Genomic DNA, 57,671 nt, shown 5'->3' with positions numbered 1-57,671 from the left:
AGCTCAAAAATGCTTAGAAGCACGAGTCTATCTAAGTTAATGTTCATAAGAATAAAGCCAATAGTAAGAAGGCTTAAAAACACGATTAGATGAGACCAATTAGATCCGCGGAATTTGTGCGAACCAAAAATAACAGCTCCAACTAAAGATCCGCATGCAAACAGCGCAAGTTGCAAGCCGATTAATTTGTCTAATCCTTGCGCGCGCATTGCTGCAGTAACAGATACGTCAAAAGCGCTAAAACTCATATTAAAAACAAGGAACATAACAACAAGTGGTATGATTCCGCGGTAAAGAAGAACGTTTTTAGGCTTCTTCTTACGATTTTTGTTTTTGAGTTGTTTAAGTGAAAGCCTGTCTATAAGCTTTGTAGTGTTGTTGCTTTTATGTGTGTTTTGTACGTTTTCGCTTTGCTCGCTTATTGCATTTTGCACGTCTTCGTCGTATTTAGGTGCGCTTTCTACCTGCACGATTTTAATAACCGCTGGCTGTGTGTTTTTAAGTGATAAGAACCACGCTCCACCTAGTCCACTTGCTAAAACCGGCACAAAAAGTTGAGATACAGGGTGAACGCTAGTGGCAAGCCATGCTGCAAGAATTGGTCCGAAAATAAACACAATCTCGTCAATTCCAGATTCAAGCGCATATGCAACGTTTAGTAACGTATCGTCGCTTTGACTTTTAAGTGTGTATGCCCAGCGCGTTCTAACAAGCGCGCCGAACGCAAATTGCGTAACTCCCATTAAGATTGCAAGCACAAAAAGTATTGGCAAGGGTACACGTATTAGCGCTGCAACAGCAAAAGATAGCATAGCTACAACTTGCGCGCTTAGAGCAAGTGTTCCAACTTTTCTTTGACCAAATCTATCAAAAAGCTTTGCATATAATGGCGTTACGGCTGCTTGCGATAGCACGTATGCGGCACTCATAGTGCCTGCAATAGTCCAATTGTTGTAAATGTGGTTTAGTGCAAGAACGATTCCTAAACCCATCATCGAAATAGGCAGCCTTGCTATTGCTCCAGATATGCAAAACGCTCGCGTTCCTTCAAAAGAGAACAATCTTGCATAATTTGACATAGGCGAAGACTTTTGCTGCGCCGATTTCGATGACATATTCACTTCCCTTAAAATTTGTACGCGTTTAACGTGCTTAACATGATTGATTTTTGAGTATCTTTCTAGTCTACATTATGGCGTCAAAGTTTGCAGATTGATGTTTTGATTTTCCCGTGTTTGTTCCCTTTTTGATCGATTGGGGAAACAAAAGCGGGAAAATCGTTCGCGCATTATGCAGATCGAAATCGTCGATTCGAACGTTAATCCATAGGTATTTGATAAAATCGCATTGAAAACTTGATACCCCCCCCCCCGTAGAGCTGTATACTATTTTCGTATGAAGCAAGGTTTAAAAAAGATCGCAATGGAAGCGAACAAAAAATTGCGATTCTCGCACAAAATCTTGTTTAAATAGCAGAGTCTACGATTTTAATCATTAGAAAAGAGGAGAGGTTAGTTATGAACGCTAAGCTTGCCGTAGCAATATCTTTAGGCGCAAGTTCTCTTGCATTATTCGGCATGGCAGGTGTTGCCAACGCTGAAACAGTTACTCCACCAAATTCTGGCACAAATCCACAACCTGTTGTTCAGCCAAGCACTGATAATCCGGTCGAAAAAGGTAAAGGCGAAGCTCAGCAAGCTATAAATGACGCTAATACGCAGAAAGAAGCCATTAATACTGAAGTCAATAAGGCCGAAAGCGAAGCTACTGATGCTAACACGGATGCCACTAATGCTAACAATGAAGTAATTAAAGCTCAGACTGAATTAGACAACAAGCACAAAGAAGCACAAACAGCTGAAGAAGAAAAAGGTAAAGCTGATAAGGAATTAGCTGACCAGAAGGCTGCGGTAGATAAAGCTGACAAAGATGTTGAAGCTAAGCAAACTGTGCTTAATCAAGAGAAAGAAAAGCAGACGGCTGCTGAAAATAAGCTGAAAGCAACTCAAGACGAAAAAGGTAAAGCAACTACAGATTTAGGAACTGCAGAAAAAGAAGTTCAAACTAAAACAACAGAACAGACTCAAGCTGGAAAAAACGTAGAAACTGAAACAGGTAATCTGCAAACCGCCAATACTCAGCTTGAAAAGGCTAAGAAAGATAAGCAGGATGCTCAAGCAGAAGCAAATCAGCTTTCTGATGTAGCAACTCAAAAAGAGAATGAACACAAAGCAGCAGAGCAAAAAGTAAAAGAAAATACACAACAACAGGAAAAGATTCAAAAAGAAATAGATAATCTGAACGCTGCTGGTTCCGGAACAACAAATGCCGAGGTACAAGAGCTAGAAAAGAAAGCAAATGCAGCTAAGCAAGCTTATGATTCAGCTCAAAACGAAGCAAATACAAAAGCTCAGGACGCTCAAAAAGCTGCTGATGACATCAAAACTAAGCACACCGCATTAATCAATGCAGAGGGTGCGCTGAAAGATAAGAATTCAGACTACGCAGGCTTAATAGAGAAAGTTACTTCTGCAGAAGGTGAAGCTGCTACGAAAGCAGCAGCTTATGATGCAGCAGATAAGAACGCTCCTAAGGATAATGATTCTGTTGAGAAGAAGTCTGACTTCTACAAGTTCTTGCAATATGTGATTAATACTGAGAACGCAAAGGGAGAAAACAAGAACGCTGATCTTATTACGGACGCTGAGAACGCTCAAAAAGTTCTTAAGGGCCAGACTTATACGATTCCGGGTAAGAACAAAACTGTTGGAAATGTCACATATACTACTCCGGGATACACCGCTGAAGCTCCAACATGGTATAACGACTTGGTAAAGCCTGGTTTGGGACGAGTTGGCAGCGCTGACTCTTTGGAAAATATGAAGCAAGCAGCAACCTATTATGCAGCTCTTGACAAGTATCGCAAAGATGACGTTTCTAGCATGAAAACCGTTAAAGTGCGTCTAACTCTTATTGCAGAAAGCATTGTACACTCCTTCTACTCTGCAGCAGTTATGAATCATGCTGCTTTTCATGACGCTACGAAAGGCGCTGATTCAAGTAAAGAAGAGCTGAATACGCATCCGTATATCCATTCTGCAGAAAACCTTGCTTGGGATGCAGATTATAATAACTATGATCCTACGAGGAAAAAGCAGGATCTTGGACAATGCAACACCGATTCTGGTCATCTTTCATGCAGTTATGACAGCAATGAGAAGCACAATGCTGTTGACGGATGGTATGACTTGGAAAAGACTATCTATGATAACACCATACAAAATGGCAAGTGGAAGTTACGCAATATAGATTACACACTTACTACTGAAGGCTTGAACGTACTCAAAGATCATCGCACAGATTTTGGTCACTATTTCTATGAGCATCCTGGCACAAAGCTGTTTAACGACGACACAGATGGACACGTGACAAATGTGTTTAGATCTGCAGTTGGTCACTACACTAATTTCTCCGAAGACAATAACTTTGCTTCAGGATTTGCTAAAGCAGATATCTCTTACGAAAAGCGCGATAAGAAAGACATTTATCAGGATATTGCTGTATGGCACGGAAGTAGCGAAAGCTCAATTAGCATAGAAGAGTACAAGAAGCTTCTCGAAGACTATGCTGACACAATTAAAAGCAGTACTCCTGCACTAAGCGAAAATGAAGCTGAGAATTTGAGGCATCTAAACGCGGATGCAAACAGCGCAAATATGGCTGTGTTCGATGCTAAGTATGATGCTTTGAAAGCAAAGTCTGCTATGGCTGAGCAAGACCGCAAGGCTATTGAGGCTTTGGAAAATAAGATTACCGAAGCATCGAAGAACTTTGAACAAGCTAAGTCAGATACTACCGCAGCGAATGAAGCTTCAACTAAGGCCGCTAAGAAAGCTGAGGAGCTGAAGAACGCTTGGAATACTGCTAAGAATGCATATGAAGCTGCTAAGCAGAAGGCTCAAGAAGATACTCAACTAGGCGAAGAGGCACGCAACAAGAAGATTCAGCAGCTTCAAACTGAACTTCAAAAGTTGCAAGCAAAAGCACAAGAGTTGAGCAACACGGCCGCACAAACCAAGACTGCTACTGAAACAGCTCGCACTACTGCAGAGGCTAAGAAAACTGAAATCAAGACTACTTTGACCAAGGCTATTACTGATGCTGAAGCTACTGTAAAATCAGCCAAGGAGTCCGTAGCGACTGCTGAAGCAGCCAAGAATAAGGCTGATCAAGAGCTTAAAGAAGCCCAAGATAAGGTAACTACCCTGACTCAGAAGATTAGCGAACTTGATTCTAAGATTAAAGCTGAGACTCAGAAAGTTACCGAAGCTAAGAGTGAAGTTCAAGTTGCTCAGACTGCTCTTCAAGGCGCTCAAACAACTCAGAGTACAGCAACAGACCAACTTAAAGCATTACAAACAAAAGCTCGAAATGCTGCTCAAAAAGTTGAGACAGAAAAAACAGCTGTTGAAGACGCAAAGAAAGCTGTTGTTGAGAAGATTAAACTTGCTCAGACTGCTGTAGCAAATGCTCAAACTAAGGTTAAGCATGCTCAAGAAATTGTTGAAGCTGCTAAAACCAAGATTGAAAGCATAAAGAAGAATCTTAAAACCAAACAAGTAGCTATAGCTGCAACTATTAAGGATGAAAAAGTTATAGGACAGCTCAACGCAACATTCTTGGCAGCCTATCAACCGTTTGGCACCTTCATACAAACTCTGACAACAACGAGTACTAAACTGCAAGATACTGCTACATCTCTCACTAAGTCTGCAACAGTACTCACAGAACAGCTGAAAACAGTTTCACCAGAGTCTGTTACACCACCAGTGACTCCTCCAACACCTACACCAGTACCAACACCACCAGTAGTAGTACCAGAACACCATAATGAAGGTGGTTCTAATACCAACACTGGCACTGGCGCACAAGAGCAAAACACTGAATCAGGCAATGCTAATCAAAATACTGGTTCAACTAGTGCAACGCAAAATAACACTAGCAGCAGTACGGGCAACAACACGAGCAACAGTACGAGTTCTAGCGAATCCTTCGAAAACTATTACAACCAGTATCTTGCAGGATACGCAAACAACTTGTTCGGAAATGAGCAACTCGGATTCCACGCTGCTATTCCAGCTGCACAATCGCAGGATGCAAACGGTGCAAACGCTCAAAACGCTCAAAATGCTAATGGCGTTGCAGCGAATAATGTTGCAGGCGCAGCGCACGCTAACACTCTTAGCGCAAGCAGCGCTAACCGCATAGCAGCTGCTCTTGCATCTGGCGCTAAAGCTGCAGCTAAGGATCTTGCTAAAGCACAAGATGCTGCTAAGGATTCTGCTGCTAAGAGCGAGTCCAATAATGATAATGCAAAGAACGATGCAAAGGATTCTGCAAAGAGCAAGTCTAAGAGCGAATCCAATAAGGATTCCAAGAGTGAATCTAGTGAATCCAAGGATGAGTCTAAGAACGCTCAAGCTTCTGGCGGCGCACAAGACGGAGCGCAAAGCGCATCCAACAACACTACGCTTAAGGTTGTTGCAGCTCTAGCGGCTGTTGTTGCAGGAATCGCAGCAATCGGAGGCGGCACTTACTTCGCTCGCCATCGTCGTGCATAATCAAAACTAAAAAACAAAAATAAAACCGCGGTTGACTGGTCTTATAACTGACTAGTCTTCCGCGGTTTTTGTATCTACACACGATCCCGCTTTTTGTAGTCCAACACGCCGATTAGAACTACAAACCCCGTCCAATAACTCCGCACTTTGTAGCGATTTACGGCATGCCGAACAACAAAACCCGTCACATCGTTCACATGGATTAGCCGCGCGAACGTCTTCGCTCGCGTTGAAAGCACACCGTGCTTTCAACCTTAAGCAAGCTCAGCGCTCCGAATTGCCTTCGCGCGCTACGCTTTAAGCGCTTATGTAGGTCGTCGCGCGACGACCTACATAAGTAGCAACTAAACGCTAGTCGCGATTAGCGTGCATTGCGCGCATGCGACGAGTTACAAACGCTCCTCCAATTGCAGCAATCATAGTTGCCATCAATCCAGCAGTAGCAACGTCTGCGCCCGCAGCAACGCCTGCATTCCCGCGAGAACGCATGCCCTTTATAACGCGGCTGCGAACAGCTGCACGCACTTTTGCAGCATTGGCTTGAGCATCCGCAAGTGCCTTACGAGCATCCGCAAGCTTAATAGCAGCAGCGTCAACTTGCGCTTGCGTTGCATGCGGATCTGCAGCAACGCGCTTAGCTTGTGCCAAAGCTTCGTCTAACGTAGCAGCAGCCTGCTTAACAGCAGCATCCGCTTGCTTTACTTCTGGAGCGTTTTCTACAGCGTTATTTACAGCCTTGTTGTCAACACCTGCATTGGCTGCGCCCGCAGTGCCAGTGCCCATTCCTGAGCCTGAAGATGTACCTGCAACACCCTGGGCGCCTGTAGCTGAGCCAGCGTTTGCGTTACCAGCATTACCAGAACCAGGATTGCCAGGCTTAGAATCAGTTTCAGCACTATCAATCTGAATGTTCAACTCGCCCTTATCTACAATGGTAGGCGCATTATCGTTCACACCATAACCTGCTTCAGAACCAGAACCAGCATTACCAGAACCAGGATTATCAGTTCCGGCACCAGGAGTTGGAAGCGGACTTGGGGTCGGGGTCGGAGTTGGAGTTGGAGTTGGATTTGGATTTGGAGTTGGCTCTATTGGTTTCGTGCCATCAAGAGCTTTAGCAGCGTCTTGCAACTTCTTCAAAGCCGCATCCAAAGCCTTCTGCTTAGCTTCCTTTGTGCTAAGATCTGGCTGTTGAGTACCTTGACCAGGTTGTGCTTGCTGATCGGCAGCGCCAGTCAGCTTCTTGATTAATTCATTAGCTTCGCTCAAAGCTGTATCGAACGCAGTCTTCTTATCCTTAGTAGAATACGTATACTTATCTGAGTTCTTAACCTTGTTGTCCTTATCAATCTCATCTTGCAAAGGCTTGGTGTTAACACCATCCAAAGCAAGGCGAGCCTTAATAAGCTTGTCTAGAGCGTCGTCAACAGCCTTCTGCTTTTGAGCTTCTTGATCAGGAGTAAGCGGAGTGGAAGTAGGCTTCTTAGCATCCTCATTATCACTGTTTGCTGTTTGCAAAGCAGATTCTGCATCCTTCAGAGCCTTGTCAAACGCTTCCTTCTTATCTTTAGAAGAAGTGTTATAAACAGGGTCACCTGGAGTCTTAGGATCAGTTTCGCTTGGCTTCAAGTTCTTGTCGGAGTCAATCTCCGCAGCAAGAGCATCGGTCTTAACGCCTGCACCCTTAACTGTGTTATCAAGATCCTGCATTGCCTTAAGAAGATCCTTGTACAGCTCATTAACCTGATCCGCATCCTTAGGATTGCCCTTAGCTTTGTCAAGCACGGCACCAGCTGCAGTAGAGGCATCATCAAATGCCTTCTTCTTATTAGCGTCATTAGAATTCTTGTATGCATCGCCCTTAGCAAACTTATCCGCAATAACCTTCAGCTCTTCAAGACGAGCCATAGCATTATCGGTGTTTGCAGCATTTGCGAGCGCATCGTCAATGTCGTCAACACCAGTATCTTTGCCATTATCGTCCTTGTGATTACCAGCATCAGTGCCATTGATGATCGCCTTGAAAGCATCCTTTTGAGCCTTGTTTAAATGCTTAAATTCATCAATCTTCTTTAGAGCATCCGCAATCTTCTTTGCTTTCAGCGCGCGATCAGCAATACCCGTTGGGTCGCCAAGCTTTTTTGCATTGTTGATATCATCAATAGCCTTCTTCTTTTCAGCATCGGGAAGATCACTATTTTTGATACGTTCAATCTGCTTTTCTTTTTCTTGCTTGAGAGCGTTCTGGTCATCGTTGGTGTTGCCAGTCGTATCGCGCTTAGGCGTATTATTCTTGATGTCTTCCTTAGCAGCATTAAGCGAAGTATCTACACCATTAACAGCTGTCATGATGTCAGAAGGCTTTGTTGCACTGTTAACAGTGTTCTTGGCATCATCGATTGCCTTAGCGGCAGCTTCATACTTATCTTTAGCTTTTGCTTTCTGCTCATCATTCAACGCCTTGTATGCTGCATCAAGTTCTGCCTTCTTAGCATCAAGCTTCGCAATACCAGCATTCTTTGCATTCTGCTCATTAATTGCGTTCTGGCGCTTGGCTGCGTCAAGATCATTCTTAATCTCTTCTGCAGTAGCAGCAGGATCCTTCTTTGCAAGAGCATCTTCCAAAGCAGTGAGTGCTGCATCCTTCTTGCTCGGATCAGAACCGATTAGCTCCTTAAGAGCCTTATCGTCCTCGCTGTTAGCATTGCCGTGGCTTAGGAACGGAAGCGCGCCAGCACTAACATCCTTGTGCGCTTCATTAAGATTATTAGCTTCATATAAAATCTGCTGAACTTCTTCAGGAGTCTTAGCACCAGGCTTGGTAGCATCCCCACTCTTTCCATTCAGCTTTTCCTTGAGCTTATCCTTTTCATCTTGAGTCAGATTGCCAAGACCATCAATTGCATCAGAAGCTTTCTTTTTCTTATCCTGTAGCTCTTGCTTCTTCTGGTCCTCCTGCTTTTTATCTTCCTCTTTTTTCTGCTCTTTTTCCTTATTTTCTTTGTCTTTCTTTTCTTTTTCCTTTAACTGTTCAGGAGTTACATTATTCTTGCCAGCCTGATCATTAGCCTGCTTGAGGATATTCTGAATCTGCTCCTTTGTATTAGCATTTTCAATTTGCTTCTTGTATTCTTCCTTCTGCTTATCAGTAAGCTTTGGATTACGATTAATAAGCTCCTTCGCCTGCTCTTTAAACTTCTTGAGATCATCAGCAGATGGGGTTGGGTTTTGATCCTTAGGCTTAGGAGTAAACAAATCAGCTTTCTTAATTCGAATCAGTTCTTCCGCATGACTATCGGTAGAGCCTGCTTTCCAGCCGCGAACAACTAAATCACCACTAGAATCAATACCAACACTCGTCACACCACCTGCTTGCTTATCTCCATTGTAAATATTCAAGCCGGATGTTCCACTTGTAGCAGGAGTTAAGTTATATGTGTTTGCATTGTTGCCAGAAAGAACAGTAGCACTCTTAGAATAAGCATTCGCGAGCTTTGACCAGTCAGTCGTCGTATAGTTCTTCTTCAAGAACTGCTCTACAACAATCTTCTTGTAATCATCATCAGTTAAATCACCCTCGTGATCCAACGTCAACTTCTCAAAATTGTACGTATACTCAACTGGCTTTGGCTTCTGATAATCAGCAATCTTCTTGATAAGCTCACGAAGAGCTTTCTCATTATTCATGCCATCAATATCTGTGTCAGTAGCTTTTAGAGTGGTTATAGCATCATCTGTTAACTCTCCAGCTTGCTTTCGCTGGTCACGAAGCTGCTTAGCAAGCTCTTTCAATTTTTCAACGGTGTTGTCCGTAGGAGTCTGGCTTCCACTATTTGGAGCATACAAATCATCTGCTGAAATAATAAATAATGGGGTCTCAGTTGATACGTCAATATTAGCGTCATCCTGGTCTGCATACTGATAACCAGTAACTGTTAATCCATTATCACTATTTACACTAATTGATGTGACTCTTCCATTACCATTGTTATATGGTTCAAGATTTGTTGTACCGGCTTTCGCTGTCCAGTTTTTACCAACAGCTACGTTACTAGTAACACTTGCTAATTCTTGTTCAGTCCAACCAGTGTAATTATCTTTAACAAACTGCTTTAATGCTTTAGCAGCTTCTTGAGGCTTTACATCAGAAACCTTGGATTCATTAATTTGAGTCTTAGTAACAAAATATTTATAAGTATTTTTGTTGTTGTTAGGGTCAGTATCAGTCTTGCTCGTAGGCGTCTGCTGCGTAGGATTCTGGGTACCAGTTCCAGTTACCTCCTTTTTATAGAAGATTCCGATTGGATAAACCTTATCCTCATATCCATCAGCCTTGAAAGTCACGGTACCATCCGCAATACTAATCGTTGCAGATGTTATAGTCACAGACTTACTAGGATCGTTCGCATCTTTTGCATTACGACCCTTTAACTGATTTTGAAGTGTTGTAATTAAACCTGGAGCAACAGTAGCATGCTTATCAAATGGATCAAATTTTACCTGAGCAGGTGCATCCGGCAAATCAACCGTGAACGTCTTCTTTTCTTCAGCTGGCTTTGGAGTTGGCGGCTTTGGAGTAGGAGTTTGCTCAGCAGCCTTTTGCTTTAGGAATTGCCAAGAAGGAATCTCTGTTGTTGAACCGTCTGCCCAGGTGATGATGGCATTCTTGAAGTCTTTATCAAAGCTTACAGGAGTTTTATCGTCTTTCTTAGCTGCAATATAGACATCCAAGTCAGCGTTTGCTTTATCGAAAGCATCGGTTACTTGCTTTTTCTCCGTGTCAGTCAATTTTGAAAGATTCTCAACCTCAATCACATCTGGCACAACATACGGCGCCCAGTCGGAGATTTTTGGTCCCTGGAACACAAGCTCAGACGCAGGAATAGTAGCCTTGGAGCCGTCTTCGTAAGTCACAACAAGGTTCTTTCCGTCTTTATCGAAAGCAATAGCATTATCCTTAGCAAGATGCTTGCCAAATTCGCTGCTATCAGGGTTCGCCTTCTTGAACGCAGCAATAACAGCTTCCTTATCTTCCTTCGTCAAGACGCTTGGATTCACAACAGGAATTGCATCAGGCAAAGTTGGCTTATACTTATCGCTATCGGACTCGTCTTTAGAAACAAGCAAGCTAGCTGGCATAGTGCGCTTAGTGTTGTCTTTGAAGGTTATAGTTGCAGAGCCGTCATTATTTATAACAATGCCGTCTTGACCGTCTTTAACTAATTCATCAAACAGAGTTTGAGAACCAGCTTTTCCGCGATTAGCATTTTCTATTGCTTCTTGAACCTTACCCTTTTCATCAGTGCTAAGCGCATCAAGCTTCTTAACCTTCGTAACCTCTGGATAGTTAAGCTTCAAATGGTCCGCAATCTTTGGCGTATTGTGCTTTTGACCAACAGCATAGTGCCAGTTACCAGCAAAACGATACACGCCAGCAGCAAAACGAAGCGGATTCTCATCGCGCTTCTGCCAAGCATCATCCGTCATCTCGCCAACATAAGTCATATCGTAGAAGCGCTGCCCTGCAGACTCCCAGTCTACAAAAATGCCTTGCAAGCCAGCGGTTTGCTCTTGGTAAACACTCCACTGGCTCTCCGTATTTCCAGCGTTATCGTAACTTCCCCCATTAAGACCAAGCAGCTGCTTCCATCCCTTACTTGCAAGCACATTTTGCTCATCAAAGTAGAAGTTGGAGATGCTTTTCCACTGCTTTGGAGTAGGATATGTTTTCTTAGACACAACGCCGTAGCCGTTTGTATCTGTAAACGTAAACTGCGAAGAGCCAGTTGGCACAAACGGCTGATTTCCGCGCTGATTTGTTAGTTTTTCAACGCGCGTATACGTAATATTTTGAACGTTCTTCAAGCCTTTTGGAACGCCATACCACCACATTGGGCGGAATCGCCAATCGTCAGCTGCGCCGTCTTTTTTGGCACAATTAGAAAGATAATGAACGCGAACAAACTTTCCAAGCGGGTCTTTACCTTCATCCTTGCCCGCCTGAGCATGCTCAAGAGTATCGTAATAATCCACTTCTATGTGGAAACGAGCTTCTGTATAACTTGCGTCTGTTTTATAACCGTAATAAATGTTGTTGCCAGTGCCGTCTACATAACCGTCAGCATAGGCAGGTGAGGAAACGAATACCCCCCCCCCCGAGCACCATTGCGCCAGCTAGCATTGCAGCGCAAACACTCTTTGAAAGAACTGGCTGAGAATCAGCCCCAACACCAGAATTAACGCCAGAATAGTGCTTAACTACACGAATCTTCTTAGACATACTCTTACTCCATTATCTTACTCTTTGGATTAATGCGCCAACCCGACCGCAAAATCCACACAATTATGCAAGTCATATTTTACTAATTGTTTTATACAATTTAAGATTAATTCGTATGATGAATTTTATATGATTAACGCGCACAACACACAAAAATCTCGGTGATGAAAATCACGCAATTGTTCTAGCATGTAATAGGGCTGGGTGATTCTTGGTCGAACAGTATAAGAGCGGCAGACGATACCAAATAATCCAAATGATCAACCACTACAAACAAACTTCAACCTAAAAACAAAATCAAAGCCAAAACGGAACAACCGCAACACAAGATAACACATAAGAGGCAGAGCGTTGTGCGAATCGACGACTTCGAGCTGCATAGCGCGCGAGAAGTCACCTCGATTCGCTGAGCTTGCTCAAAGTTGAAAGCACAGTGTGCTTTCAACGCTAGCGAAGGCGCGAGCGCGCTTAGACCGCGCGAACGTAGAAACACACAGCCCTCGCGCAACAGTAAACAGAGAATGTCGTTCGCGCAGATTAGCTGCGCTCACGTCTTCGTCGCGTGTAAAGTCCACTGGACTTTATTCTTGAGCCAAATCACGCTTTGAAGGAGCTTGAAATGCGTTATGCAATTTCAAGCTCAGTCAAAGCGCTTGGTGCGGTTTACAAACGGCTCGCCCGAATATATGTACAAGTCCTCAACAAGATCTTTTACGCGGTTCGCATACTTCTCATGATCCTTTTTAGCCCACGTAGCATCTCGCCTAAGCCCGTGATAATCGTAGAAACTAACATCGCAAGCCGTATCTGTGTGCAAAAAGTAGCGATTCACTCCGCGGCTGCGCAAATGTTGCATTGTGCGCTTCCACAATCCGCCACCGACTCCGTGCCCGCGAGCGTCTGGAGAAACAATAAAAAGCTCCAACTCTGCCTGAGTCAAGTCGTTAATATGGCTCATCGCCTCTAACTTGCGCTCAATCTGGCCCATGCCAATCGCAGAATCCAACGCTTTTGCGTGCGAAGAATCGCCTTTAATAGCCATCTTTGCTTCTTGCTCTTCTAGCATCTTCTTAACTTGCTTAAACAGCACTTTATCTCCGTACACGCGCGCAAGCAAAAGTCCCATAAATTTGCCGTTTATCGTTGCAACAGTTCCAAACGTGGATGGCTCTAAATAGTGCAGCACGAATCGCCTAGAAAGATTGCGCGAAGCGTCTGCTCCAACAGCATTCGCAATCCCCCATGTGCGCTCGTATTCTTCTATGATTGCGTCAATGTCGTTAATTTTAACTGGACGAAACTCAACCGTCATTTTGTCCTTCTTTTACTTTTACTAACTTTACTTTTACTAACTTAAATCGGCTTATATTCTACTTTTAGATTATCAAAAAAGTTGATTTTAAAAAGACGCTTCACTCAAAATTTCGTCGCGCGTTTTACACAATGCGTGAATCTCGCGATTTTCCGCACGCGCCTCGCTAACGTAGTAAAGAGTGGCGTCAATGCATCTTAAATCAACGTTTGTTGCGCGCGCTAGCAGCATCCTATACCAGTCGAGCTGCTCTAGTTTTAGGCGAATATCTTCCGCGCTTTTTGGCCGCTTTCCCGTCTTCCAGTCAACGATTGTGTAGAGTTTTGTAGTATCGCTAGCGTCTAGTCCTCCTGCAAAAACAGCATCCAAAGTGCCGTTGATGATTCTATTTGCAAATTCCGTATTATCGATTTGCATTAAAATCGGCATTTCTGCAGCTAGCGGCACTCGTTTTGCCCAACGCGATTCTATAAGCCGTTGCTTCCATTGATTTAATGCGCAGCTTTGCGAATCTGAATCTTTGCAACTTTGATTAAAATCATCTATAACTTTTTGTCTGTTTTCAGGCGTTTTTTCTAACGATATTCCATGTTTTACAATGTTTTTCCACTCGTAGCATTCACAAGATTCGCTCGGTGTTGCTGAGTCTACAAACTGTTGCGCCCAAGCGTGGAATTTTGTGCCCAGGTTTGCATCTATTGAAGGAATGGACGGGATTGGTCTAATGCAAGCCAATAGATTGTTGTAAACGCTTGTTTTTGCATTTTGTGCGATTTTACTTATTTTTTGCAACGATGTTACGTTTAGTCTTGATCCGCTAGATATTTTATTCACTTTTTCGGCTAATTCTTCTAGCGAATAGTCGCAGTCATTTTGTGATGTTAAGTCCGCGTCTTGTATGAAAATTTTTGCCTTATAGAGCAACGATTTAGGGTTTGTGTTTATGGATGAATCGTATACGGATTCTAAATCAGAATCGCAGTTTTCTACGAGTTTTGCTGATTCTATTAAGGATTTTTCTATAGTACTGCTCAACGTACAAGGCCATTTAAGTGTTGGCTCTAAACTTGATGAGTCAGACTGAGGCGCGATTTTGCTAAATTCTGCAGCAAATTCCTGAGCATCGTCTCCAGCTATAAAACCGAAAACATCCTGTTCTTCATATTCTTCAGATTCTTTCGATTCTGTTTTATTTTCCTCATTTGAATCACAGCGTTGGACTTTGATAGCTCCATTGAGATTTTTAATAGCATTTATTGATTCGTTAAGAAACACTGACGCACTGCGCTTTCTGCCACTTTGAGCGCTATCTCCAGATGTAGCTGATCCTGTTAAAAGAGCAGCGAACTTTGCGCGCGTAAGAGCAACATACATAAGGTGACGCTCATCCATGTGAAGCTGAATTCCGCGCTCCTCACTTTGCGTAAATGGCATAGAATCAACGTTTTGCTGGGATTTATACGCGTTATACACGCGGCGCGTTTCTTCGCTCAAAAAATCGCCAGAATCCGAAGAATCGCAAGAATCTACTTCTTTAACTGCCTCCGCAAAATCGCACAAAGCTTTGATTCTATCTGGCTTAATCTCGTCAAAAATCTTTTGCACACTATCTAAACTTTGCATTGCTTTTTCTGGGTGCATTGCCTCCGCGCGCGTGACTGTATGCGGAAAATGCGGCAAAATGTTGGCATCCACGCGCAACGCAGAAGGCACGCTTGCACCAAACTCAATCGGTATGCGAGCGCTTGCCTGCCCATTATCATCAACTTTTAGCGAATCTCCTTGATTACTTGGAAAAGCGCCCTCATTTAGTCCGACTACAGCAACAGCAGGCCATTGCAATCCTTTGGATTGGTGAACTGTCATTAGCACGACTTGCGCTGGTTCTGTTTGAGACGAAGATGAAACAGAGGATCCTGACTGAGAATCAAGATTTTTTGCTGAGTCAATCCAGCTTATTAGTCCGCGCAAACTTACGTCCTGCCACTCGCCCATTTCCTGAATATATGTTTCTACAATTGCATTTAGCGAATCTAACACACTACGCATGTCGTCCAGCATGATTTGGTTGCTAAAATCCTTGTATTTTAAGGCAGACCCCACTGCTGTATCTATGTCTACATTAAGAGCTTGAACAGCGGCTTGCATTACGTTTGTTAGCGAGTTTCTTTGTATGCCTTCTACATTATGTAGGATTTTACTAAGTCTTTTTACTGCATCAAACCCTCTAATGCTAAGTTTTTGCTGCATTTGATTAACCCACTGGTCGTTTTTTGTGGAAAAATCACGCATTATTAGGTCTGCTAAATAAACTCCGCCATAAATATTTATGACTTGCCCAGATATTTCCCCACTATTCGCCTTGTTTCTAAGATTGCGAACGGCAGAATCCCACTGACTTTTAGGAAGATCTGCTTCTAATAATCCTGCCGACGAGTAAATGTTGTAAAGATATTCCGTGTTTGCGCTATTTGCGATTGCAGCTAATGCGCTCAAATCGCTAGTAGATAGCGCAAAACGCGGTGTGGCTAAGAGTCGCATAAGTGAGTTTGAGTCGCTGTGATCTTGCACTACTTTTAGGAGGCTTAATACATCTTTAACTGCTGGCTTTTCGATTAACGATGAGTATCCTACTATGCTTGTTCTTATACCTGCTGATTCTAATTTTTCAGCATATTTTGGCATATTTGCTTTACTTCTAAATAGTATTGCCAATTGTGGTTCGCGCGATACTTGAGATACTTGAGATCCTTGACTTTCCTGCTTTTCCTGCTTTTCTATAATTTTTTGCGCAAATCGCACTACTGCGTCGATTTCTTCTGCCTGAGATGGCATAAATAGCGCTGCAATCGTGCCATTTGGCGCATCCTCTTTTGGTTTTAAGGTTTCTACTTGCACTTCGCGATCGTCAATGCTGCTAAATCTACGACTTGCGTTTTGCGTTGAATTATCGCCATTTTCTCCGCGCATCGGCTCAGTTAGTGCGTTTGCAACTTTTAGTATAAAAAGCGAGTTTCTGCGTGTAACAGTTAGCGAATATTTGTTTTGTTTGTTTATATTAAAGTCTTGTTCAAACTTGCAAAAAGCTCCAGTTGAAGCGCCTCTAAACGAGTAGATTGCTTGGAATGGGTCTCCTACTGCCATAACGTGTGTACGCTTTGACGCCACAAAATCGCCACCATTCTCCGCATCATTCTCCGCATCATTCTCCGCATGAAACAGCGTGTTTATAAGCATTGCTTGCGTTGTAGAAGTATCTTGGTATTCGTCTAAAAGAACTTGCGAATATTGATTCCTGTATTGCGCACAAATCGAAGGAAAATGTGTAACCAAATAGTAGGCTGCGATTGTAAAATCGCTAAATTGTGCCATGTTTACGCGCTTTTTTTCAGCGTCAAATTGCAAAACAAGATCTAACAGTATGTCTCTTTTTACACATGAGTTGTATAGATTCACGCAAAGTTGCAAGCATGAATCATCCCAATATTTTTCGTATTTTTTACACGCTTGTTTAAATTTTTCTGAAGATGTTTTTGTAACGTCTTCCGCACTCATTCCAGCAGTTTTTTTGACTTTTTTGTATTTTGGTATTGCTGGTGATTTAGCAGGTAATGGCGATTCGACTTTCTTGTTTCCTATGACATTTTTTAAGTGTTCTGCAAACTCGTTATTCCACTCTCGTATTTTTTGTACTGCTTGAGGCACACTGGAACAAGTGTTTCCTTGCGCGTCTACACCTATCATTGAGCATGATATTTCAGCACAAAGTTTCATAACATCTGAACATAACGTGTCAAAATCATATAATTTGTTTAAATTTTTATTGTGATTTTGTGGATTATCTAAATATTTTCCGATTATACTTTTTATGATTTCCATCGAGCCAGCATCGCTTAATGGCATTGTGTTTTGATTAAAGCCAACCAAAAGCCCGTATCTTCTTACGATTGATTGAAAGAACGCGTCGTACGTCATCACTTCTGGCTTTAAGAATGACTTTGCGCCATTTTCACCGCTTACACTCACCTCTGCAGAAACGCGACTTAGCAATTCCGCGGCCGCCTTGTTTGTAAAGGTTAATCCCAATATGGATTCTGGCGGAACTTTGCTTTTAATTAAATGTATTACGCGGCGAGTCATAGTGTATGTTTTGCCGCTGCCAGCTCCAGCAACTATTAGAACGTCCTGATTAATCGGCGCTTCTATAACGTTTTTTTGCTCTAAACTTGGAGCACTATTAGGCGTGGATTTTACGGCGTTAACGTTGTTATTATTCATTTTTACCTTCAATCATTTCGTAAACCGTGTCTACTTTTCCAGCGCAACCAGGACATACATCTAAACATCTGCAATGATTTTTATGGTCTGCTTTTGGCTCAACAACAAAACTGGTTGACTTAACAGCAGAAGCAGCAAAGAATACTCGAGATATCATCATAAGAGACCATTTTGTTCTCATAGGCAGGTTTACAAAATCCGACCACGCATTCTGGCTCACACCGTCCGCAGGATTTTGCGCATCAATATCTGGAAGCTCGTAAAGACGATTATCATCTGCATACCTGTATCGACTTATCAGTCCTTTAGTGCTCAACGCGCCATTAGCATCAAACAAAGACGGCTGACAAATGTTTTCTGCAACACCATTATCTTGTGCAGGAGAATCTTTGTATACAACATGAAACAGCGCACTTCGCGCGATTTTTGTATGCTTAAACTTAAGCAATTGTTTAACGTCTTCAACGTTTTCGTTACAAAACACAATCCCAAGCTGATAGCAGATAAGTTGTAAATCGTTAAACACCTGCTGCGTTTTAGGAACTTTTCCTGTTTTATAGTCGATTAAGCGAATTTGTTCCGTATTGTCATTTAATTTTCTAATTTCCATGCGGTCAATTCGACCTTGAATCCTCACTCGCAAATCGCTAGACGCGCCATTTTGCCATCCGCCTACTAAGAATCCCATTATTGAATAAAGATCCGTAATGCTTGTTTTTGTTTTAGACGCACGATTATAGGCGTTTAAAATATCGTCGAATCCAAAAGTGGCATTTATATTGCACTCGCAATAGGCATGTTCAAGATTCCCCAAATCGACGTCTGCAATTGTAGGTTTTGCAGACTTCGATTTTTCTAACGCTGGTAAAATATCAGTAACCACACCGTCTTCATCTTTTTTTGCCATAATCGGGTAGTTTGATCCAGTTAAAGAACCTACAAAATATTGAGCAATCGTATAAAGCGCTCGTCGAACATTTAAATCATTTTTTATAAAACAATATCGGTCTTTTACGTCTGAAATATTGGAATCGCTTGGGCAAATCGAATAATAATGCTCAATCATAGTGTTTGCAACATCTTCAATAGCCTTTTTTTGTAAAGCGCTTATAGATTCAAACGAAAAATCAAAGTCAGGCAATTCTCTAACTTTGTCATTTTTAACCGCAGCAAACGCTTGCAATTGTGGATATTTTTCGCGTAAATACTCGTTGTCTAAATGCTCATCTTGACTTGCCCATCTAGCAGTTTCATGAATAAGCGTGCCGAATTGTGCTGCCGTTCCTCCACGTGTAGGACCTGCAAATTTTCGCTCTAAAAGACAACAGACTGGACATGACCAAAGACTATCCACCATTGATGGAGATAGTGTGACTAAGTTTGATTTTGATTCGTTTTCAATAGATTTCTCTTCGGTCTTAGAACCGTAATTTTTACGAATAAAATCCCAATTTTCTGGATTTGCCGAATCCACTCCATTATTTTTCAAAAGATTCAACGCTGTTAAAGCATCTTTAACAGTAGGATTTCCGTCTAAGTTGTGACTATTTTCTGATTCATATATTGCACGCGCTATTTGTGTTCGCGCCGAAGCAACAAGCCCTCTAGGATCCGCATCCATTACAGCAAAATCTTCACAGAAATCAGTGTATTCACTACTTCCATCCGCATTACGCCAATATATTTCTGGCAAATAGTAGTAGAGAAAATCAGAAGGAACACAATCATCACTATTAACCGCGCTTATAAATAGATGACGGTTGGCGCGCGTAATCGCCATTAAAAAGCTTCGCTGCTCTCCAGTAAAAATCGCTTGTCTATCGTTTACGCAAATTCCAGTAGGATTAGCGTATTCATCTAATAATGATGAATTTTTAGAATTATTAGATTTAAGGTTTACTGAGCCGAAAATCCTATTATTTAACACCATGTTTACTAGAGTTTCTGACCCAAACATTGTGCTTCGAGCCGCAGTATTTGGCCAAACTCGCTGCTGTACGGCTGGAATCCACACATAATCCCAGCGAGAACCAACCGAGCCAGACGGAGTTGTGAGCGTTACAGAATCAGGAGCAGGAGCAACACTGGCAAGAGAATCAGCTTCAATTTCCATTTGACGAACTTGATCAATAAACTGTGTGATTGTTGGTGCCGCTGCAGAATAGTCGCCAGCAACCGACGACTCGTAATAATCCGCACGCGAATCTATGTAATTAAACGAATTAGCATACTCAAATAATCGCATAGCAGCATCTAGTCTATCGTTTGCAAGACGACCTTCATCGTTGTTTTTAAGCGCTTGAATCTGCCACTTTTTAGCGCAATTACAAAGATTCCACGCCTGCCCAAGTATGTAACTAGCCTCGTTTGTTTCACTATTTTGAATTTTTGCTAAATCTTGTTTTAAAATCTTAGACAGTTTAGACGTGATTTTAAAAACGCGCATTAAAGTACGAAGATGAACACTGTTTGGGCGCATTTTTTGCAAAACAGAAAAAATTTCTGTAGTTTGATCAGATTGAGTTTGGTTAGCTGGTGACTTATCAGCTGGTGACTTATCCAATAAATCAGAATCGCAGGAATCAACACTAAAATCATCACAATCCATTGATTTATCAATAGCACAACTATCAATAAGCGCTTTAATTATCAGAAGATAGCAGGAATCAACACTAAATCGCGTGGAATTAGGGTTTGGATTTGAATCAAAAATACGATTGTCGAAGTTAAAATTAGCATCCAAACCATCATTCTTAGAATCAGTCTTGTTTAAAAGCTGATTTTGCAGTAAATCCCACTGTCTTATAAGAACGCTAAGAGGGGAATTTTCCTTAGATGTAACCATGTCACTAAGAGAGACAATGGAACGCATAAGCGCTTCTACAGCACTTAAATCAGCACAATTATAATTATCTGAATCTATCAGGGGACTATCCATTATGGTTTTTATGCGACTTTTCACAAAACGCGCAATCGAAGAAATAGTGCGAGTTCCTAAAGATACGTCTTTAGCTAAATTATCCACGCTATTTTGGCTAAATTGCGCCAATTCAATAAGCGCAAACAATGCTTTTATAAACGGCTCTTCCCTGAGAGCGCGAGTAACGGACGAGTATCGCACAGGAACACCATCTTTGCGAAGTCGCTCGCCAAAAGCACGAACAGTAGCATTATCGTGAGCAATCACAGCCATATTTTTCCACGGGATTTTGTGATCTAAGTGAGCGCGTTTTATTTGCCAAATAACACAATCCATTTCTTCGCGCGCAGTACGATACAAGTCGCCAGAAACCGAAGAATTTTCTGTTTCTTGCGAATTTGATTCGATTTTTTCTATAGGAAAAGCGCCTTTAACATTTACCATCTTCCAAGCCCTTCGGGCGATAGGCGTTGGCGTTGGCATAAGCGAAGGGATTGAAAGAGAAACCCTAGACGAAAAAAGACCCAGTGGAATTGAGCGACTATTTTGTTTTAGCAAATCTGAAGTATTTGGAGAATCGGCGGAATCATTGGAATCATTGGAAGGCTCAGCTACACCGTCAATCCTATAGTCACAAATTTTAAATACCGCTGCTTGCATAACACCGTGCTGAGCAGCTTCAACCACATAATCTGGGTATGATCCACGGAAGGATTGCACAGATTCGTCTGGGTTCGCCGTTAAAACAATACGAACGCCCAAACTAGATAAAGACTCAAGAAATGCAAGTCCAGCAAGTGTTACATCATGAAAATCATCTACTACCAAAAGACGTGGAAGTGAACATTTAAGCGCAAATAATTCTTTAGAAAAATCTTTTGAAGAGCCAGCTGAATAGTCGCCAGCAACCGACGATTCTTCTGTATTATCATCATATAAACTCTTAAAAATCTCATTCAAAATTTGAACACCGCTAGCCAAAAGTTTAGAAGAATCTAATCTAAAAGCATTTGGATATTTTTTCCGCACACAATCCGCATACTGACTACGAAGTGCAAAAGCCAAATTCCATTGCACACGCAAACGATTAGCAATGCTAGAAGATTGCAAATCCGCCTGCAAAGTTGCAAGCAAATCGGAACTAGAGCCGGATTGCAAATGCGACTGAAAATTAAGGCTATTTAATATTTGCAACTCTGCAGATTCGCTTACAATTCCCATTTCGTCTAACCGAGCGAGCATATCGCGAAGTTGATGAATGAAAGCACTATTTATTGGCAAATCCTGAGTATTTTGAGCATTATAAGCATTATGAGCATTCCGATAATCTGTAGAGTCGAACGAATCCATAAGATTATCACTGTTTTGCAACTGCGATATTACGTAAATCCAAGAATCATGTGATTTATAATCACCATCTTGCAAAGATTTAGAATACTCTCCAGAAAAATAATCGTTAAAAAGCGAGCAGATTTTGCAATCACCGCTATCGCCTTGCAAAACATGATTAACATGCATTCGCACTATTTCGCGAAGAATCGCATCTTGTTCAGCGCCGTTAAGCAATTTAGGAGATGGTATTCCAAAAAGCTTATTTCGTGCGGAAATCAGGCTGAATGCAAAAGCGGAAAGAGTGCCAACTGGACGAGACTGGTATGAAACACCAAGATTGCTTATTACGTAGTTAGACATGCGTGCGGCAGTTGCACGATTCTGGGCTGCGGCGATAGCAAAATCAGTGCGAATCGCATGTTTGAGTAAAAGCTGTACGGCTTCATCGTATTTAGAGTCCTGCGTATTCTTCCAATTAGCTCGCAAACCGCATAGAAGAGCGTTTAGAGCGAAACTTGACTTTCCAGAATTTGGAGCGCCAAACACCAACAAAACATTGGTGTGACGTTCGCTGGTGTTTTTAAGACTGCCATCAAGCAACGATTGAACAGCATCTAGCGCAGAATCTTCCGTACACATAAACACAATTCTATCAACTGGCGCGAGCTATTCTTCCGCTTTTTGTAGCTCTAAACGGCAAAATTAGCAACAAAAGGCGGAAATAGCGATAGCGCAGATTAGCTGCGCTAACTATTGTTGACTAAAAAGTCGCGTAGTGCGAGCGTTTTTAATCGCAAGAAATGCTATTCCAATGCCAATAAAAATCAGCGTAAAAATGGCAAGCAAATAAACAACACCCACTCCAAGCGTTGTGGAATTAAACGTGTTTGGCGCAAAACCAAACCATCCTGCAGGAGCCTTGTAATTCAAAAAATTATACGGCGCTGCCATAGCATGCTCTCCCCATCGCACGCCAGCAAACTCGCTTAAACACACAGCGTACGCAACGTAAGTGAGCGGCGGAATCGTAGCAAAATAAACGTGCGCGCAGCTGGACTTGTACTTGTAATCAAAAAGAACAAAGTCAAAAATCGCAAGCAGCGGCGTTATAAAATGCACGCATAAGCTTGAGCACCCATTGTTCATGTACGCGCCAACAAATCCGAGCTTGTTTGTAGGAGCCAAAAAGCACAGGTACAGCGTAAAAGTGACGGCGATTGAAATCGTCATCATAAATTTAAAAATGTACCATGCGTTTGGCTTTGCATCCACCCAGGCTCCAGCGCGCTCACTCTGTTCATCGCTTTTAGATTTAAGCGCACTTCGCGTGTCTAAAATCAGCGAGCCAAGCAGCGCAACACAAATCATCAAGTTAGAAAGATTCGTAAAATACGTTAGTGCCATTGAATCCCAAGACATTGCCATTCCGTAAATGGACGAAACTATTGCAATAATTCGAATCATGGTTCTTGTAACGTAATCTTTGCGCGCCAAGACTAGTGTTTCGCTCATTCTTATCTCGCTTTCAAATAATTTTTAACTCTCATCTATGTTCTTCAATGTTTTATATAAATAAGATTTACTATACTTGACTCCGATCTAGGAATAGCAAAACGTGCAAAATTTAATGGCGATTTTTGTAGATAAGGCCAAACAATCTCCTGCAGCGCAACGGTTCTGCCGAAACGTTGCAATGCTTGCTGTACGTTAACTCGCCACTAAATCCGTTTCCGCTAAGCACAGACGCCAACCATCCGCGCCTACCGAATGCGCCCGACGCGATGAAGAGTGCCATTAATATGCCGAACAAGAAGGTATACGTAATAGCAGCGTTTCCACCAGTAAACGGCAGCGGAATCGGCGACACGTTGATGCCAGTAATCTTTATGTATCCTATGATCGGAGCTGTTTCTTTACTCTCATCATAGCCAACGCTCTTATTATCTGACTTATCTTTTGTCTGCGCGTATACGGCGTAAACAGCCGTATTGCCATGCGTGACAAGCATCTGCTGCAATTTGTCAGAATCTACACTTGCGTTTCCGCTATTATCGCGCTTCAAAATAGGCGTGCAATCTTTATCTTGAGGCTTATTATTGTTCATCCAACGCACGCATACTTGAAGATTCTTCTCAACTACGTCTCGAGAATCAAAATCATCGCTAGCATCTACTAACAATTCTTTGCCGCCCACTTTACCGTTAGTGTCTGGATTACCTGTGAAAGTGAACTTAATGTCATTAGCACTAACCTCGTAAGGTTTAGCCATAGTCGAAGATTTAAGCAAACCAATAGATTCAGCTTTAGGCTTTATTACATCAACCGGCACTACGTATACTGGAAGAAGTGTAGGTGCAGAGGCAACATTCTTAAAATGAGTTTGTGCATCATAGCCATACGTGTTCTTTAAGCTATACATTGCCCAACCGTTAGAAAGCGACAAAGCATAAACTGGAGCAATAGCCTTTTTAGATGTTCCTTTTATGTCATCTGCAGTTTCTATGTTCTTATGTCCGCCTAAAACTTTTTCAAGATTAAATGATTCAGAATTGACACTCGTACAATTTGGATTTGCAGTATCACCGCCCTCACACCATTTGTTCACAGTAATATCTTGAGGACTCATATTCGAATAATTATTACCCAATGTACTGTAATTCATGCCATTAGTGTTAGAAACATTTAATCCGCCACCATAGTTTCCATTACCTAATACTAAATCAGGTATATTGATATACTCATCGTTCAGCGTGAAGAAACCAGAGCCATTGCCGAATTTATCTACTCTAGTTTTGCCATCAGGGAGCTGTACCGTAACTTCCTTACTACCTTCGCCATTTTTCTTATCTGTACCACTTACAACGCGCAAAGATGGTTGAATCTTCTTAAACTCATCTTCACTCATACCAGATGGAACATTCGGCTTAAGAGTGAGAGCATTCTGTAATTGGTTTAAATCGATGCGCTTGTCTTTCGTACTCGCGTTATAACGGTACACAAGCGATTGATGACCAGGCTTGCCAACCAGCTCAAATCCCGGGTCGTTAGAACGCTCACCAATATATGGCTTCTTTTCATCCCAAGTAACCTTGTAGTCAGCATCATCCTTACCAACACTTCGCAACGTAGCGAATCGAGTTATGTGATTATAATGCGGAGTAGGTGTTACTTCTCTACTTCTCCATCCACGAGTGAGAATAAACGAATCCTGCTTGTCTCCTGCTTTGTAATCAGGTCGCTTATCTTCAGGCTTACTGCTTGAAGCATATTGCAAACGAACCCAAGTTACAATCGACTTATTTTCACCAGTTGAGTAATGATCTTTATTTGTATCATTAGAAGAATCATCGTCGAGATTTTCGCTCCAAGAGCTATCGTCAACAGAATTTACAGCATTATCTCTTCTAAGTACGTAGTCAACAGCAGCCTTTTCTGATTTTGTGAGCAACAAAGGATGTACTTGAACAACCTTTTCACTAACATTCACAGGGAAGAATACGCAATCCGATGTATGCGAACCATCAAGCCATGTTTTCGCAGCAATAGTATCCGCACGACATACTGCACTCGGTGTTTCGCTCGCATAATCCATAAGAATTACATCATCAACATCTTCTGCTTTCTCGTTTAATAAACTATCTGCAGAATTAGATGTAGACGAATCATGACTGTAATTTTCACTAGATACATCTTGTTCTTTAACACCAGGCATCTTAGTCCAAGGACCAATTCCAATACGGCTACGCGCACGGACTACACTTCCTGGAGCAAGGAAACCTTGAGCAAAAGTAACGTTTCCAGTTTTGCTTTCTAACTTAATATTACTTCCATCTACAGGTTTATAACCTTCACAAACACTCCATGAACCATCCTTTTTACATATAGCAAGCACATTCCAATATGATTCACTATTAGTAGAAGGATCCGAAGCAGCTGATTCTAATGCTTCTGAATCAGCCGACTGCAATCTAGATGCATTCAGTTTATCTGCTTTTGGCTTAGCTGGCTTCGGTTTTGTAGTGTAGTATATAGCAGTTCGAGTTGCGTTAGAACTATTATGAACTAAAACACCGTTATGATAGTCTTTTGACCTTTTAACAGCATCTTTCATAGTATGAAGCCATGTTGCTTCAGTAGAAGCTTTTTTATCATTACTTCCATCATATGCAACAACAGTTGGAGACGTAGCATCCTTCCAGTTACCTTTGAACATGCCAACTACAGTTTCATAAGATTTTTCATCACCAGATTTATTTCCTGAGTCATCTGCAGTTTGAGCTATAAGTTTGAATGTGGTTGCTGACTTGGAATTATTTCCTTTCCATTTGTAAATAAAGCTCTTTAACGCCTTGTTGTTCGCAACTCCACCATTAACGAAACGGATGCGAGGAGCTTTACCAGTCTTAGGGTCTTTAGCACCTTCAGCAACAATATCTACCCATAGCCTACTCTTCAAAGCCTTATTACTCTCGCCGCCATCAGCAGACTTATTAAAGTCATCATTAAGCTTTAACTGATCAACTATATTAAACAAAGCAGGATTCTTCAAAAAATCAGCTTTACCCAAATCGAAAGATTCTATATTAGAATCACATTGAGTTGGATGGTCTTTATCTTTTAAGCATCCGCTAAGAATTTTAGAGTTTTCATTTTTGCGCTCAATCCACGGACGATTCTTGTCTACAGGCACAAACCATACGTTAATAGTGTTAGGTGTATCAAGCTGCCTACCATTACCATGCGCGCTATAACCTTCATATGTATGACCTTCGCCTCTAACTGCCAAATCCTCCCATGGTCTACCGTTGAAAATGTACATCTGAACTCTCTGAAGATCAGTAGCAAATTTGTCTGTAGTAGTAATATTCTTATTTAAAATCACAGAAGCAAACTTATGACCCGATTCTTGCTCGTTGAACTTAGGCTCTGAGCCACCAGGCATCAAATATCCTTGAGATTGTACAACGTGACTCTTGTCAGTAATGCCAGTATTGCTGATATTTATTTTTCCGCCAAGACCGCCTACTTCAACTACGTCAAAAATATTAACCCATTCACCGCGATTAGAAGGATTACTATTACGATCACACCTACCAGTAGCTACAAGACATCTAGCATACGCTTGATCGCCGTTATTGCTGCTTCTTCTAGCAGGAAGACCATTCCATCCACCGTTCCAAGAATTTTCAATTTCGCCTTTTGTTATAGATCCAGCTTCACCAGTATTCATTGGATACAAAGACGGCTGATTTTCTCTTCCACCTTCAACGTTTTTCTTTACTTTTCCTTGCAAAGCTTTCAATAAATCTTCAGTATTAAAGTCTTTGTCGTTAATGTCATACTCGTATACAAGGAATTGAGCACCGTCAGCACCGTATCTTTTAAACCCACCATCTTTATCACGGTCTTTTAGATTATTTTTATGCGCAGTATTTCCAGTATTCCATGACCAATCATAATCTTTGCGGATATCAACAAATCGCGTGATTTTCTTTTGAGTAGGATCAAGCACAGTTTCCTGCTTTTGATCATCTTTATTGTCGTTTCCTATACCAGTCTTCTTTATTACGCTAAGCGTTTTCTCTGTGCTGCGTTTTCCATTAGCTGTATTTTCTTGTACAGGATTCAAAGATAAGCAAATCTTATATTGTTTATCGTTTTCAACATCGCAAGAATACTTGCCTTGAGGATCGTTTTTACCATCCTTATAGCCGTTATTCTTACCATCATTTACGAAACCGATTTCGTCACCACGCCACTTTATACGCTCATTATTAGCGCGTATACGTTCTGCTAAAGCATGACGTTCGGAAGGATTCAGCTCATAAGGGTTCACTTGAACCATGCCGTTAGGGAAAGTTATATCTAGCGGAAGCGGATCAGAACTTGTTTTATCTTGTGTAAGACCTTTACCTTTACCAGTTGAAATATCAACATAAATTCTTGAACCGATTTCTGCATAACGTTCTGGAATTGTTACTTCAACTCCGCCGTCTTTAGCCTCAAATGTTATTTTCTCATTAGGATTACTAAGATCATCTAGTGGTTTAATAAGTTTCTTATAAAAATCAATAGATGCAGTAGATGAATTAAGTTGCTCCCAAGTCTTGCCACTTGCATCTGAATCCTTCCTATGAATGATAATTCCATAACAAGAGTTACTGCCAGGAGTACACTTCTTTGTAATATCTTCGTTATTATCAACAGGCTTAGCATCACCACGTTTCCAAATGCGTACAAACATTAATTTTACGTTCTTAGAAGAAGGTAAAAGCTTTACTTTACCTTCGTAATGACCATTATCTTTCTTCTGCCACCACACATAAGGCTTCTGGAAACCTTCACTAGTGACATTTATTTTAATAGTCTTTTGAACTTCATTACCCGCATCATCCCATCCATGGAAAGTAAGCGTATGAAGCCCGACATCACTTACATCTACACTAGTGAGATTATCTTGATTAGTGAGGAAACCAGCCTTATCTGTTAAAGTATCAACACTACCTTTACCTGTTTGATCAAACTTATTAAAAACTATACTTTTGAACGAATCGTTTACTTCCTTAGTATCGTCATGCTTAAGAGTACGACCATCTTCACGCTTTACGCCCAAAGAGATACGTCTATCATCATGACCTTTTACAAAGAATTTGATTTTGCTTGTAACAGGTACATTCAATCCGCTTTCAGGAACAGTCTGAGGCTCACCGCCGTCAACGCTCACTTTCACGTCTATAGTAGGCTTCTCATCATCAATCTTTGTAAAGATAACTGGCATTAGCGTTCTAGAATCGTCATAATAAATTATTTTTGCATACTTAACGCCAACAACTACAGGAACAACCTGAATACTGTTTTCTCCACCTTTTTGAAGAATCATTCTATCAGTACTATGATCGCCCTTGCGCTCAAATATCTTATAGTCTCCGTTTGATTCAAAGCTATCGTTTTTAGCTTTTTGTAAAATGTCTGCTTTCTGTTTAGCAGTTAAATCGTCACCAATTCTTCCGCCATTTGGAGCATCATACAAACGCCAAATATAACGCTCTGTGCCATTAACTGGAGCAGGAGAACACAAATCATTCTTCCTAGCATCTCTGTTAGTACCGCTGTTCTCTCTGTTTTTATTCTCTACGCTCTTACTCTCTCTGCCAAAATTAGTGTCACTATTGTTACAAGGATCAAATGCGTCCACAACTGGCAATCTCACAGCAATTTTTGCTGTAGCATCTTGCAAAGTTTGTGAAGCATCACTTCCATCTTCTTTTGCCCAAGAAACATCGTAAATTGCACGCGATTTAATATCGTTATTAACTTGCTGACCATTATTATTAAATTGCTCAGTTAAAGGATAATAAGTATTGTCTTTTACAGAACCATAATCTTTTCGATTAAAATCAGGCATCCACAATCTTGGGAAACGAGCTTTTGCTTGAGTATAAACAGTAGACTTTTTATCTGGGAAATTGATAAAATCTTTCGCATCGAATTTAGCGTGCGAAGAATAATATTTGTATGGCTTATCTGGCTTCCATTCCTCAGTTTCTAAAGGTTTAAACACATCTGACTGACCGATAACCTTATACGGTAATGAAACAACCTGACCCATTCCAAGGTCTTTGTTGATGTACTGCAAGTCAGCAGTATGGTCACCAAAAGCTGAGTCTTCTGTATTTACTTTATCGCTACCTGTATGGTTACGATACCACAGATTTCCACGCTTATAACCTCCCTCTTTGCCAATTGGAGGTACAAGTTTCAGTTCACCCTTTGCGTAAATCGTAGCATCATTAGGACAGTCTCTAGAATAATCCTCATCACACACTTTTTGATTAACAGGATTCAGCATTAAACTTCGCACATGCAAACCGTGTTTAGCTAATTGTTGACCATTGTCACTATCAAATGGACCTGTACCAGTTCCGCGTAAGAACACGTACTTAGGCATGAACATATCTATAAGATTCGGCACACCATACCATTGATTATTGAGCATACGATACTTTGCAGCACCAACAAAGTGCTGTAACGCTAAATTGCTTCCACGGTACGGATCTTTTTCATTAGCTGTACCACGACCTCTATTACCGTAATACGTTCCAGCACCATAGAATGGGTCTTCGTCTCTTCTACCCGTCAAACTTGTAGTCGTAAAATGAATATGATATCCATACGGTATACGTTTCTGATCATAAATATTGTTTTTGAACGCAAATATCATGCCAGAATTATTTTTTACTGCGTTCTTAAGATTCTTTATAAGCGTTGCATAAGCATTATTCAATCCAGGGAAATCAAATTTAGGGATTTGAGGACCATATTGTCTTTGAGTATCACTAAGAGCACCCCATTTAGTGGAATTAACGCAATCAAAACCAAATTCCCAATTGCAATCGCCAAAAGCGCCATTGTCGTTCTTATTTTGCTCACCACCATGGTATACAGAAGTAGCAGCATCTTTACTCAGAAAATAACCACCAGGCTTAGTCGCTAAAAACTTCCAATCATATTGAATAGTTTGACCGTTAGTAACTGGCTTTGTTTCAACGTCTGCACAGAAACCATTAGGATTCACCCAATCCTTTTTGCAGCCGTAAATATTATTGTCATTGAACTTATATCTCTTAATATATTGGCTGGCTTCTCCAGTATTTGGATCTTTTGTAGATGCATCGAGCTCTTGATTATCTGGAATAGTGAAATAATTCCATGCGTCTGCAGCTCCATGAACACGAGCACCCATGTTAAAAAGCACATCCCAAATGTAGCCGCTACCATCTGGCTTAGTCTGTCTTCTCATGAAAACATAATCTTGCACATCGTCCAAAGGAAGCCTATTTGGAGATTGACCACCACTACCTTGCCAACTGTCTCCTGGACGACCGTGAATAATATTGTCAATACTTCGCATCAAATACGTGCCTTTAGGATATGGCACAAAATTATCATTGTTTTCGTATTTACCTTTAGGCGTATTCCAACTAGAGTTGACCATCCAAGCTTGATCAGTATTCATGTCATAATCATGACCTGTTGTTGCACGACGACCTTGCAAATCACCAGGAGCAGTAAAACACTCTGTACGAGCACTATTGTGATCACAGCCAGGTCGGAACTCTCTACCAGAACCAAAACGATTTGAATCATTAGAAGATCGATCCGAAGAACGTGAATCGCTTAATCTTGACTTACTTGATAACAACGGATTGTTTTTAGAACTTCTCAAAGAAGAGTTTAGCGAAGAGAAACGCTGTGAAGAACTTTGCGACAAAATATTATTTGCCATACTTTGAGCAACACTATCAAAAATATTGTTAACAAGATTTGTGGAGTCATCACCCTTAGCGGCGTTGTTAGCAAGATTATTATTTACGCTTACACCATTTTGCAGCTTTGCAAACGCACTGTTTTGTCCATCGACAAAAACTGGAGGTTGCGATGGAGCAGAAATATCAGCAGTATCAGCACCAGCAGCATTAGGCTTAGCAGCAGATTTAGGCTTATCGCCAGACTTATTGGACTCATGCTTTTTACCAGAATTACCAGAGCTAGCTACAGTCGCAGCAGTGTCACTTTCAGCAGCTACAGCAGTGTTTGCAGTTAGGCACATCGGCAACCACATCGCCACCGAAATCAGGAAAATAAGAGCAGCCTTAGTCGCCTGCTGAGCTAAACGTCCTATCCAGACGACAACACTTAGCAAAACCGTCCAAATACTTCTCATTTGTCCACCTAAACTCTCGTATGCCAATTTCCACATGCCAATCAATGTATTAAGTTTTAAAATCTTAAATTTTGAGGTATTTAAATTTTGATGTATTAAACGCATCAATTTTTTTAACGTATTAAGTCTTAACGTATTAAGTTTTCAGTTTTTTAAGCTTTGAAGCCTTCGGACGCTTGCCCTGCGCAAAACCATCAATAATCGACTCAAAGGATTCCTGACTAATCCTTCTCGCTTCTTCGGAATCCCTATACATCTGCTTGTTTTGGCCGCCATAAATGCCAAGCCAAAGAGTATCGTTAGTCTGGTCATCACCATTGCGATCACCATTGTCATCACTATGGTCATCACCATTATTTCGATCATCGCCGTTCTGGTTATCGTTTTTCTTCTTTTTCTTCTTAACAATCGGCAGACCAGCCCAGTAAATGTAGCCTCCAACCACACTCAAGCTTGCAATGCTCCCAACGATCCACCACGGGAATCTCGGAACATCCGGCTTTTTACCAAGCAAAGACTTGTCCGCGGCAGGAGTCGGTATTACTCGCTCCCCCGTCACCAAGATTCTCTGCGTGTTGATTCCAAGCGGCGTGCAAGTAATCAGAGTCACAAGATCCTTGCCTGGCACTGCAGCAATTTTCTTTGTTTCGTCTGGGTTTACAACAATTTTTTCTATCACCTTGTAAGTGAGAATCTCGTCAAAAACCTCGATCGTAAAAGAATCGCCCTTATCTATCTCATCCAATCTCGTAAACATTTCCGCACTAGCCAAACCACGGTGGCCAGTAATCACGGAACGAGTTCCTAATCCTCCAACTGGTAGAGAAGTACCGCGCAAATGCCCAAGTCCCTTAAGCAGAGTATCGTCCTGCGTACCGTGATACACGGGCAAATCTAGGTCAATTTTCTTAATGCGAAGGCGAGCCATAAGACCATCGTCATTCGCTTTCAACTGATCCCAATAGTTTTGACTAACGTCAGACGTTTCGCCATGGGATGTTGGAATATTCGTGTTCGCCTCATATATTGCGCCTACGGATAGCTTGCGATTGTATTCGCGCGCGCGAGCCAGCTGCTCATGCGGAGCCGGAACAGCATGCGTGATTAACTTAGCGTATTCCGCAGCTACTTCCGACATGTGATACTGGCTTAACCACATTGCTGCATGTGGGTATAACAGTGAGGCGAACGATGCGGTTAATAGAAGCGCTGGAACGATAGAAGATTTAGAAAATCTCCACTTTCGTTTATCGCGTTTCTTATGCTTAACCACAACGTTTCGATTTAAGAATAAAAACCTAAGCATTTGTTGCTTTGCGATTGGACTTTAAACTGGACTTGCGATTTTATTTGCGATTTGATCTGCGAATTAATTTTCGATTTTGTAAGCCGATGCGAGTATTCGCGAATCCGCGCAATTCACTCACTTGAATACGCAAACACTCGCATACAGCTTAAATCACAAAACAATCACAAAACAATCACAAAACCAAGTAAGCCTTACGCTTCTTCTTGTTCCTTGCGACGACGAGTGATGATGTAGAACAACGTGCCACCCAAGACAACAATGCCAAATGCAGTTAGCAATACCAAGCCGCGAGCACCAGTCATTGGCAGTGCTGCGAGGATCTTGTCGATTTCGGTTGCCTGAACGTTAACAATCTCTTTCGAATTGTTATCAGCTACAGGTTTTGTAGCTGATACATTTGTTGAAGTTTCAGTCTCCACTGCATAGCAATGAGGAGTTTCATCCTTCTTGAAGCCTGCAGGAGCTTCAGTTTCGACTAAACAATACTTCTTACTTGTAGTCTTATCATCATTAGAAATGAACAAATCAACAGATGCTGTTCCATCATCACCAGTTTCAATTGTTAACTGATCGTTGTTTGTACCCGTCTTGACTGGATCAGTTGTTGTAGCCAAATTCTGTGTAGTTACTCCATTTAGAGCAGTACTATCATTTTTAATGGAGTAAATAGCAAACTTAGCACCCTTTAATACTTTCTTACCTTTTCCTTCTTGTGCATCATTAACCTTGGTAATCTTCAGGGTAGCAAAATGCGAAGTGCCGTGAGGATTCTTATCGCATTTAGTTGGATTGTCAACAGTTGGAACACATGGGTTGTTTTCGTCACCATCACCAATCTTGCTGTCATCAATCCAGCCGGTAATAAAGTTAGTGAAATTCTTGGTTCCCTTTGTAACCTTAGTGTTTAAAGTAACCTTCAGAACATAAGTATTAGTACCGAAATCTGCAGAAAGACTTGTCAACCTCGCAGTAGAAAGACTAAACGTTACTTTTTTATTATTAGTATCAGGCGTAACAGTGTAGTCAGTATTTACAGTAAGCGGTACATCAGTTGCTTGAGTATTACCAGTCTTTGCCTTTTTAACAAGCTTCACGTTAGTTACGTCTTTATACGTCAAACCTTCAGGAAGAGAATCGACGAATCCAATCTGCTTATAAGTTTTATTATCAGAAGGAGGCATCAAAGGAATAGAAATATCCCATGGAATAACAGTGCTTCCATCTTTATCAACATAAAACTTGCTTGGAGTTTGTGGGGTCTTAGTAGGAACGTCGTTACTGATATCATTCTTTGGATACACATTAACGTCGTACAGCCAATCCCATGAATTAGCAGTCTTGTGAGGCAAAGGCGTTGTGATGAAGAATGAATCAACCTTACCAGTAACAGTTACAGGCTGCCAGTTTCCATCATCACCCTTAGTTTGAGCACCCTTTGTGTCAGTTTCTTCAACGTAGTAAAGGGATTCTGCAAGTTTATCAAATTTTACAGAACCATCATCACCAGTTGTGTCAGCCTTAACTTTAGTCTTTGCAAATTTAGGAGTACTACCTTCGAAGAATGATGCAGCTTTTTTAGTTTTAGGATCTAATTTTTGAATCTCTTCAATTCTTTTCCAACCTTCAGGAGTAGACAAATCAATCTTCTTGTCATCGTCACTTGTGCCACTTGTAAGTGTGACTTTGTAAAGCGTAAATTCAACGCCCTTGACTTCCTTCTTACCATTAACAACTTCCTTCTTACCATTAACAGTAGTACTCTGATTAGATCCATCAGATCGAGTTCCAGTTTCAGGACCTTGATACTTGTGAATTGTTATAGAAGTACCCTTGTCTTTTTTAGTAGCATCAATGTTGCCAACATTAGCACCATCAGCATAAGCAACAGAGCCAGCAATACAGCATGTTCCGAGCGTGCATACCGCCGCCAAAACAGCAACTGTGCGCTTCAGCGAATTCGTATTTAAACGCATGTTTCCTCTCTTCTTTAGAGTGACATCTCGTTATGAGAATTTCGTGTTTAGAAAGAGTCGCCCATGTGATTAGACTTTTCCGCAAAATCGCATAAATACTGCGAATTACAGATTCCTCTCACCGGGCTTCTAGGCACACTAAAGCCGTGTGCCAAACCTTCATTGACTAAAATAGACTAGCATTTTACGGTATGAAAATCACCTAAAAATCACCTAGCAAAAGCCTACTAAAATAAGCTTTTAATACCCCCCCCCGGTATTGTTGAAATATCAGGGTTTTCTCAGCTTAATAAGTGATTAAAATTGTTAAAAATTCTTTCCGAATTTTTGCTAAATTCGCACCTTGGCGTGTCGAATAAACCGCGTCGTTATCGCTTGCGCGAACAGCGCGCGAACGTCTTCGCCGCGCAGAAGCAGTGCTTCTGCTTTGAGCGGCTCAGCGCTCCAAATTGCCTTTTCGCGCTACGCTCTAAGCGAAAAGGCAGGTCGTCGCGCGCGTTTGTTTTTCCCTTTTTCAGCAAATATGACTACAAACACGGGCAAAAATACACAAACACAAGCGAATCAAGTCAAATTGCATTTTATAGCAAAATGTCGATTCTGCAATAAATCATCAAAATAAAATTGTCGATTCTGCAAAAATTTGCTAAAATAAAATAATCGATTTTGCAAAGAATGGCGGAATTACAATGATTTATAACCTTAATCAATCAGCATCCAGCACAACAAACACTGCACGCAAATTTCCACGCAAAATCTATTCGCACATGCTCAATTGGAAAAACTCTTCTAACGGGAAAACAGCACTACTCATAGAAGGACCACGACGCGTAGGAAAATCCACTATTGTAAAAGAGTTTGCGCAAAATGAGTATGAAAGTTACATATTAGTGGATTTTTACACAGCATCTCCAGAAGTAAAACAACTATTTGAAGACCTTTCAGATTTAAACTACATCTTCTTGCAACTCCAGCTTATATATAAAACAAGCCTCAAAGAACGCAAGTCGTGCATTATTTTTGATGAAGTTCAACTCTGCCCAAAAGCGCGCCAAGCAATTAAAGCCCTAGTCAACGACGGAAGATACGACTACATAGAAACGGGCTCACTAATTTCAATCCACAAAAACGTTAAAAATATTCTTATTCCAAGCGAAGAACGCAAACTAAAAATGCATCCTATGGATTATGAGGAATTTAAATGGGCACTTGGCGACAATACAACCATTCCGCTTCTAAAAAAACTCTACGATTCTAAAAAACCAATCGGTCAAGCAGCATGCAGAAAAATGCTAAGAGATTTTAGACTTTATATGCTTGTTGGAGGAATGCCACAAGCTGTTGAAAGCTATATTGAAACCAACGATTTTAGTGTTGTAGATAGAGTAAAACGCGATATTCTTTCACTTTACGAAGATGATTTTAGAAAAATAGACCCTACTGGTAAAATATCTGCAATTTTTGATTCTATACCAGCTCAGCTCATGTCTAACACTTCCCGTTACCATGTTTCGAGCGTTCTTGCTGGCAACAGAGCAAATACTGTTCTTGAACAACTAGCTCAACTAGAAGATTCTGGAACTGTGCTAATCTCCCACCATACTAACGATCCTAATTCTGGAATGGCTCAACACAAAGATTTATCTAAGTTCAAACTCTTTCTTGCAGATACTGGCTTGTTTGTTACGTTAGCATTTAAAGACAAGTCTTTTACAAGCAACGACATTTATATGCGATTGTTAAACGATAAGTTGCAAGCAAATCTAGGTTATGTATACGAAAATATTGTTGCTCAAACTTTGAGCGCTCATGGACACGAATTGTATTATCACACTTTTATGGACGGCGACGCGCGCTTAATCGCGGACGATACTAATGTTGAGATTGACAATCACGATAATCGAAATAATCACAACAAGTGCAACAATCGCAACTATGAAGTAGATTTCTTGATTGCTGATAAGAACAAGATTGTGCCGATTGAAGTAAAAAGCTCAGGTTATAAAACGCATGCTTCGCTTGATGCTTTCGCACGTAAGTTTTCTTCGCGAATCGCACGGGAAATTCTGATTTATACGAAAGACTACCAACATAACGGAATGCTGGAATACATTCCAATAGTAATGACCGAGTTCTTGTAATTCTCCCGCGCGACGACCTGCCTTCGAGCTTAAAGCGTAGCGCGAGAAGGCAATTCGGAGCGCTGAGCTTGCTCAAAGTTGAAAGCACAGTGTGCTTTCAACGCAAGCGAAGACGTGAGCGCGCTGTAACGCGCGAGCGATTTCCCGACTTTGTAGCTCGACACGCCGATTTGAACAACATTCTCGGGCAAAAAGAAACAAAAGCAGGATAAAGTAAACGCAAAAAAACAAAAAAAGCCGCTGCAAGATGCATAAAACAACTTGCAACGGCTAATTCAATTTCAGACTAGCAAAATCGGACTTACAGATTTAAGCAAATCACCCATAAACAGTATGGATAGCCTAAAATCGCCAGTTATACCTAGTCTGATTAGTTAAGGTCATCGTCATAATCACCCTGACCACCCTGATCATCAAGGAAGTCATCTGGATTAAACTCATCCCCAAGCTGCATGTCGCCAAAATCAATGTTCGAGAAATCAACATCTCCCATGTTGCTCTCGCCAAAGTTTGACGGAGTGCCATTTGCTCCACCCAAACCAAGGTTTGGATAAACAGCATCACGCACCTCTGGATCTGCAAAGACATCCGCATTACGATAACGCGCCAAACCAGTACCAGCTGGGATGAGCTTACCAATAATAACGTTCTCCTTCAAGCCCTTAAGATCATCTTCCTTCTGACTCAAAGCAGCTTCAGTAAGCACGCGTGTAGTCTCCTGGAAGGATGCGGCAGAAAGCCAAGAATCTGTAGCCAAAGAAGCCTTTGTAATACCCATAAGCTCTGGACGACCAGCAGCAGGCTTACCACCATTCTTAACAGCCTCAAGATTTGCTTCACGGAACTTAGCCTGATCCACAAGTTCGCCTGGAAGAAGGTTCGTGTCTCCAGAATCAATCACCGTAATACGGCGAAGCATCTGGTGCACAATAACCTCAATATGCTTATCGTGAATATCAACGCCCTGAGAACGGTACACGTTGTGCACTTCTTCCACAATATTCACCTGAGCAGCACGAGGACCAAGAATTCGCAGAATCTTCTTAGGATCCACAGAACCTTCAATCAGCTGCGTACCAACCTCAACGTGGTCTCCATCCTTAACAAGCATTGGAGCACGACGAGTTACTGGGTAAACGATTGGCTCAACCGTAGTATCGTCTGGAGTCAAAGTCACCTGACGACCGTGATCCGTATCTTCTACCTTCACAACACCTGGGAACTCAGCAATTGGAGCCTCGCCCTTAGGTGTACGAGCCTCGAAAAGCTCGGTAACACGAGGAAGACCCTGCGTAATATCAGAAGCCGAAGCAACACCACCAGAGTGGAAGGAACGAAGCGTAAGCTGTGTACCAGGCTCACCAATGGACTGTGCTGCAACAATACCAACAGCCTCGCCAACATCAACAAGAGAGCTTGTAGCCAAAGACCAACCGTAGCACTTTGCGCAAACGCCACGCTTAGACTCGCAAGTAAGCACAGAACGAGCCTTAACTTCTTCGACACCATGCGCAACCAAGTCACGCAAAACATCCATAGAAAGCGCGTCACCACACTTAGCCAAAACGGTTGTACCATCTGCTGGATCAAGCACATCTGCAGCAAGCAAGCGCGAGTATGGACCACCATCAGCAGCCTTAACAAGCGTCAAATTGCCATTTTCGTCGCGGTCCGCAATCTTCATCATAAGACCACGCTTTGTGCCGCAATCTTCCTCACGAACAATAACTTCCTGAGAAACGTCAACAAGACGACGAGTCAAGTAACCAGATTCTGCAGTACGAAGTGCGGTATCAGCCAAGCCCTTACGCGCACCGTGCTGGGAGATGAAGTACTCCAACACAGAAAGACCATCACGGTAGTTTGACTTAACAGGACGAGGAATAATCTCACCCTTAGGGTTTGCCACTAAGCCTCGCATACCAGCAATCTGACGAATCTGCATCCAGTTACCGCGTGCACCAGACTGAACCATGATGTTCACGTTGTTATCATCATGGAAGTTCTCGCGCATAGCATCTGCAACTTTATCGGTGCATTCAGTCCACAAGTTAATCAACTCTTGACGACGCTCTTCATCTGTAAGAAGACCCATATCGTACTGGGAGTTAATCTTTGCAGCCTGATTCTCGTAGTCTTGTGCAATAGCCTCACGATTTGAAGGAAGCACAATATCAGAGAATGCCATTGTAACGCCAGACCAAGGTGCTCGAGTAAAGCCAAGATCCTTCAAAGCATCAAGGGATGCGGCGACCTGAGCAGTGGAATAACGTGTAGCAATATCGTCAACAATCTTGGAGAGAACACCCTTTGGAACCTGCTGGTTCACAAACGGATAGTCCTCTGGAAGAGTGCCGTTAAACAACACGCGACCGTAGGATGTGGCGAACAATACAGTTCCATCCTTAAAGCGCTCTTCGTGAACAACATCTGGGCTGCCTGGCTCTGGATCTACGACCTTAAGTTCTCCTGGCTCCCAATCCTTTGGTAGCACAAAGTCCTCTGGCACGCGGATTAATACCTTTGCCTGCATGTCAATCTCATGCTTGTCGAGTGCCATTTGAGCCTCTGCAAGCGAAGAGAAGATTCTGCCTTGACCCTTTGCACCATCTATTACTGTAGACAAGTAGTACAAGCCCAAAATCATATCCTGAGATGGCATGGTAACAGTGTGACCATCTGCTGGCTTCAAGATATTGTCGGATGCCATCATCAAGCTGCGAGCTTCTGCCTGAGCTTCGGCGGAAAGTGGCAAATGCACTGCCATCTGGTCACCATCGAAGTCAGCGTTGAATGCGGCGCAAGCAAGTGGTGGAAGGTGAATTGCTTTACCTTCAACCAAAATTGGCTCAAATGCCTGAATACCCAAACGGTGAAGTGTAGGAGCACGGTTAAGAAGCACAGGATGTTCAGAAATAACTTCCTCAAGCACACCCCAAACCTCGGAATCTCCGCGATCTACAAGGCGCTTTGCGCTCTTCATATTCTGAGCAAAGCCCTGATCCACCAAACGCTTAATAACGAATGGCTTAAACAGCTCCAACGCCATTGGCTTAGGCAAACCGCATTGATGCATGCGGAGGCTTGGACCAACAACGATTACGGAACGGCCAGAATAATCAACTCGCTTACCGAGCAAGTTCTGGCGGAATCGACCCTGCTTACCTTTAAGCATATCGGAAAGCGACTTTAGTGGACGGTTCGATGCACCAGTTACTGGGCGACCACGACGACCGTTGTCGAAGAGTGAATCGACTGCTTCCTGAAGCATGCGCTTTTCGTTATTAAGCATGATTTCAGGAGCACCAAGTTCAATCAACCTCTTCAAACGATTGTTACGGTTGATTACTCGACGGTACAAGTCGTTCAAATCAGATGTTGCAAAGCGTCCACCATCAAGCTGAACCATTGGTCGCAAATCTGGTGGGATTACTGGAATAACGTCCAAAACCATTGCTTCTGGCTTGTTTCCAGTAGTCAAGAACGCGTTTACAACTTTAAGTCGCTTCAAAGCGCGCGCCTTGCGCTGACCAGTACCATTGTCGATTTCTTCGCGAAGTTCTACGGCAGCAGACTTAAGGTCGAAGTCCTGCAAGCGCTTCTTGATTGCTTCAGCACCCATGCAGCCTTCAAAATAGTCACCGTAGCGGTCTTCCATTTCTCGCCAAAGGTCAACATCGCCTTCCATGTCTCCTGCGCGTAAGCCCTTAAAGCGATCGAAAACTGCGTTCAAACGCTGAATCTGCTCATCGTAGCGAGTACGAATAGCAGCCATTTCTCGCTCTGCTCCAGCGCGCAATTTAGACTTTGCGTTGCCTTTTGCTTCGCCTGATTCTTCCAGCTCGTGCAGGTCTTCTTCTACCTTCTTTGCGCGAGCTTCAATCTCATTGTCGCGGCGCTTACGAAGATTGCCGATTTCCGTATCGAACTCGTCTTGCAAGTCTGGAAGATCTTGGTGACGCTGCTCTTCATCTACCTTAGTAACCATGTAGGCTGCAAAGTAAATAACCTTTTCCAAGTCTTTTGGAGCAATATCAAGCAGGTAACCCAAGCGGCTTGGCACACCCTTGAAGAACCAAATGTGTGTTACAGGAGCCGCAAGCTCAATATGACCCATGCGTTCACGGCGAACGCGGCTGCGTGTAACTTCCACGCCGCATCGCTCGCACACGATTCCCTTAAAGCGCACGCGCTTATACTTGCCGCACGCGCACTCCCAGTCGCGAGTAGGACCGAAAATCTGCTCACCGAACAGACCATCCTTCTCTGGTTTAAGGGTACGGTAATTAATGGTTTCTGGCTTCTTAACCTCGCCGTGGCTCCAGCTACGGATGTCGTCGGCGGTTGCCAGTCCAATCCTCAGTTTGTCAAATGCGTTGACGTCCAGCACTATTATCGTCCTGTCTCATGAAATTGTTTTTCTAAGTTTCTTAAAGTGATTAGTGATTAGTGATTAAGTTATTTCTAATCACTGGCATCACTGGTATTCAGGTTCTTGAATAACTTGATCTTCCTTGGCGGACGAATCTGGTCGTGCACCAATGTTGAAGCCCAAATCTTCAGAAGACGACACCGGATCATCATCCTCATCCTTCATGTCAATTGCCACTCCTTCGGAGTTAAGCACCTCAACATTCAAGGAGAGAGACTGCATTTCCTTGAGCAACACCTTGAAGGACTCAGGAATACCAGCTGGTGGAAGGTTATCGCCCTTGACAATAGCGCCATACACGCGCACGCGGCCGTCAACGTCATCAGACTTTGTGGTCATCATTTCGTGCAATGTGTAAGCAGCGCCATAAGCCTCAAGCGCCCACACTTCCATTTCGCCGAAGCGCTGGCCGCCGAACTGCGCCTTACCACCCAACGGCTGCTGGGTAATCATAGAGTAAGGACCAGTGGAACGAGCGTGAATCTTATCATCAACCAAGTGATGCAGCTTCAAGATGTACATGTAGCCAACAGAAATTGGCTTAGGGAATGGCTCACCAGTGCGGCCGTCAAACAATGTTGCCTTACCGTCGGAACCAACAAGCTTATTGCCATCGCGGTCTGCAAGCGTAGTGCTCAAAAGACCCTTCAAGGTTTCTGGGCGCACGCCGTCGAACACTGGAGTTGCAACAGGAGTGCATGGATCGCCATGCTCAGCGCCTTCTGGCACATACTTCTTCCAAGCAGCCTCAAGGTCTGGATCCAAATTAATATCCCAACCAGCGTGAGCAATCCAACCCAAGTGAAGCTCGAGCACCTGACCCAAGTTCATTCGAGAAGGCACACCCAACGGGTTAAGCATAATGTCTACTGGAGTACCATCAGCCAAGAATGGCATATCCTCTTCTGGCAAAATGCGGGAAATAACACCCTTGTTGCCGTGGCGACCAGAAAGCTTATCGCCCTGCGTAATCTTACGATGCTGAGCAATGTACACGCGAATCATCTGGTTTACGCCATTTGGAAGCTCATCGCCATCGTCTTCAGCGTCTTCACGAGTGATTTCCTTAACAGCAATCACAGTACCAGTTTCGCCGTGTGGCACGCGCAAAGAAGTGTCTCGAACTTCACGGCTCTTTTCGCCGAAGATTGCACGAAGCAAGCGCTCTTCTGGAGTAAGCTCGGTTTCACCCTTAGGCGTTACCTTACCAACCAAAATGTCGCCAGCTTCCACCTCGGCACCAATGCGAATAATACCGCGCTCGTCGAGGTTTGCAATAGCGTCTTCGCCAACGTTTGGAAGGTCGCGAGTAATCTCTTCGGCACCAAGCTTGGTTTCACGAGCATCGATTTCGTACTCTTCAATGTGAATCGAAGAAAGCGTATCGTCTTGCACAAGACGCTGGGAAATAATAATAGCATCCTCGTAGTTGTAACCATTCCAAGGCATAAACGCAACGAGCAAATTCTTGCCGAGTGCAAGCTCACCCTTGTCTGTTGCAGGACCATCAGCCAAAACTGTACCAGCTTCAACACGCTCGCCATCTTTAATAAGTGGCACCTGGTTGTAGCAAGTAGTCTGGTTAGAACGCTGGAACTTAGAAAGCTTGTAGCTGGACTGAGTTCCATCGTCGTTCATAACGCGAATAATATCTGCAGAAACGTAGGTTACAACGCCTGGCTTTTCGGAAAGAATCACGTCTCCAGAATCAACTGCAGCACGCCATTCGGAACCCGTACCAACAAGTGGACGCTCAGACTTAATAAGCGGCACAGCCTGACGCTGCATGTTGGTACCCATCAAAGCACGGTGACCTTCATCGTGCTCCAAGAATGGAATCAAGCTTGCGCCAAGGGAAACCATCTGTCGTGGGGAAACATCCATGTAGTCAACAGTGCTTACAGGAACATCGACTGCTTCTTCTTCGTCAACACGAGCAAGTGCCTGAGTGCCAACAAAGTTGCCATTTTCATCGAGTTCCTGATTTGCCTGAGCAATAACGTGCTCGGCTTCGCGATCTGCGGTCATATATTCGACTTCGTTAGTTACATGACCGTTAACAACCTTACGATAAGGTGTTTCAATAAAGCCGAATGGGTTGATGCGACCAAAGGTTGCAAGCGAACCGATAAGACCGATGTTTGGACCTTCTGGGGATTCGATTGGGCACATACGACCAAAGTGGGATGGGTGCACGTCTCGAACTTCCATAGATGCGCGATCTCTAGAAAGACCACCAGGACCAAGAGCCGAAAGACGACGCTTGTTTGTAACGCCTGCCAAAGGATTGTTCTGATCCATAAACTGGCTAAGCTGAGAAGTTCCGAAGAACTCCTTAATCGTAGCGTTAACTGGTCGAATGTTAATCAACGACTGTGGTGTAATCGCCTCAGCATCTTGCGTGGTCATGCGCTCGCGCACAACGCGCTCCATACGGCTTAAGCCAGTACGAATCTGATTCTGTACAAGCTCGCCAACCTGACGGATTCGACGGTTTCCAAAGTGATCAATATCGTCCACGTCTACACGCAATTGCACATCTTCGCCATCACGCTTGCCTGGGAAGGTCTTTTCGCCCGAGTGCAAAGTAACCAAATACTTGATTGTGGCGATAATGTCTTCGCGATTCAAGCTGCGATCGTTGTAATCCGCTTCCAAACCAAGCTTGCGATTGATCTTGTAGCGACCAACGCGCGCCAAATCGTAGCGCTTTGTGTTGAAGTAGAAGGATTCAAGCAAATTGCGACCCGCGTCTGGAGTTGCGGTATCTGCTGGGCGAATCTTGCGATACAAGTCTGTAAGAGCATCATTTTGAGTGTCGATTGGCTCTTTTTCTAGAGCGTCGAGAACAAGAGGATACCCTTGGAATGCCTCGGCAATTTCTGGCTTAGTCATGCCAATTGCCATCAAGAACACGATTGCAGACTGCTTACGCTTGCGATCTACGCGCACGCCAAGAACATCGCGCTTATCAATCTCAAACTCAAGCCACGCTCCGCGACTTGGAATGATTTTTGCGCCAAAAACGTCTTTGTCGGAAGTGCGATCTTGCGTGCGGTCAAAATACACGCCTGGGGAACGCACAAGCTGGGACACGATTACGCGCTCAGTGCCGCCAATAATGAATGTTCCGTGTGGTGTTTGCAGCGGGAAATCACCCATAAACACAGTCTGGCTCTTAATCTCGCCAGTTTCGCCGTTTTCAAACTCTGCGTTTACGTACAAAGGAGCGGAATATGTGTAATCCTTCTCTTTGCACTCAAGCACAGTGTGACGTGGCTCTTCAAAATATGGATCCGAGAATGTGAGGCTCATTGTCTCAGCAAAATTCTCGATTGGAGAAATCTCTTGGAACACTTCTTCTAGACCAGAGACATGAGGCACAGTGTGAGTGCCATTTGCCTCATCTTCTTCGACGCGCTTCTTCCAACGCTCGGAGCCGATCAGCCAGTCAAAGCTGTCGGTTTGCACACCGAGGAGGTATGGCACATCGATTGGCTCACAAATGGAGCCGAAATTCACACGATCCGACGCTTTATGCAATTTAATGCTGTGCTCGTCGGCACGCGCGATGACTTTGGTGGTGTTCGTCGTAGCTTGTTCAGCAGCCAATGGACGTTCCTTTATCGCTAGCTAGTTTTCTTAATCCTTGGGAGCTTTAGAAAATCGCAGCAAACGCGCTTAAAATCAACGATTTTGGGTTTGCGGGCGCCTTCTTCGGTTCCTTGAGTATGCCCGCTATATGACACACCTTGTACAAAGAAACGATTTTACCCCTTCACATCGACTTTTGGCGCCATTTGTGCATGTGCTAGCGAACAGAAATAACCACGGGATTGCTTTGTAATCCTGACACATCCTTATGCGCAATTTGTGCAATGTAAGTTCCGCGCGAAACTTTAGGCAAGTCGGCGTCATCTAAGCAATCCTTGCCGGTAGGCGTTCCGACTGTAGCATCCGTGCTCCATACGATTTTTTTCTCGTACGAATCACCTTTTGCCATTAACAAAGGCTTGAGTGGAATTCCGCACACATCTGATCTCCACTGCGGCTCTATTTTCTGCTGCTTTTCTTGCTTTTCTCTAGATTTATCTGATTTATCTGATTTATCTGATTTATCAGCACTTACGCTGTCTCCAATTGTCAACACCATTCTGCCATCCGACGCATCTATTCTGCAAGAATCGTCTCCTTCATGAACTATGCGAGCAGTAAATTCTACGCTTCCTCCCATCGGTACAGATTGCGATGCTGAGGTTAATTCAATACGAACGTCTTTTGCACTACATTTTTTTATGATTCCAACAGGCCTTGGATCTGGCACAAGTTGTTTAGATAGAGTAACGTCTGAATGTTTGCTTATAGCACTTCCAATTGCAGATACGCCTTTAAAAATGCTAATTATGCAAAAGATACAAAACACTAAAACAGCCAGCAGCCCCACGCAAACTACGATTCGGCGGCGAATGTACATGCGACGGCGCGCAGCACTAATCTTCCGCTTCGGTTTACGTTTTAACACAGGCATAGTCACCATTGTAATGCATGAGTAGTTTTAAGACTATTTTTGACTATAGGCTATTTTGCTATTTTCTATAAGCTATTTTCTGTAGACTATTTTCCGCCCTCAAATCCAAGCTGACGCCACGCTTCATAAATGGCGATTGATGCGCAATTTGTAAGATTTAAGCTTCTAAGCGAAGGACGCATTGGCAAGCGAACCTGTTCCGCAACATGAGGGCCAGCCATAATATCCATTGGGTCTGGAATATCTCCTGGCTCTGGTCCAAAAAGCAAAATATCGTTCGGCTTATACTCAATATCTGTGTAAAGTTTTGTGGCATTTGCAGTAAACGCGATTATGCGAGAATTTGGCATTGATTCCACAAGGTTTTCAAAATTCGGGTGCATAACAACGTGTGCCATATCGTGATAATCAAGACCCGCGCGGCGAAGCTTTGTGTCTTGAAGATTAAATCCAAGCGGCTCTACAAGATGCAAAATGGTGCCCGTTACCGCGCAAAGGCGAATCGCAGAGCCTGTGTTTCCTGGGATTCTAGGCGAATAGAAGCACAAGTGCGGAGTTTGAGTTTGCGCAGTGCTTGCATCTTGCGCGCTTAGCATGGCATCCATAACGCTGATTGGATTTCCGTGCGCGTCTGTTACAAGCTCGTCCGGACCGTAGTTTGACTTTCGGTAGCCGTACTCATACATCTGCTCTACACGATTGACTGGGTTTTGTGCGTCTTGATTTTGTGCGTCTTGCATATTTTTATCTTCTTTACTTTTATCTTCTTTACCTGTGACTTGCATACTCGTAATAATCACCTCAATAAAATCATCATAATAAAAATAAGCGCAAATCCTGCAAAATCAGCCCACGAGAACACAGCTCCCGTAAACACAACAGCCGTGATTGCAGCCATAACAGGCTCGCTCGCCCCCAAAAGCGTTCCGCGCACAGATCCAACTCGCATAACGCCAGCCAAAAACATCCAATATGCGCCAAAAGTTCCGCCAACAATCGTAAAAGTAAACAGCAAGTACGCGCGCAAATCCAAAGGAGGCATTGTTTGCCATGGCTTCACAAATGGCATCATAATAAGACCTGCAATAATAAACGTAATTCCGTTTACAGTAAGATTTCCCCATTTTGCAATCAATTTAACTGGCATAATCGCAAGAGCCGCCGTACTTGCAGCATCTGCCAATCCCCACAAAAGTCCCATCAGCGGCAGCGAAAGCGAGCTAAAGTTGCCTCCCGTTGCCATAAGCGCAGTTCCTGCAAATGCAAGCAAAACACCAATGTTTTCGCGCAAAGTCGGAGTTCTTTTTGACCGCAAACACACATAAACAAGCACAAAAAGCAGATTCAGGCTTTGCAAAACAGTAGCCGTGCCAGAATTAGTCCAGTCAATTGTAAAAAGATACGCCACTTGCGTTAAAAGCACACACACAATACCTGTTACAACTAGCATTGGCCATGATTTTTTTGTGCTTAATGCATCAACGAGTTGCTTGCGATTAACAATTGACGCAACGATTACAAAAAGCACGCCTGCAGCAAGCTGACGAACGCACGCGATTTGCAACGGACTCACAAGGTATTGTGACATTAGAATCTTAGAAACAGTAGCATTTGTGCCCCAAAGCGCGCCACCAAGAATCGTCAAGATTATGCCAATCATCATTGTGCGAGGACTATGATCCACCGCAGGATTTGGCTTTTTAGGCTTTATTTTTTGGATATTCTTTACAAAACCAACATCCATGCTAAACACCTTCTAAACTTACATCCCGTACTCGCTAATAATCCTGTAGTTTTGCGCATATGTAGCAAGTTGTAAGTCGCAAACCTCGCAAATCGCTTACTACATATGAAAAATCTACACTATCACATAATCAACAACACGCACATAATCAACAACACGCAATTGCAAGGATTGCATACTCAAACCAATACGCCACGCGCGACTTTGCATTATCCTCAGTTTATGTTATCTTATTTAAGTTGTCTTTCGTTATGCTGTTTAGCACAATGATTGATGTGGAGAATTCGCCTAGTGGTCTATGGCGCACGCTTGGAAAGCGTGTTGGTGTAACAGCCTCACGAGTTCGAATCTCGTATTCTCCGCGAGTAGGGGTTCTAGCCAGTATGAGTGGTTAGAACCCTTTTTATATATTTGCCTATGCATCAAAATATATGAACATAAACAAGCAGCTTAGCGTCGAACTCAACTGTTAGGCAATTTCTGCGCAGAACAACCATGCAAAATTGAAGCCATGCTACGTTTTTCCGCATTAGTAACGCTAAGATCGTACTTATACTTAACAGCAATCTGCCTAGCAACATAATCGCATCTAAAGGATTTATTAGATGGCAGCCAATAAGCCGCAGAAGCAGATCCTTTTTCTTGGTTCGCTGCTCCTTGAACAGCAAGAAGATTAAGCATATCGTTACCAAACTTAAGCCTCTTGGCATGACTCCATTTCCAAGCGCCTGATTGCCAAGCGTTTTCTAGTGCTACAACATGGTCGATTTGAACAAGAGCACTAGTTTTTCTTCCTCGAACAAAATTAATATTTAAACCGGTATAAGGATCGTGCAAAAGCCCTGATGCTACTTTGCAAGAACCAGAATACTTAAAACGAACCTGTTTTAAATCGCGAGCAAGAACATCTTCTCTAACATCACAGCCATTTTTATCAACATCTGTAGTCCTGTATCCAAAGACACTCCTGTTGTATCCAGACGGATGTGATTTAGAGACTTTTAGCTTATTAAGAAGAGCAGCAGCATCTCCATCAGCAGCGTATTCACCAGTAATTTCGCCAACATCATGATTGATTTTTGGCAAAACAAGCCCAATAACAATGCCTATAATAATAGCCAAAGAAATAAGCCATATAAAAGAGGCTATTCTTTTAGATATAGGGTTACTTGAATAATGCGTATTATGATCGTACTGCATGATTTATATCTACAACCCAAGGAATACGCCTAATAACAACGTCTAGAACTTGTTGAATAAGGCTAATAAGCACAATAATTGCCATAACTGCGTAAACAACATTCCATTGTGGATTCTTAGTGACAATTGGGTGAATAGTGTTAGAAACAAGCATTATTGCGTTCGCAATACCTATAAGAGCAACAGACATAAGAATTGCCTGCATTCTTCCCACTTTACGAGATAATCGCACTCGCTGTTGTGAAAGCTTACGCATTGAATCAACAACACGCTTAACACAATGCTCGCCCTGTCGGAAAGCTAGAACCTCATCAATACCAAGTTCTACATCATCAACTTCAAGCTCTACCATCTTTTGCTCTGAATGAACTTTTTTAATAAAACTGCGGAGTCTAAGTCTAAATAATCCTGGAATTATAAACACTATTAGAGCACAAATCACAACAGCAAAAATAGCAATTTGAATATCAAAGTAACATAACAAAACGATTGCTGGAATAATCGACAAAACCATTCCAACACTCATGCTTAAACCTGCCTTGTGCAAATGCGCATGATGAAGATCCACGCCAGCAAAAGATGTTACTAATGTTATGCATCTTAAACATGCGCATACGCTTACGATAAGCACGTATTCTTGCATAGCAAGTCCAAAAAGCGGTCGATTAGCGATAGCGAACATTGCTGCAAAAGTGCAAACAGGTATCAATACTGCGCAAACTATATTGATTGCTGTAGAGAATGCTGAAAGAATCGCAAAAAACGCCTTTTTCAACGAAGATATAGTTGATTTACTTTCATGAGATAAATCTTTCAATAAGCCTTCGTGTTTGGCATTATTAAAATTCTTATTAGAGTTTTCATCAAAACTTTTAGCATATTCGTCTACTTTATTAGCTTTATCAACGCTACCATCTGCGAAATTTTCGGCATAAGAACTAATAGAACTAGAACTGGTGTAATGCGAATTATGATATACACTAACGTTAACCAAATTGTCCGCTTTAGAAGCGTAGTTATCGTCTGGCAAAAATACAAGAATCGTAGCTTTTTTAGCAACATGACGCAAAATATCACATAAATTCTTAGCTTCATCAGAACTAATATCGCTTGAAGAATAGTCGAAAATATACACTGGAGTTCTACGAATAAGCGCACGAGCCATAATAATTCGTCGGAAAATATCTTGCTTATTTTCAACCTGAATATTGTCTACACGCAAATCTAATCCGTTATAATCCGCATAAACAACACCATCTACATGAGCAGTACGCAATGCTTGCCACATAGATGTAGTAGTAGCATTAGACGATGCCATGAGCAGATTCTCTCGCAAAGTGGCTGAAAACAGATGACTATTTGAACGAACAATAGTAACAAGATCTGCAATAGCACCAGGATTTTCATTATTTAGTGAAACATAAGTTGAGTTTCCAGAAATATCACCAAAATCAGATACTACAAAAGGCGATTCAACATCTACTTCAGAAAAACCATATCTATCACTGTAAGATAACGCAACATCTGATTTATCGCTAAAAACTACGCCATTCAAAACATTATTAGTCAATAATTCGTAGTATTCCTTTGGCATTACATTCAATTTTCCACTTGAAATATTAAAGGATGCACGCAAAGGTTTATTATTTTCAGTGAAATTGCATCGCACATGAAGAGAAACATTATTAGCTCCATCTGGGATGCTCAGTGACTTTTTATTATCTGAGAAATCTATGGAATCTGCAGAAGCAGAAGATTCTACAGAGTCTAAATTAGAAGAATGAACTTTACTAGAAGCAACACTTTTAAACAAGTTACTAATGTTATTCAAACCTAAAACAGCCCGATTTTTAATATGCATACAGTTAGCAACTCTACGTATTGGATCTACGCTTAGCATAAGAAGTGGCAAAGTTAGCATTGCAGCAGGAAGACCAACAGATTTAACAGAAAGAAGCCAAACTGTAGAAATAATTGCCACACCAGTCATTAAATACGTTAAAAATACGCATAAACAGCGCCACAAAATGCGAACATCTGCAAGAGCAGATACAAGTGCCAAAGTAGAAAAAATTGACGCAAAAACGCAAATAGTGGCAACATAAGAGTTTATTGAAAACATTGCAACACTAACCGCAAAAGGCATAGGAAAAGCAGCAATGATCTGCGGCAAAAGTAAACCATACCAACGTTGAACCCACTCAACATCATCGTTCACGCAAATAGAAGAATATCCCTTAGACCATTTTTTAGAGGAGCTCAAAGAAAGCATAGAACGCAACATTTTTGGTCTAAGCTTCATAGATACGCGAGTTCCAATTTCGGTAGAAATAGTACAAGACTGATGGAACGCAATATATTTTACGATAAGTATTCCAACAAGAGAAATAAGATAAGACGTCAATTCAACAGAGCTTAACAAGGACTTGCCAGTATATTTTGCAGGAATAAGCACTGGCGAAAGAATTCCAACACAAACATACACAAAACCAATATTCGCAAGAGAAGATATAGCAAGACATGCCGCTCTTAAAACAACCAAGTGCTTAACACCTGGAACAAAAGCGAAGAAACGACCAATCATTTAACTATCCTTTTCTTTTCCATAGAAAACTCTTTTAAATTCCAAAAATACTTTCACGCACTACAAAGTACACACACGATACCCTGCAGATTGAATCTACAAATTCGAGTAGCTCGCACTGTTAAAATCAGCTTTAAATCTCTTAAAAACGCTATCTAAACACTCTCTACAAACACATACCCACGCACTAGCTCACTACCCCTTTAGCATTCAAGATTACGCTGAGCATCAGGCATCAACACGCCGAAGAACTTTAGCTTAAATGCCAACTAATACGATGCAAATCACTAGGACCATACTCTAAAATCGCAGCTCTATGCGATTTAGAACCATAACCCTTGTTATGTGCCCAATCATAAATTTTATATTTAGGATCGTCAGACAAGCTTGTCATAAGAGAATCTCGAGTCACCTTTGCGATCACAGAAGCTGCAGAAACACTAGCACACTTCTGATCAGCCTTAACTAAAGTGTGAACTTTAACAGGAAAATCCATACTAGGCGCATCAAAAGTTCCAGAAACCTTACCAATATAATTAAATGGTCCATCTAAAATCGCTGCAATATGAGCATTTTCAAGCTTATATCTCATACTGTTTTGCACATCTGAAATTGCACGAATCGCAGCAACACCAAGAGCATAACTTATTCCCCACTCGTCAATCTCGCGATTTGTACAAGAACCAACAGCAAAAGCATCGCACCAATTTTCAAGAGGCTCCAATAATCCTTCACGCTTGTGAGCGTTAATAAGCTTGGAATCAGCTAATCCAACAGGAAAATAACCAGAATTAATTTTATCGGCACCAAAAAGAGCAGCACCAACCATAACAGGACCAGCTAAACTACCACGTCCAACCTCATCTAATCCAATAACCCAATCGAAGCCACTTTTTAAAAGGTCTTGCTCAAAGTTAAAAGACGGAACAGCAGCCAAAATCTCCCCAAATCTAATATCTACGCACGTTTAAAAGAACTATTTAGCATCTGACTTATTTCTTACATCATCAAACGCATCGCTATGATTTTCAAAAATACCCATACGATTCAAAGGCCAAAAACGCATAAATGCCACGCCTTCAACCTTAGAAATAGGTACCAAACCATCGTCACCATCATTCTTATGATACCTAGAATCCGCAGAGTTAGCGCGATTATCTCCTAGAACAAATACATGACCAGGTTTAACCTTCACCTTAAACGGGAAGGAACTAGGACTTACACCTGGTTTAATATAAGCAGATTCAAGCACAGGAACACCGTTAACAAGAATTGGGTCACCATCGCCCTTACATTCAACGGTATCCCCAGGCAATCCAATTAGACGCTTTATAAGATCTTTACCAGACACAATTCCGCCGCGACTATTTTCACCTTGAAGCCAATTAGCAGGATCTTCAAAAACAACAATATCTCCACGATTTAGTGAAAACAGGCGAGGAGTGAGCTTAGACGTAACAACATAATCGCCAATATGAATTGTGTCTAGCATGGAGCCAGATGGAATAAAATATACGCCGAGAATAAAAACACGAAGAAAAATAACAACAAGAATAGGCACAAGATACCATGCAACAAGCTCTTTCCAAGATGTTTTAAAAAGCTTGCGAGTACGAACCTTGGACTGAGATTTAGAGGAATCATAATCACTATCTTGATATCCAGAAATATGATTCCCTTTTATTTTTCCATGCCTAGCACGTTTAGCACTGAAGCCAGAAGTTAGACTTGGTCTTTCTTCTGGCTCCGGTGGAACTGGAGAAGGATTTAAGCCGTGACCTGCCACATTAACAATGTGACCATCGCTATTTTGCAAGTCTTCGGCAGACATATTAATCCTTAATGTTAAATCCTTAACCTTAAATAAATTTACTTAGCAGCGCTGTTGTCACGACGCTCGGCAATACGAGCAGCCTTACCACGCAAAGCGCGCAAGTAGTAAAGCTTAGCGCGACGAACGCGACCACTACGAACCAGCTTAATCGAATCGATAGCTGGGGAATGAAGTGGGAAGCGACGCTCAACACCAGTGCCGAAGCTCACCTTACGTACAACGAAAGTCTCGCGAACACCAGCACCCTTACGAGCGATAACAACGCCAGTAAAGGTCTGAATACGAGTGTTGTTGCCTTCCTGAATCTTAACGTTAACGTCAACAGTATCTCCAGGACGGAAAGCTGGGATTTCCTCAGCAGACTTAAGATGCTTAGCATCAAATGCTTCTACAGCATTCACCATGATAATTCCTCCTCGCCGCCGCATATCGACGTAAGCTACATCAAAGTAAGTTAGTCTAATTTTAACTTTTTCAACTTTACTTTGAATAATCCTTCCCAAAAAGTTTGCTTTTCAGGGCTTCCATCTGCCAAAACTTTAAAAAAGCAGGCTAGACTATTGATAAGTCGACTATGCGGCATCGCCTTATCGAAAGCATACAGAACACAAATTTATGCTCAATAATGGACATTATTGAGCATTATTTCGCACTATTTCAGCGCACAACGCCATTAAGCGGCGCCGTCTCAACAGTACGAGTTAATTCGTCATCATCGGCATCGTAGTCAAAAAGCTCACCATAACGACCCCAGCTAATCGCAATATCAAATTGCTGACGAGCCAAGGCGTCCGTATGCTTGCTGCGAAGCAAATCCAAAATCAACTCGCCACGAAGCTTGCCATTGCGGTTTCGGCTCAAAGCCTGATCAATTGCATGAACAAGAGGAGCATGCTCAATTGCAAGACGCGCAAACACCTGCTTGCTGTGCAAAATGTCGGCATTATGCCATTCTTGACCTGCTGGAGTAATAGTAATATGACCATTTTCTGCTGTAAGCAAATTAAGCATTGTTCCAGCATCTACAAGTGGGAACAAATCATCGATTTCGAACGACAGATCCGCAGCCAAATCAGCCAAATCAATGCCATCTGGCTCTTCCGAAATAACGTCTAGCAAACCTGCCATTCCTCCTGGCGTTGCGTTCGGCAGCAAGTGCACAGCAACAGGCTCAGGCTTCGGCTCCCCCGCATCCGCCTGCTCCTCGTTTTGCTTAGCTTCTGCCTCCGCGTCGTGATGCTTTTGAATAAGCATGTCGGCGATTGCAGCAGCTTCTGTTTCTTCCGCATCCGTCTGTTCCACAGGTTGAGAATCGCCATCTGCAGCAGACAAGTCGCCAGCAACCGTTGTATCAGTATTATCTGGCTCAGATTCACCCTCTGGCATAGAACCAGTCAAAATCGCATAAAGATTATCAACCATCGCCTCAAATTCAGCACTATGTTTGTCTCTCGGGCGAGGCAAATCAACTTGCACGTCTGCAATCAAATGCCCAGGATGAGATCCCAAAACCACCACGCGATCTGCCATTTGCACAGCTTCTTCAATATTGTGCGTAACGATTACAACAGACTTGATATCACGCTCTTCACTAGACCAAAGCTTAAGAACTTCCTGACGAAGATTTTCTGCTGTAAGGACGTCAAGCGCAGAAAATGGCTCGTCCATAAACAGAGCATCTGGGCGCAAAACCAGTGCGCGCGCAATACCTACGCGCTGACGCATGCCGCCAGAAAGCTCCTTTGGGTACGCTGTTTCAAAGCCGTCCAAACCAATAGCATCTATTGCTGCGAGAGCAAGCTCCGTGCGCTTTTCTTTACTAACGCCTCTAGCGCGCAAACCAAGCTCCACATTGTCTTGAACTGTAAGCCATGGCATAAGTGCGAAGGTTTGGAAGACGATTGCCACACCTGGGTTTGGACCAATAAGCTCGCGACCGCGATACGTTACAGTTCCCTCTGTTGGCTGAATTAAGCCTGCCATTGTTCGCAAGAAGGTTGATTTTCCAGCGCCAGAACGCCCTAGAATTGCAACGATTTCGCCTTCGCGCAACGTAAACGATATATCGTGAAGTACGTGCTGAGTAGTGCCACTATCCGATGTGAAACTTTGAGTTATGTGTTTTGCGTCGATGATATCGCTTGTAACTGAAGATTGTGCAGCAAAGTTCTGCGCAGCCTTTTCTGCGGTTTTGTTCAAAGTGTTCATAATATTTGCCAATCTGTTTTGTAAAGTTAAAAAGTTTATAAACTTAAAAAGTTTAATTTTCCGTAGTTTATTTGATTTATTCGATTGATTAGTCGATTAATTAGTCGATTAATTCAAAACAAATCTTTTTGCCGAATACCTTTGCAAAGGCGTCCAGAACAGTCGATTACTTAACACCACTATTAAGCTCATAACCGTTACTCCCACAAGCGTTTTTACAGAATCACCAACGGTTGTTGCATTCGTAATATACGCGCCCAAACCCTGAGTTGCCATGTGATTCTTGCCGTATTCCACAATCTCTGACACAATCGAAGCGTTCCAAGCACCGCCAGCGGCAGTAATTCCGCCAGTGCACCAGGATCCAAAAATCGCAGGCAAAACAAGAGTTTTCCACTTGAGCATACGATTTAATCTAAAGCTTCTTGCCATTTCTCGTAAATCGTCTGGAATCGCGCTAGCGCCTGCAATAACGTTAAACAGAATGTACCATTGCGTGCCAAGCGCCATCAAAATAATACTTCCCCAACCTAGGTCAATATGCCAAGCCATAAACCACATCATTGCAAATGGGAACACAAAGTTTGCTGGGAAGCTAGCCAGAATTTGCACAACAGGTTGCATAATTCGCGAAATCTTAGGATTCATGCCAATATATACGCCTACTGGAACCCAAATCAGCGAGCTCACAAAAATCAACACAGCTACGCGAGCAAAAGTCAAAGCTCCTAACGCTCCAGCTGTAGCAAACTCCTGCAAACCTGTGCGAGTTGCTACAAAGTAAAGCATTTGAGCAGCAAGCCCCAAAATCAGCACAGCCATAACAATGTTGAAAACCAAGTCGCCAAGTTTACGCTGTGATGCTTTACGCGGCCACTGTGAACCTGTGCGTCCGAATGGTCGTGTAATAATTTCAAGCCATTCGCGAATCGGAGAAAACAGCTTGCTAATAACTTCGTCGGCATGCGAATGACGAATAAGTGTCAAAACAGCACTCTTTCGTTCTTCGTCGGATGCGCTTTGAGTTATGCGGAATCGTTCTGCCCAGGCGGTAAGCGGCTTCCAAAGGAAGAAGTCAATCGCTAGCACAACAACAATCATGGATAAAATAGCCCACCAAATGTTTCCAAGCTTGTTTTCTGCTGCAGATTGCGCCACAAAACTACCTACTCCAGGCAGCGCGTAAGTGTGATTGTTTACGGAAATCATTTCGGAAGCAGTAAGGAAGAACCATCCGCCGCCAACGCTCATCATGCAATTCCAAAGCAGCGGAATCATTGCGTTTGGCATATCCAGCACCCAGAATCGCTGCCAATGCGTAAGTTGCAAGCTGCGCACTGCCTCGTCTAGCTCTTTTGGCTCGCTTAAAAGCGAACGGTGGAACGAGAAAGTCATATTCCAAGCCTGGCTTGTAAAAATCGCAAAAATCGAAGCGGCTTCAACGCCCATCATCGATCCTGGGAAAATCACCAGCCAAATCGTTACTGTAGCCGAAAGGAAGCCAAGAATTGGAACGGATTGCAAAATGTCTAGCAACGGAATAAGAACCTTGCCTAGTCGGCGGCTGCGCGCTGCAAGAGATCCGTAAATAATGGTAAAAATCAGCGATGCTATAAGCGCAAGCATCATACGAAACACGGATCTAAGCGTGTAGTAAGGCAAATTAATAAGGTCAGTTGAAACTGCAGAAGGTATTCCTTTAGGTCCAATCGGCTGGTTAATGCGCTGCAAAAGGAAAGCGCTTACTCCAAAAAGCGCGATTATACCAACGCACACAATAATGTCGGACCAAAAACGAGTGTTTTCGTCTACTTGCGTACTAGCACCGTTTTTTCCAGATGTTGTAAATATTGTCATGATAAGTCCTCTGGGAACGCGTATTTTTACACGCGTTTGCCGCTTATCACCACTATTTTTTGCGTTTATCTTAAATTTCGCTTAGAATTTTAGACTTTATTTTAGAAGCGCTTATTTAGCGCGCGGTTGCTGGCGACTTATCCCAACAAATCAAATAAAATAAAATCTTTAATCGCAAAACCTGTAATCGCAAACATTTTGGCGGTGACTGCCGGTTTTTTATATTCATCTTTTGTATATTCAGGGGGAACGTCTGTACTACTACTAATACTGTCTGAATCGTCACTAACGGCATTAACTGTATTAGCACTTTGATTACAACTGGTACTACTGCTACTGTCATGTTTCACGGCAATCACCTCCTCTAGCTTGTGCGCGCCAACGCAAAACCGTA

At 42.5% G+C, this 57,671-nt stretch carries 25 protein-coding genes and 1 tRNA gene (1 of these 26 cut by a window edge); 3 read left to right on the top strand and 23 right to left on the bottom strand.

Annotated elements, in window-relative coordinates:
* Positions 1 to 1,115, bottom strand: partial view of an MFS transporter gene (locus HXT55_RS02035; protein ID WP_004116711.1) — the 5' portion only. 265 nt of this gene lie to the left of the window's left edge; only the first 1,115 of its 1,380 coding nucleotides appear in the window; it begins with the start codon at positions 1,113 to 1,115; its stop codon lies beyond the left edge, outside the window.
* 402 nt (positions 1,116 to 1,517) lie between these two features.
* On the opposite strand from HXT55_RS02035, the gene HXT55_RS02030 reads away from it, so the two are divergent.
* Positions 1,518 to 5,621: a hypothetical protein gene (locus HXT55_RS02030; protein WP_421792331.1), complete on the top strand. Its 4,104-nt coding sequence runs from the start codon at positions 1,518 to 1,520 to the stop codon at positions 5,619 to 5,621.
* Positions 5,622 to 5,972: 351 nt separating this feature from the next.
* Here HXT55_RS02030 and HXT55_RS02025 read toward each other — a convergent pair whose 3' ends face one another.
* The 9 genes from HXT55_RS02025 to HXT55_RS01985 form a co-directional block, all read right to left on the bottom strand.
* Positions 5,973 to 11,654 (bottom strand): GA module, encoded by a 5,682-nt coding sequence (locus HXT55_RS02025; protein ID WP_421792329.1) that lies wholly within the window; start codon positions 11,652 to 11,654, stop codon positions 5,973 to 5,975.
* A gap of 85 nt (positions 11,655 to 11,739) precedes the next feature.
* A complete protein-coding gene (locus HXT55_RS02020; RefSeq protein WP_162861822.1) occupies positions 11,740 to 11,901 on the bottom strand; it encodes a hypothetical protein in 162 nt (53 codons plus the stop codon).
* Between the two features lie 640 nt (positions 11,902 to 12,541).
* Entirely contained in the window at positions 12,542 to 13,213 is a 672-nt protein-coding gene (locus HXT55_RS02015; protein WP_013399735.1) for a GNAT family N-acetyltransferase, read from the bottom strand.
* Positions 13,214 to 13,300: 87 nt separating this feature from the next.
* Complete coding sequence (locus HXT55_RS02010) at positions 13,301 to 17,491, bottom strand: UvrD-helicase domain-containing protein (RefSeq protein ID WP_421792327.1); 4,191 nt, start codon at positions 17,489 to 17,491, stop codon at positions 13,301 to 13,303.
* On the bottom strand, positions 17,484 to 22,382 hold the full coding sequence (locus HXT55_RS02005; RefSeq protein ID WP_421792325.1) for a PD-(D/E)XK nuclease family protein: 4,899 nt from the start codon (positions 22,380 to 22,382) through the stop codon (positions 17,484 to 17,486). Before HXT55_RS02005 ends, HXT55_RS02010 begins: the two co-directional genes overlap by 8 nt.
* Positions 22,383 to 22,493: 111 nt before the next feature.
* Positions 22,494 to 23,255, bottom strand: coding sequence for a hypothetical protein (locus HXT55_RS02000; RefSeq protein WP_421792323.1), 762 nt, complete (start codon positions 23,253 to 23,255; stop codon positions 22,494 to 22,496).
* A gap of 112 nt (positions 23,256 to 23,367) precedes the next feature.
* Positions 23,368 to 31,467, bottom strand: coding sequence for a cell wall-binding protein (locus HXT55_RS01995; RefSeq protein WP_421792321.1), 8,100 nt, complete (start codon positions 31,465 to 31,467; stop codon positions 23,368 to 23,370).
* A gap of 136 nt (positions 31,468 to 31,603) precedes the next feature.
* The gene (locus HXT55_RS01990; protein ID WP_421792319.1) at positions 31,604 to 32,773 is read right to left on the bottom strand and encodes a class C sortase; all 1,170 of its coding nucleotides are present in this window, start codon (positions 32,771 to 32,773) and stop codon (positions 31,604 to 31,606) included.
* Positions 32,774 to 32,967: 194 nt separating this feature from the next.
* The gene (locus HXT55_RS01985) at positions 32,968 to 34,749 is read right to left on the bottom strand and encodes a SpaH/EbpB family LPXTG-anchored major pilin (protein WP_421792317.1); all 1,782 of its coding nucleotides are present in this window, start codon (positions 34,747 to 34,749) and stop codon (positions 32,968 to 32,970) included.
* Positions 34,750 to 35,438: 689 nt separating this feature from the next.
* Here HXT55_RS01985 and HXT55_RS01980 point away from each other — a divergent pair.
* Positions 35,439 to 36,890 (top strand): ATP-binding protein, encoded by a 1,452-nt coding sequence (locus HXT55_RS01980; RefSeq protein WP_421792315.1) that lies wholly within the window; start codon positions 35,439 to 35,441, stop codon positions 36,888 to 36,890.
* A 370-nt stretch (positions 36,891 to 37,260) separates the two neighbouring features.
* On the opposite strand, the gene HXT55_RS01975 is transcribed toward HXT55_RS01980, so the two are convergent.
* From HXT55_RS01975 to HXT55_RS01955, 5 genes are all read right to left on the bottom strand, one after another.
* Entirely contained in the window at positions 37,261 to 41,280 is a 4,020-nt protein-coding gene (locus HXT55_RS01975; protein ID WP_004573798.1) for a DNA-directed RNA polymerase subunit beta', read from the bottom strand.
* An 87-nt stretch (positions 41,281 to 41,367) separates the two neighbouring features.
* Complete coding sequence (gene rpoB, locus HXT55_RS01970; RefSeq protein WP_004116667.1) at positions 41,368 to 44,934, bottom strand: DNA-directed RNA polymerase subunit beta; 3,567 nt, start codon at positions 44,932 to 44,934, stop codon at positions 41,368 to 41,370.
* A gap of 199 nt (positions 44,935 to 45,133) precedes the next feature.
* Positions 45,134 to 45,859, bottom strand: a complete 726-nt coding sequence (locus tag HXT55_RS01965) for a hypothetical protein (protein WP_020760644.1) — start codon at positions 45,857 to 45,859, stop codon at positions 45,134 to 45,136.
* A 77-nt stretch (positions 45,860 to 45,936) separates the two neighbouring features.
* On the bottom strand, positions 45,937 to 46,590 hold the full coding sequence (locus tag HXT55_RS01960) for a tRNA (cytidine(34)-2'-O)-methyltransferase (RefSeq protein ID WP_225622766.1): 654 nt from the start codon (positions 46,588 to 46,590) through the stop codon (positions 45,937 to 45,939).
* A gap of 56 nt (positions 46,591 to 46,646) precedes the next feature.
* Positions 46,647 to 47,594, bottom strand: coding sequence for a DMT family transporter (locus tag HXT55_RS01955; protein WP_004114476.1), 948 nt, complete (start codon positions 47,592 to 47,594; stop codon positions 46,647 to 46,649).
* 277 nt (positions 47,595 to 47,871) lie between these two features.
* Between HXT55_RS01955 and HXT55_RS01950 the strand changes: the two genes are divergently transcribed.
* Positions 47,872 to 47,956 (top strand) — tRNA-Ser (locus HXT55_RS01950).
* A gap of 100 nt (positions 47,957 to 48,056) precedes the next feature.
* Here HXT55_RS01950 and HXT55_RS01945 read toward each other — a convergent pair.
* The 8 genes from HXT55_RS01945 to HXT55_RS01910 form a co-directional block, all read right to left on the bottom strand.
* Positions 48,057 to 48,794, bottom strand: coding sequence for an HNH endonuclease family protein (locus HXT55_RS01945; protein WP_004114472.1), 738 nt, complete (start codon positions 48,792 to 48,794; stop codon positions 48,057 to 48,059).
* Positions 48,778 to 51,378, bottom strand: coding sequence for a hypothetical protein (locus HXT55_RS01940; RefSeq protein WP_020760648.1), 2,601 nt, complete (start codon positions 51,376 to 51,378; stop codon positions 48,778 to 48,780). Before HXT55_RS01940 ends, HXT55_RS01945 begins: the two co-directional genes overlap by 17 nt.
* Before the next feature lie 253 nt (positions 51,379 to 51,631).
* On the bottom strand, positions 51,632 to 52,315 hold the full coding sequence (locus HXT55_RS01935) for a ribonuclease HII (RefSeq protein WP_116439851.1): 684 nt from the start codon (positions 52,313 to 52,315) through the stop codon (positions 51,632 to 51,634).
* A gap of 39 nt (positions 52,316 to 52,354) precedes the next feature.
* Entirely contained in the window at positions 52,355 to 53,209 is an 855-nt protein-coding gene (gene lepB / locus HXT55_RS01930) for a signal peptidase I (protein WP_004116642.1), read from the bottom strand.
* A gap of 38 nt (positions 53,210 to 53,247) precedes the next feature.
* Positions 53,248 to 53,616 carry a 50S ribosomal protein L19 gene (gene rplS, locus HXT55_RS01925; protein ID WP_004114457.1) on the bottom strand — a complete coding sequence of 123 codons (369 nt, stop codon included), beginning with the start codon at positions 53,614 to 53,616 and terminating at the stop codon, positions 53,248 to 53,250.
* Positions 53,617 to 53,869: 253 nt separating this feature from the next.
* Entirely contained in the window at positions 53,870 to 55,420 is a 1,551-nt protein-coding gene (locus HXT55_RS01920) for a nitrate/sulfonate/bicarbonate ABC transporter ATP-binding protein (protein WP_415682826.1), read from the bottom strand.
* 108 nt (positions 55,421 to 55,528) lie between these two features.
* Positions 55,529 to 57,277, bottom strand: coding sequence for an ABC transporter permease (locus HXT55_RS01915; protein ID WP_009994359.1), 1,749 nt, complete (start codon positions 57,275 to 57,277; stop codon positions 55,529 to 55,531).
* A gap of 137 nt (positions 57,278 to 57,414) precedes the next feature.
* Positions 57,415 to 57,627 carry a hypothetical protein gene (locus HXT55_RS01910; RefSeq protein WP_226913173.1) on the bottom strand — a complete coding sequence of 71 codons (213 nt, stop codon included), beginning with the start codon at positions 57,625 to 57,627 and terminating at the stop codon, positions 57,415 to 57,417.
* Positions 57,628 to 57,671 lie beyond the last annotated feature (44 nt).

This window comes from Gardnerella sp. KA00718 (assembly GCF_049244285.1).
GTDB lineage: Bacteria > Actinomycetota > Actinomycetes > Actinomycetales > Bifidobacteriaceae > Bifidobacterium > Bifidobacterium vaginale.
The sequence above is the reverse complement of the archived record's forward strand: the minus strand, read 5'-3'. Positions and strand labels throughout refer to the sequence as shown.

What these genes read in the sequence shown, in the direction of transcription:
- HXT55_RS02030 (WP_421792331.1), top strand. Translation starts at nt 1,518, where the DNA reads ATGAACGCTAAGCTTGCCGTAGCAATATCTTTAGGCGCAAGTTCTCTT.
- HXT55_RS02020 (WP_162861822.1), bottom strand. Translation starts at nt 11,901, where the DNA reads ATGTCTAAGAAGATTCGTGTAGTTAAGCACTATTCTGGCGTTAATTCT.
- HXT55_RS02015 (WP_013399735.1), bottom strand. Translation starts at nt 13,213, where the DNA reads ATGACGGTTGAGTTTCGTCCAGTTAAAATTAACGACATTGACGCAATC.
- HXT55_RS02010 (WP_421792327.1), bottom strand. Translation starts at nt 17,491, where the DNA reads ATGAATAATAACAACGTTAACGCCGTAAAATCCACGCCTAATAGTGCT.
- HXT55_RS02005 (WP_421792325.1), bottom strand. Translation starts at nt 22,382, where the DNA reads ATGTGTACGGAAGATTCTGCGCTAGATGCTGTTCAATCGTTGCTTGAT.
- HXT55_RS02000 (WP_421792323.1), bottom strand. Translation starts at nt 23,255, where the DNA reads ATGAGCGAAACACTAGTCTTGGCGCGCAAAGATTACGTTACAAGAACC.
- HXT55_RS01995 (WP_421792321.1), bottom strand. Translation starts at nt 31,467, where the DNA reads ATGAGAAGTATTTGGACGGTTTTGCTAAGTGTTGTCGTCTGGATAGGA.
- HXT55_RS01990 (WP_421792319.1), bottom strand. Translation starts at nt 32,773, where the DNA reads ATGCTTAGGTTTTTATTCTTAAATCGAAACGTTGTGGTTAAGCATAAG.
- HXT55_RS01985 (WP_421792317.1), bottom strand. Translation starts at nt 34,749, where the DNA reads ATGCGTTTAAATACGAATTCGCTGAAGCGCACAGTTGCTGTTTTGGCG.
- HXT55_RS01980 (WP_421792315.1), top strand. Translation starts at nt 35,439, where the DNA reads ATGATTTATAACCTTAATCAATCAGCATCCAGCACAACAAACACTGCA.
- HXT55_RS01965 (WP_020760644.1), bottom strand. Translation starts at nt 45,859, where the DNA reads ATGGTGACTATGCCTGTGTTAAAACGTAAACCGAAGCGGAAGATTAGT.
- HXT55_RS01960 (WP_225622766.1), bottom strand. Translation starts at nt 46,590, where the DNA reads ATGCAAGACGCACAAAATCAAGACGCACAAAACCCAGTCAATCGTGTA.
- HXT55_RS01955 (WP_004114476.1), bottom strand. Translation starts at nt 47,594, where the DNA reads ATGGATGTTGGTTTTGTAAAGAATATCCAAAAAATAAAGCCTAAAAAG.
- HXT55_RS01945 (WP_004114472.1), bottom strand. Translation starts at nt 48,794, where the DNA reads ATGCAGTACGATCATAATACGCATTATTCAAGTAACCCTATATCTAAA.
- HXT55_RS01940 (WP_020760648.1), bottom strand. Translation starts at nt 51,378, where the DNA reads ATGATTGGTCGTTTCTTCGCTTTTGTTCCAGGTGTTAAGCACTTGGTT.
- lepB (WP_004116642.1), bottom strand. Translation starts at nt 53,209, where the DNA reads ATGTCTGCCGAAGACTTGCAAAATAGCGATGGTCACATTGTTAATGTG.
- rplS (WP_004114457.1), bottom strand. Translation starts at nt 53,616, where the DNA reads ATGGTGAATGCTGTAGAAGCATTTGATGCTAAGCATCTTAAGTCTGCT.
- HXT55_RS01920 (WP_415682826.1), bottom strand. Translation starts at nt 55,420, where the DNA reads ATGAACACTTTGAACAAAACCGCAGAAAAGGCTGCGCAGAACTTTGCT.
- HXT55_RS01915 (WP_009994359.1), bottom strand. Translation starts at nt 57,277, where the DNA reads ATGACAATATTTACAACATCTGGAAAAAACGGTGCTAGTACGCAAGTA.